Below are 57,671 nucleotides of genomic sequence, written 5' to 3' on the forward strand. Positions count from 1 at the left end.
TATTTCGGCGAACGCATTTGTTATTTCGGCGAACGCATTTGTTATTTCGGCGAACGCATTTGTTATTTCGGCGAACGCATTTGTTATTTCGGCGTGTCCATAACGCACCCTACAAAACTACTAAAAGAGTTGAAACCTATGCTAGTCATACTTGTGTATACACCCTAGCCCTTTGGGAGAAGGGGAGACGCCAAGGGCATAGCGAAGCGTAAAGCCTTCTCTTTCAGAGACGCTAACGCGAACGGCATGGCAACTCTTAGAGACGCACTCACGAACGCTTAGAGCGAGTCCGCGTTCGCGCAGCGTCTCGCAGAGAGCGTCACGAGCATCATTATGAATTACGAATTAGTTATGATATTCCAGTTGACTTTTAGATAGCCAGGTTCAATGTGGGTAAAGTGTTTGCTCAATTGCTGATGTGCTTTTGGTAGCGCGTGGAACGGAATTGATGCGTATAAATGATGCTCTGCATGAAATGGCATATTCCACATGAAAAATCGTACACACCAGAGTGTGAGGGTTGTGCGGGTATTGGTGAGCAGATTTGCATCAAGAGTGCAACCTGTATGTTCTGCCCACACCAGCGCGAAAAATTTGTTCTGCGGTTAAATTCAACTCTGGCAAAGTTGGCGATTGGATACGGTCATTACCTCGAAATTTATTAATTACAGCAGTTTTCATGTATTTGAACCACACCTGTTGTAGGGGCACAAGGACTTGCGCCCCTACTGCGTGGTCTATTTACCTGAAAATAGCTGTAAATACTCACCTTCTTCTAAACAGCAAACCAAGATAGTAGATTGTTTTGGCTTGCCAATGAATTCCCTACCGCCCAATGCGGCATAATCAACAATCCAGTATTCAGAAATTCCCATTTGTTCATAGTCAGCATATTTTTTGTGGTAATCATCACGCCAATTACTACTCACTATTTCCACTACTAAAGGAATAGATGCAGCAAGGCATACAGTAGATGCTTTTTTCCACAGAGGTTCACTACTGAACGATAGAAAAATTCTGCTTCGTTAGACATAATATTGATAGCGGAATAATTTAAATTTTTTTTTCACAAAGTTTATTGGTAAATTTATACATTTTATACAAATTATACACTATTCAAACATTTATTCAAACATGGATTTAACAATAGAATGTTATCGTAAAAATTGTTAGTAAATTTTTTAGCCGATCAAAGAAATACTTGATATTGACGATGCTGCCATGAAAGCTAGTGCTTTTAATATACTAGTACAGCACAGCGTAAATAAACCACACATTCCAAATCAACGAAACGCTTATGCTATATACCTGTTTGAATTTTGAATTGTGAATTCCGCCTTGCGGTACTAGTTACTGCAATCAAAGCTGTTAAGGGAGTAGATACTTTCAAAGGGAATAGCACGTTACCCGTTTTTGTGCCTACTGATCAGACGTTTACTGAACTTTAAGCAAACACATATAAATGCACTGTTTAAGGTTTTCCAAAGTTCAAGAAAATCTCCAATTTGGAACTGTGATGCATATAAATAATAGATTTTCTACTAATCATTCCTTTCTTCAAGGGCTACGAGTACTCCTTGTAGATAATGATGTCAATTTCTGCAATTCGTTGACACCAATGTTGCAATCCTATGGTATGAACGTGCAAGCGGCATTTTTAGGAGAGCAAGCTTTGGAAATATTTGTGCAATGGCAACCTGATGTCCTCTTGAGTGATATTTCCTCGCCAAATGAGGATAGCTATGCTCTGATTCATCAGGTGAGAACACTTACGGGAGAACGAGGCAAAGTAGTACCAGCGATCGCTCTCACAGCCACTGTAACTGAAGACATGTATCAACATGCTCTTTTAGCTGGGTTTAGTCTATGCTTTGCTAAACCCTTAGTTGTTGACGATTTTGTTGCTGTGCTTGGCATTTTAGCAATTGCTAATAATTCTTATTCACCCTCATGCTAACTAGCTCTAATTAATGTCTTAGATATAGTAGTCTAAGTTTGAAAAAGTAATGAAATAGGTCATTTATTGGTGAGGATGATTATTTTTGAAATGTTACTAACGAACTTGAAAAATGATAGAATTAATCTCAGTAGTTATAAAATGTGTGTTTTAAATCAATTAGTTTTGCTTTTGAGTAGCGGAATTATTGGTATTGGATTTATCCTAGCTTCTTACTTCTTGGCACTGACTTGGATTTAGGAAACTTAAATTGTTCATAGTTTCTAGTTTGGGAATATTAAGATAAAAATATAAACTTGCTAAGTTCCTTTTCCTGAGCAAGCGAAAATCGAGAAAATGAGAGCTAGGCGTGATTTGAGAACTTAATTCATCGAATCAGCCTTAATTTATTTAATTTAGACTCAAACTATTATTAAAGACAGGGCAAGTAAGTAAACTGACTTAAAATATAAACCTGATCTGCCAAACCATTGCAGTGCTAAACTTCATTCTATGACATCATCTGATCAACCCTCTGAGCTACCTGTATCTGAATCTACCGCTAATGAAGCGTTTGACATAGAGCAGCAAGACAATATAGATGCTTTATTTCCCATCGTTGGCATTGCTGCCTCTGCGGGTGGATTAGAGGCATTTACGCAGTTGCTCAAATATTTGCTTACCGATACAGGGATGGCATTTGTGCTGATTCAACACTTAGACCCTAACCATAAGAGTCTGTTGAGCGAGATTCTGGGAAGAACAACTCAAATGCCTGTCAGCGAAGTGCAAGATGGCGTGACTGTAGAACCTAACAAGATCTACATTATTCCGCCTAACACTAAGATGATGTTGTCTGGTGGGGTGTTGCAACTCACGCCGCGAGAGAAAATTCATGGGAAATATATGCCTGGTGATGCCTTCTTTACTTCGTTGGCAGCGGATCGAGGGCACAAAGCGATCGCAGTGGTTTTATCTGGGGCGGATGGAGACGGTTCACTGGGGCTGAAGGCAATCAAGGCAGCTGGAGGCGTGACTTTTGCTCAGTGTGAAGACACAGCAAAATTCGATAGTATGCCCAATACTGCTGTTGCCACAGGCAATGTCGATTTTATTCTACCACCTCAAAAAATTGCCCAGGAACTGGCAAACCTCAGTCGCAATCCTTTTATTTCTGACTCACAGCCGTTGATCCCGGTTGAGAAATTACCCGAACAGGGTGATGCCCTGGCGACTATATTTGTGTTATTGCGATCGCAAACTGGCGTTGATTTCAGCCACTACAAGCCCAACACCCTCGATCGCCGAATCCAGCGGCGAATGCTGTTGTATAAACTAGAGCGGTTGGAGGGTTATGCCCAGTATCTCCAAGACAATCCGGCTGAAGTCAAGGCTCTCTATGAAGAAATTCTGATCCACGTCACCTATTTTTTCCGCGACCCCGAAGTATTTCAACTGTTGAAAGAGCAAGTCTTTCCCAGTTTTATGCAAAACAAGTCGGTATTGCCGATTCGGATTTGGGTGGCGGGGTGTTCAACGGGCGAGGAGGTCTATTCGATCGCCATCTTGTTGCTGGAGTTTTTGTCGGATAAAGTAATCGCGCCGCCGATCCAGATTTTTGCCACAGACATCAGCGAGATGGCGATTGAAAAAGCCAGATCCGGCATTTATGCAGAGAATCAAATGATGGAGGTCTTACCAGAGCGCCGTCGCCGATTCTTTAATGCCCTTGAGGGCGATAGATATCAAATTAGCAAAGCTGTCCGCGACCTGTGTGTGTTTGCTCGACAAGACTTGGGCAGTGACCCCCCTTTTTCTAACTTAGATTTAGTTAGCTGTCGGAATGTACTGATTTACTTAGACGAAACGTTGCAAAAACGGATACTGCCCATCTTTCATTACAGTCTCAATCCGACTGGCTTTCTGCTGCTAGGGACTTCAGAAAGCATAGGTAAATATTCAGACTTGTTTACTCCCATTGACAAAAAGTATAAAATCTATACCAAGAAGCTAACCACAAATCTTCCAATTATTTCGTTCGTTACCAGCAACTATCCGATGGCAAAACTGGACGAACCGAAGCCGATGAATTCAAATCTATCGGATGAGTTTGACTTAGAGAAAAAAACTGACCAACTGATCTTAAATCGCTATGCCCCAGTGGGTGTGGTGATCAACGATAAGATGGACGTGCTGCAATTTCGGGGAGAAATCGATCTCTACCTCAAACTTGCACCGGGGAAACCGAGTCTCAACTTATTCAAAATGGTACGCGAGGGCTTGCTTGTGGAGCTACGCTCTACAATTTATCAGGCACAACGGCAAAAAATTCTAGTTAGAAAGGAAGGGTTACGGATTGAAGAGGGCGAGCTTTCAAGAATTGTCAATCTTGAGGTGATTCCATTCAATCCTGCGACTGGCGAAGAACTCTACTTTCTGGTTTTATTTGAAGAAGCTCCACCCACGGTTAGCAACCTTAGCTCTTTTAATCCTGAGAGCCAAGAGCAAGAAGACCTAGAGCGTGAGATTGTTCGGCTAAAGCTTGAACTTGCAACCGCCAAGCAAGAGCAGGCTATGACTCAAGAGTATCTGCAAGCGGTGATTCAACAGCAGGAGGACGTCAATCAAGACCTGAAAGTTGCCAATGAAGAAATCCTCTCCAGTAATGAAGAGTTGCAAAGCACCAATGAGGAACTAGAAACTGCCAAAGAAGAGATTCAGGCAACCAACGAAGAACTCAACACAACCAATGAAGAACTTCGCTCTCGAAATCTGGAATTACACCAAGTTAACAACGATCTGACGAATTTGTTGGCCAGTATCAATATCCCAATTTTGATATTGACTTTGGACTTACGCATTCGACGTTTTACGCCAATGGCGCAGCGGCTTTTCAATTTAATTTCCACCGATGCTGGACGACCCCTTAGCGACATCAGAGCGAATCTGAATATTCCTGACTTAGAACTTCTAATTTTGGAGGTACTTGACACACTCAGCGTCAAAGAATTAGAAGTCCAAACTCTGGGGGGACATTGGTACAACCTCCGCATCCGTCCTTATCGCACCATAGAAAACAAGATTGACGGTGTAGTGTTGGTGTTAATAGATATTGATGTTCTTAAACGCAGTGCAGCAACCTTAGAACAAGCCCGGAATTACGCTGAAGCAATTGTGGAGACGGTACAAGTGCCATTAATTGTGCTTGATTCTGATTTGCGGGTGAACAAAGCCAATAGCTCGTTTTATGAAACATTTCAGGTTTCACCATCACAGACAGCGCAATCTCTGGTTTTTGAACTAGGGAACGGTCAGTGGAATCTACCCGAACTGCGATCGCTCCTAGAAGACATTCTCGCCAACGATACCAGCATTCAAAAGTTAGAGATAGAGCATTGTTTTGAGCAGATTGGGCAGAAAATCATGCTGCTTAATGGTTGGAAAATTATTCAACAGGAAGATGCTCAAATGATTTTGCTGGCGATTGAAGATATCACGGAGCGCAAGCAGTTTGAGTTAGAGCGATCCGAGCTATTAGTACAGGAGCAGTCAGCCCGTCAACAGGCCCAAATCGCCAACCGAGCTAAAGATGAATTCCTGTCAAACCTCTCCCATGAACTTCGTAACCCGCTCAATACTATACTGGGCTGGGCGCAACTTTTCCGCACCCGCGATTTAGATTCTTCAGCAGTCACTCGTGCCTGGGAAGTGGTGGAGCGGAGTGCTATGATACAAGCTCAGTTAATTGATGATATGCTGGATGTCGCACGGATTACGAGTGGAAAGCTTCATTTAAACACTCGTCTAATTGATCTAGTTTCAGTAGTGGATGCCGCAATTGAGTCTATCCAATTTTCCGCAGAGGCGAAAACCATTCAAATTGTTTCAGACTTGAACTCAGCAACAGTTGTCGGAGATTTTGAGCGCTTACAGCAAGTTCTGTGGAATTTACTTTCTAACGCGATTAAGTTCACTCCAGACGGTGGGCGAGTGGAAATCACGCTCCAAGCTCTATATACTCACGCCCAGATTCGAGTCAGTGACACAGGAATTGGCATCTCGGCAGACTTGCTGCCGTATGTGTTTGAGCGCTTCCGCCAAGGAAATTCCAGCAGCAGCAAAACGACTCAGGGACTTGGATTGGGCTTGTCAATTGTCCGTCATCTTGTCGAACTTCACGGTGGAACAGTTCAAGCGCAAAGTCCAGGCGAGGGACAAGGAACCACGATCGCCGTCAGGCTGCCTCTGCGCTCAATACCGCTGGAGATTACACCGCCAACTTATTTAGAGCCGAGCGTTTTGTCAGAGACTCTGGATACATCAGATGGTAGGATTCCATCCCTTACCCTTGAAGGGTTATGCATCTTGGCTGTAGATGATCAAGCCGATAGCCGCGACTTAATCAAGTGGATGTTAGAAGACTTCGGGGCTGAAGTAGTGGTTGTGACATCGGCAAGGGAAGCGATCGCATCTCTAACTGAATCTCCTGGCAAATATGATGTACTCATAGCAGATATTGGAATGCCAGATGAAGATGGTTTCTCCCTGATTCATCAGGTGAGAGAGCTTGAGGCTGAAGCTGGGGGACAAATTCCAGCAGCCGCAATTACTGCCTATGTCAGCCAACAAGAGCGACAAATGGCAATTGATGCTGGTTTCCAAATGCATATAGCTAAACCGATTGATCTTACTCAATTGGTATTGATGATTGCAAATTTGAGTGGACGAGTCACAGATAATTCGTAATTCGTAATTCGTAATTGAAGGTACTGTCAATACGGTTCAGTTAAGGTTTTTTGATGAAAATTTTAGATCGCTAAAGATGCGATAAATCGCCGTCAAGACGAAAGACTGATTATTGTAGAGACGGCGATTCATCGCCTCTCTTGCTTTAACCGAACAGTATTGAGGGTACTGTTGTCAGATGATGTCCGGGTAATTAACCATAATAACCGGAACCCCACCCCGCAAAAGCTGCGCTTTAGCTCCCCTCCCCGCTTGCGGGGAGGGGTTGGGGGTGGGGTTCTTTTATTATTATTATGGGTGATTTGGCAGACATGATATCAAATATAGCAATACAACATTTTATTTTTGAAAATACGCGGTGTCTAAATCCCCGACTTATCTAAGAAATCGGGGATCTAATTTTTCACAAATTATTTAGAACTGCTATATATCATGTTTGAATAAACGTTTTAATTACGTATAAATTGTAGAATTTGCACCTAAAACATTCCAAAGTTATAGATGATATTTGACATTTTTACTTAAAAAGATACAACATATATTTAATTTATTTTATTAAAACATAAAGTATCAACTATGAATTGAGAAATCAAAAGCATGACTCCAACCTTCATGAAACTGCCTAAGTTTCGCAATACTCAATGGGTGAGGTTTGTTGGCGGAGAAGGGATTGTACGCAGCTACACACCTGAATCTGGCACATGGACGTATCTCATTGAGATGGCATTAGGGCTAGAACCTGACTTTGGTAGAATGGGTGCAGAAACGATGATACTCCTCAGCGAGGAAGATTTGCGTACCACATAAGCAGGTCTTTGACAGGGAGGGCTACAGCCTAGTATTCCTCTCATCAGGTAGCTGACTTAATACAGGGTTGATGTAAATACAAACACTCAAGAATTTTTATGGAAGATTTGTAGACAGTTCAATCATTTAGCTCTACCTCAATAGATAGAAAAACACTCGTATTGAGTAGGGCAGTAGTGGCAGCTAGATATAACGTGGTGGGCAATTCAAACACTGAAGACACTGGGGTTAGCAAAAAAAGTGGTAATGCCTCCTGCAAATTTCAACTGAGGCTCGATTGCATTCAGTCAAAGATTCTCAAACTGATACCAATTTGAAAAAAGAATGCAACACATAGGCAAAACCCCTCCCCTTAGCAGGGGGGGGGTGCGCGTTAGCGCAGGTGGGGTTATCTGTCGCAAACATCTTTTAAATTGGTATGACAGCTAAATTTATAAAAGTCCGAACAAATAAGGGTTTTAGATTTTTATCTAGCGATCGTGATTAAAGAAGGTTAAGCCTAACAGCTACTCCGGGTGATCTTCCTCTATTGCGGCAATAGATCGTTTGGTGGCAAAGCCGTTGAGAATGATATCTCGAATTAAAGACACCTCTTTATCCAAATTCATTGCATGATCTTCATATTTTGTCGCAGTACTAGTTAAATTGTAGTTTCTCATCTGTTCTGCCATTTGACGGGAGAATGTAACCTTTTCCTCCATTACTCGCACAGCCGACCACAGCGCATTTTCGAGATTCTGAGTTTGCTCTGCCAGGAACACACTAGCTGTAAAGGAATGCCCCGTGTGACAGCGAAACCGTAGCGGCTGTTCTTTGCCAATTTGCCAGATGCTGCCGTTGCATTCAGGGCAGGTGTAAGTCGTTCGAGTCCCGATCGCTTCTACATTCTTTAAAAACTCCTGGGTATTCATCTGCTGTTCAGCAATCTTGGATTCAATTTCGATCTCTTCGGTCACGGGATATGCCTCCTCCTCGGCGGCGGGTTCCTTTGATAACTGCACTAGTAAGTCTGGGATTTCTGCAAGCGGCAGGCAGTAATCGACGTTCACATATCGCAAGGCGCTCTTGGCCATGCTGGGGTATTCTGCTTCGTTCGGGTCTTGAACGATCGCTACTCCGCCCCGTTTCTTGATTGCCTGCAACCCCACCGTGCCATCATCGAGATAGCCAGTGAGTACCACACCTACCACCCTTGTACCATAAGCGCGGGCGGCTGAACGAAATAACGCATCAATCGCAGGTCGAAAGCGGTTTTCTTGAGGGCCGCGCACGACACGCATTGAGCCTTGATTGACCAACAGGTGATAATCGGGCGGTGCGACATAGATTCGCCCGGTTTGAATTGGCTCTCCATCTGCCGGGTGAGATGCTGGGAGAGAGCCTACATCTGTAAGAATTTGGGGGAGAATGCTGGGCTTATCTGCTGCGAGGTGCTGAACAATGAAAAGGACAGCATCAATGTCAGCAGGCAAAGTGCCCAAGATTGCGCCCAGTGCTTTGAGTCCACCTGCCGAAGTGCCAATAACAATAATGTCGTGTTCAAGCATAGATACCTTTTCTTAGTATGGTATAATATCATGTCCGCATAATTAGTTATGATTCCCCTAGTCATTACACCCCACACGCCAGGTGCTTCAAGTCGGCAGAGCCGCCCAACGCACTGGCTCCCCTTAATCCCCTCCCCGCTCTTCGGGAGGGGAGACGAAGCGTAGCTTTGGCGGGGTGGGGTGATTCGGGTTTAATAAGTAATGAAGCGGACATGATATAAGTCTCATTAATGAATATCAAAGCCTCATTAATGGAGTTCCGAGCCTCATTAATGAATATCAAAGCCTTATTAATGGAGTTCCGAGCCTCATTAATGAATATCAAAGCCTCATTAATGAATATCAAAGCCTCATTAATGGAGTTTCGAGCCTCATTAATGAATATCAAAGCCTCATTGTTGCATTCTAAAATATATCTCCTCTTCCCCCCTGCTCCCCCTGCCCCCTGCCTCTTCACAATCCCTGCCATTCTCGCTTGGAGAGTTCTTTTATCGGCAATAACAAACTGGCTTCAATCTCCTGCCGCACAACGTCTGTTAGCTCACAGTTGCTATTGAGGCAATCGATAAGCAACTGATTGGCATCGTAATATTGTTGCAATACTTGTAGTTGCTCAGGGCTGAAGTGCCACTGATGCTGAATGTTTCGATGCTTGGCGAGCATGGTCTTTAACTGTTCCATCCAGGCGGGGTAACTTTTTTGCCACCAGGTCTGAAACCTTTCTCTAGTTTGTTTTGGATCAGGCAGTAGGTCTTTAAGTTGTTGTAAAGCTTGATGTAAGCCAGCATCTCGAACAATCGCTAAAGCATTACTCAGAGCATCGTCGCAGGCATGAACATCGGCAAAATTAGATTTGCAGTCAATAGTGCATTCCATTACTAGGTTATCTAATGCGACATCCAAAAAAATACTTTGATCAAGGATGCAGGCAAGAGCAAAGTGCGGGGTAAGGTGAGGAGTCCTAGCTAGGGCAAGGTAAAATGCGCGAATTGCAGCAGGCTGAGGGGGAGCAGCAAGGGACTTTTGATTTGCCCAAGTTAAAAATTTTTGCAAATATGGATCTTGAGCCACTAGCGCATCAACTTGTTGCTTCATCAACTGCACCAGAAAATCTGCACTCCGCAGCATGGCAACCGTTAACAAAAAGATTTCACGCCACCGAGGTTCAGTAATATGACTCACCAGACGTTCTAACGGTTGTTCTAATGCTTGTAAATTATGATTGGCGACGATTTGTCGAGCAGTCAGGTATTCTTGAAACGTTAAAGAAGAGAAGGAGAAAATCCCCCGCACTCGTTCTGCCAGTAATCCATGTTGCAACTCTATTGCCTGAAGTACGCCTTCACTATCTAATTGCAATTCCTCTGGCTCCGTCGAAGCATTCGGCAAATCACTGATATAGTCGCTAATGTATTGCTCAACAATGTGTTGTTCAAAAAAGTAATTACCCTGCTCAAATGTCGCGCTAGCAACCTGACTCAGCAACTTCAGCTTTTGTGGTAATAAAAAACCTTCGTATACTTCATCCCGCTCAATTCCTTTAGTTTCATCCCATTTGCTAAGTAGCAGGTCTAAACATTGCTTATAAAACGCAGCTTTTTGGGTTGGGAATTTGTTCTGGTGATGAAAAACCCAGCAGGCGAGATGCAAAAACAAGGGGGTGATAGCAAGTCTACGAAATTGGAAGTTTTCGGGTAAATCTAGTTTCTCGATAAACTCAACTGCCTGTTCCTGTTTATCCTGGATGTTCGTTTTCGTAAGTGCTGTAAACCACTTCTGAGCAAAAGCAACAATTTGCTCAGAGGTAAATGGGGCAATTTCAACATCTGTAAAGCGTCTAAGGTTGAAAGCTTTAGCCGCCGTGCGGCAGGTGACGACAAACATATTCTTTTGATACTTTTCAGATAATTTGCGAATCTCATTGACGACACCTTTGCTCTCTTGATGTAGCACTTCATCTAATCCATCCAGCAACAGCAACACTCTGCCCTCCAACAACAAAGTTTCCAGCACAGATGGATCTGAAATTCCACAGATCAGGAATTCTTTGCAAATATAGTTGAGTAAATTGAACTCTCCCGCTTCTCTAGATTCGTCGGCAAAATCTCTTAAGGTGACAAAAATGGGAACCCGATTTCCTGCAAATCTACCTCGGTTGCATTGAATCGCCAGATGTTGTAAAAAGGTGGTTTTACCTGCTCCCGGTTTCCCCAACACCCGCAGCTTTGAGTAAGTTTCAACTGCCGTGTTCCCCGCAATTTGTGTCTGGGATACTTCACCTAAACCAAAGCGATCAAATTCTTTTGATGTAAAGTTTTGCAAGTCAGCAAACTCTAACCACTGAAAGCTGGTAATCTCCTCCAAAATGTTGACATCGATGTAAATGTCGTCGATTCTAACGGGGTGACTAACATCTAATAACTGCAAAGTGCCGCACTGGTCTTGAATTTTGTCAAAGCGTTGCGATCGCACTTGTTGGACTAGAGCATCAATATCTAAAAATTCAGCACCAGGTTCTTTTGATTCAGGGAATTCTTCTGGAGGATTAGCCGCAATCTCCCGCCAATTCAAGGACAACACAGAACAAATTTCTATAAAGATATGACGCTCAACCGGACGCCCACTAAAAAACCGCCAAATTGGTTGGCGAGTCTTTAAATTGACTTCAAAAGCCAAATTGTCTTGTGTCCACCCCTTATGAGCGAACGCTTTTTTGGCTTCTTGAATCCCAGTGAGTGATCCTTGGAGCGATCGCTTGACCATAGGAGCTTACACACATCAAATAATAATTCTTAAATTTGACACTATTGCTACATCCAATTTCTGAACTACTTAGAAAGTCAATTAACTGTTTTTAAATGCTAATGCCTTATTTAAAGTATCTTCAGCTAATATCCTATAATTGCATCTCAGTTAAACCTGTTTGTATTAAATATTATTTTTAACTACTATTCCTGTGTAGTAGCGAATTTTTGTATATGTATACTTAGAAATTCTAGTCTTGTGGCAAGTATAAAGTTTATATCCGATTGCGTACTCACAGTTATTGTAGCACTTCTGTACGCTTGTTTATAAAGTTAGCCTAATCTTGCTAGAAACTAGCAAGAGAAATGAAACCAAACTTGAGCAGCTAATTATTTATCTTTAAAATTTATAACTATTGAGATAAAATGGTTATTAATTATTAGTTCACCGCTGGCAACTGAGATAAATGTAATTCTATTAACAAAGCTTGTTAAAGCCGTATTGCTATTAAAAAATCTCTGGAAATAAATCTTTCAATTGCCGATTATTTAGCAGATATTTTAGTGATAACTGTTATACAGAAAACGATTCCGTCCTGCTGCCTTTGCTTGATATAACGACCGATCTGCCGCAAGAATTATTTGTTCAAAATCAGAACCAGGTATAGGAATCGCTGTAGCAAGCCCAGCACTCAAGGTGACATGATTGCTTACTAATGAATTCCTATGTGGAATTGCCAGTGTTTGAACAGCAGAGCAAATTGTTTGGGCTACTAATGTTGCTCCCTCCACATCTGTGTTAGGCAATATCGCAGCAAACTCTTCTCCACCATAACGGGCAACTAGGTCTGTGGAACGCTTCAGAGAATTTTTGATAGTTTTTGCAATTTTTTTCAAGCAGCGATCGCCTGAAAGATGACCATAAGTATCATTGTAATATTTGAAAAAATCAACATCCCAGATAATTAAAGAAAAAGGCTGTTGCTCTCTTGCCATGCGCTGCCACTCTTGAGCTAAATACTCTTCAAATCGTCTTCGGTTAGCTACTTGCGTTAATTCATCAATAGCAACTAATCGTTGCAATTCTAAATTATTAGCAATGAGTTTTTCCTGTAACTTATATTGCTCAATTATCCGTTTTATTCGTTGTCGCAAGATTGGCAAGTGAATCGGTTTGGTAAGATAGTCTATTACACCCATTTCAAATGCACGGTCAACTGATTGTTCATCTTCTATCTCTGCAAGCATTAAAATAGGGGTGCATTTACCAGAATCTAAAGATTGCAACTGAAGGCAACACTCAAACCCATCCATATCTGGCATAATCATGTCGAGTATTACTATATCTGGTCGCTGTTTTTCAAAAATACTTAATGCTTCTGCACCACTTTTAGCTTCTACTATTTGATACCCCTTTTGTTCTAGAAAAAATCGCAATCTTTTGCGGTTAAAGGCTTCATAGTCAATAATTAAAATTAAAATTTCATTTGCTTGAATAACAGGTTTTATTATTTCTGTTTTTTTACTGTTTTCACAACAAGCTCTGTAAATAGTCATATTTTCTACATATTTATAAAAAAGTTTTCCCACCTATTTTTCAGTTGCCATTTTGCTTATTATTTAGGATAAAAGATTCTTTATTCTAAACAATATCTCTTGTAGACAACCAAACTTTTTGAGTTAGCAATATATATGCTTTTTTTTACTGTAGTTTTTAACTTATGACAGATGCCTGTTTGAAATAATGTATTGGTATAAGTTTTATTTGTTTTAGATAAGTTAATTAAGTTTGTTTTTGTTACAAAACTTATGAATAATTTCGTCAAAAGGTTATCCAAGCCATCGAACTCGATGGCTTAAAGCAGTTTTCATGTATTTGAACCACACCTGTCGTAGGGGCGCAAGGCCTTGCACCCCTACCGCGTGGTCTATTTACCTGAAAATAGCTAGCTGTAAAGAAAAGCGAAGCACAAGGCTACTATTCAATAGACCTCTTGCATAAATCAAAAAGAAAGAACCCCACCCCGCATTTGAGTAAAGCAAACGCTCCCCTCACCTTGGTATCGGGGAGGGGTTGGGGTGTTAGGGACTTTTGCAAGAGGTCTAATATCAGTCGCAACACCATAGACTTAGAGACTTCCAAATAAAAAATAATCAATCGCAAAGTAAGCAGGGGAAGAGATATCTGATAGTCGTCTTGGATGGAAGAATTGAGTAATTTAATTTTTGGAGTTCCCTTATGGCTGAAGCGACAAGCTGAAACTGGGGACTTCCAAGGCTTGGCCAATCACCCTTCCGGTAATAGTCATAAAATCACCCACTGGGAAAAATTTCCTGAATTCGCCTTATCTCATGGGGATAAAACCCAAGTCGATCCGACTACTTATGCTGACTGTTTGCGCCAGTTGCGTTTTTTGAGCTTTGTTTGCCAAGACTCCATGTAGGTGTAGAAAACGGGCGTTAAATAAAGTGTGAGAAACTGCGAGAATACTAACCCCCCAACTACTGCTAAACCAAGGGGACGCCGTGTATCTGCTCCGGCTCCGAAACCGAGGGCGATGGGCAGCGTACCCATAAGTGCTGCCATTGTCGTCATCATAATTGGACGGAACCTCACCAAGCAGGCTTCATAGATAGCATCATAGGGCGTTTTACCGTTTTGACGGGCAATAATCGCAAAGTCAACCATCATGATCCCGTTTTTCTTTACAATACCAACTAGCAGGATAATGCCCACAAAGGCGTAAATATTCAAGTCAACTTGAAACAGCAACAGGGTTAGTATTGCCCCAAAACCAGCCGAGGGTAAGCTAGAAAGGATTGTTAGCGGGTGAATGAAGTTCTCGTAGAGAATCCCCAGCACGATATAAATCACCAAGATGGCAACTAGCAGTAGCAATCCTAAACCCTGAATTGAAGATTGAAATGCCTGCGCCGAACCTTGGAAAGCTGTACTAATAGTAGGTGGCAGGGTTTGACGGGCGAGTTCCTCAATTTTGCCAGTGACGTTACCAAGTGATACTCCTGGCTTGAGGTTAAAGGAGAAGGTGACAGATGCCAGTTGCCCTTTGTGGTTAATAGTCAACGGCCCTACATCTTTGCTCAAGGTTGCTACAGCGTTAAGAGGTACAAGTTGTCCACTAGGGGCACGAACTGAGAGTAAATCTAGAGCATTGGCATTTTGCTGATATTTTGGTTCCACGCCCATAATTACTTGATACTGGCTATCGGGGGCGTAGATGGTGGAAACTTGGCGAGTACCATAAGCATTACTCAGAGCAGTTTCGATTTGATTTGCGGTCAAACCTAGAGCCGAAGCGTGGTCGCGGTTGATATCTACTTTTACTTGCGGATTTTTGATTTGCAAATCGCTGTTGACATCTTGTAAATCTGAGAGCGATCGCAATTTCTCTTCTAAAGCTGGAGCGTACTGGTAAAGTTCCTGAATATTGGGAGTTTGCAGAGTAAATTGATACTGCGCTTTTGTCTGTTGTCCACCAACATTAATAGCTGGGGGATTTTGCAAGAATACCTTAATTCCAGGCACAACTGACAACTTTGGTCGGAGTTCCTGCACAACTTCATCAGCACTGAGATGGCGGTCATGGCGGGGCTTGAGTTCGATTAAAATTCGTCCAGCGTTGGCGGAAGCATTTGGCCCGCCAGCCCCGACACTGGAGTTGATAGAATCGACATTCGGATCGCGGTAAGCGATCGCAGCTACAGCCTGTTGATGTTTTACCATCTCATCAAAGGATATATCTTCTGATGCCTGAGTAGTTGCCGTAATTTGTCCAACATCTGCATTGGGAACAAACCCTTTAGGCACAATGATAAATAGATATACTGTCGCGACAAGAATCGCTCCCGAAATCACCATCGTTGTGCGGTGATACTTGAGTGATTTCTTCAAACTCCAATCGTATCCGCCCAATATCACATTAAAAATGTTTTCTGAAAAGTTGTAGAGACGACGGTTGAAATTTTTGATTCGGGACTGGAGACTAGGGGCTGGGGAAGGTGGCGCACCCTCTAGGGATAAGGGATTGGGAACTGGAGACTGAGAATTAAGAATTTCTTCCATGCTCATCTGCTCCCATACTCCCCTGCTCCCCTGCCCCTCATCCCCTTCACTCTCTTGCTCATGATGAGGGGGACTCAAGAATCTGGAACACAGCATGGGCGTTAAGCTCAGAGAAATTACGCCAGATACCAAGATTGCAACACTGATAGTAACGGCAAATTCGCGGAACAGTCGCCCCAGAATGCCTTCCATGAACAGTATCGGGATAAATACTGCTACTAAAGAAATGGTCATAGATAAAATTGTGAAACCAATTTCTTTAGAACCATTTAAGGCTGCTTCCATGCGGCTTTCACCCATTTCCATGTGGCGGACAATGTTCTCCAGCATGACTACAGCATCATCAACCACGAAACCTACTGAAAGGGTTAACGCCATCAGTGACAGGTTATCCAGAGAGAAGCCCAGTAGCACCATGACCCCAAAAGTCGCTACTATCGAAAGCGGTACTGCCAAACTAGGAATGACTGTTGCAGAGATATTGCGGAGAAACAGAAAGATTACCAGCACCACCAGAGCGATGGTGAGCAACAGCGTGAATTGTACATCATCCACCGACTCGCGAATTGATTGGGAGCGATCGTAGAGAATATCCATGTTCACAGCCGCCGGAATCTGTGTCCGAAAGGTGGGTAACAGTTTCTTGATTGCATCCACTACTTGAACAGTATTAGTTCCCGGTTGGCGTTGAATTGCCAAAACGATCGCCCGCACGCCAGAATTTTGGACTTTAGATGTAGATGGGGACTTCTCCCCTGCTCCTCTGCTCCCCTGCTCCTCTGCTCCCCTGCTCCTCTGCTCCCCTGCTCCCCGACTTTCCTTCTTGACAGGAAAATACCAACTCGCAATCTTATCATTTTCCACGCTGTCCAGGACTTGACCTAGTTCAGCTAACTGCACTGGTGCGCCGTTTTGATAAGCCACATTTAGGGAGCGATAGCTGGCGGCATCGTTGAGTTGACCGTTTGCTTGGATGGTAGAATTCTGCTGCTTACCGTAAAGTGTCCCAGTAGGTAGATTGACATTTCCGTTAGCGATCGCATCAGCTACTTCATCAATTCCTATTCCTTTAGCACTAAGCGATTCGGGATCAAGCTGAATTCGTACCGCATACTTTTGAGAACCAAAAACCTGCACTTGCGCCACCCCATCTACCATTGATAGACGTTGTGCCAGCAATGTCTCAGCATACTTGTCTACAGTTGACAGGGGCAGAATAGACGAATTCAGGGAGATATAAAGAACTGGCTGATCCGCCGGATTTACCTTTCGGTAAGACGGGGGATTAGGCATATTCGTGGGCAACTGCCTCGCTGCCTTAGAAATGGCAGACTGCACATCCTGGGCTGCGCCGTCGATATCCCGATTTAGGTCAAATTGCAGCGTAATCTGTGCACTACCCAAAGAACTGGTAGAGTTCATCGAACTCACTCCCGCGATGCTAGAAAACTGCTGCTCTAAGGGGGTTGCAACTGAGGCAGCCATCGTTTCAGGACTAGCTCCGGGCAGATTAGCTGTTACCTGGAGTGTTGGATAATCCACATTGGGTAAGTCGCTAACGGGTAGCTGTTGGTAAGCGAGCAGCCCAAATATGAAAATGCCAACCATAACTAGAGTCGTCATGATTGGACGCCGGATAAATAGCTCGGAAATGTTCATCGCGTTTCCTTGAATTAGTGCTGAGTGCTGTTAGCGGATAGCTAAGGTTGAGCCAGTGCTGAGTTTTGAGTGCTGAGTTAGGAGTTATTATTTCCCCTCTGCTCCCCTGCCCCTCTACTTCCTACTTCCGGTTTCACTTGGACTGTGGCACCAGGCACGAGGTTGAATTGTCCATCAGTAACTACTTGCTCACCTGGTTTCAAGCCTTGCTTAATTACCGTTTCATTCCCAACGGTGTCGCCGACGGTAATTAAACGCATTTCTGCTGTTTTGTCAGGTTTGACTACATACACAAACTGTCCCTGTTGTCCACTCTGTACCGCCTGAGAAGGCACAGTAATAGCATTTGGTTCTTCGCTTAGTTTGAGTACTACATTGACAAACTGCCCCGGAAACAGGCGCTCATCAGCATTGGCAAAAGTACCCTTAAGTTGAATTGTGCCTGTTTGGGTATTAACTCCACTATCAACAAAGGTGAGTTCGCCTCGTACTGGATGCCCTGCATCTTTAGGAGGTAAAGCATCGACTTTTAACTTGCCGTTATTTGCACTGTATTTTTTGATATCTGGCAGCAGTCGCTGGGGAATAGAAAAGTTGACGTAAATCGGGCGAATTTGGCTGATTGTAATTAGCGAATCCTCGGCATTTGCGGCATTTGCCTTGACTAAGTTGCCTTGAGTTAGCTTCAAGCTACCCGTGTGTCCAGCAATTGGTGCGTAGATGGAACTATAAGAAAGCTGAACTTTGGCATTGTCGATCGCAGCTTCATCTGATGCTACTCCTGCCTCAGCATTTTGGACATCTGCTTGGGCTGCCGCCACTGCTGCTTGAGCATTTGCCACACCACCTCGATCTGCGTTCACTGTCGCCTGTTGAGCATCAGCACTGGTTTGATACTGTTCGGCCTGTTCTTTACTAATTGCCCCTTGCTTGAGCAAACTACTATAACGTTGCGCTTGTGCATCTGCATTTGTTGCCTGGGCTTTATCCTTAACTACATTAGCTTTTGCCTGGTTCACTTGAGCGATCGCTTTGAGGACATTTGCCTGTGCCTGTTTCACCTGGGCTAAATCTTTAGCTTTGGCAGCATTAGCTTGCATCAGCGCAGCTTGTAAAGGACGAGAATCAATTTTAAATAACAAGTCTCCTTTTTTAACGTTCTGTCCTTGCTGAAAATAGACACCCGTAAGTTGACCGCCTATTTGAGACTTGACAGATACTGTAGAATATGCTTCCACCGTTCCCGTTGCCGATAGCTGTATTGGAATCGTTTTTTGAGTCGCAGTAGCAACCACCACTGGCACAGATCGTTTTTTTCCTGCTTCTTTGCCATTTGATTGGGCTTCGGAAGCATTACAGGCACTACACAAGTAGGCTAGACTTAATATAAGTAGCGAGAACCGCCCTCTTTGAATAATGCTCTGAAAACGAGGAACAGTTTCAGCAGCCAAAGACGAAGGCTTTATCGTCTGAACAGGAGCTAAACAGCGCATATCAACAATCTGGGGGAAAGGGGAAGCACAGACACATACTAGCTTGTCTTTAGACATCGTATTCTCCGCAAAATGGTTGGTTGCGATTGATTCTAATTAGATAAGCACAATATTAGTTAAACTAAACATTAGTGTACTAATAATTTCTTTTTTAGCCTACCCCTTTTGGAAAGAAATTGTCTTTAAGCCATTGCGATCTGTGACTTTATTTATCTTTGATCTATGTGCCTCAGAGTGGAAGCCTACTGACGGCGAAGCAACTTAATATTGGCAAACTAATTCGTGCCCTGCGGCATTTTTTTGTTTTTCATAAATAAATTTAGTTTCTCTGGGACCCTTTTGGCTATGAGGAAAATGATTTTCTAAAACCTCCTGCTCCCCTGCTCCTTTAACTCCCCCTCTTCTCTTGCCGTTCTTTGAGTTTCAGCATAATTTCAGCGTGCATCTCGCGGGTAATTGGGTAAAAATACGTTAAAACTAAGCCAAAAATTAAACAAACTGTCGGTATGGGGCCAACGGCAATGCGAATAGCAAACAGTGCTGATTCCGGTTGGATGGGTAGTGGACTTCCGGCTACAGATTCTTTGAAACCAGATACTTGCAAAGCATTTCCCACCAAAAATAGTCCCAAAGCTAAACCAAATTTTTGCAGCAAAACCATGAAGCCATAAAAAATGCCTTCTCTGCGTTGTCCGGTTTGCAGTTCATCTAATTCAATCACATCTGGAATCATTGACCAGGGAATTAGATAAGCTGTGGATACACCAATACCTGCCATCACAGCCATCACATACATCAAAACTATTTGACCAGGCTGTAAGAAAAATAGTCCGGCTGCTGCTATAATCCACAAACTCATTCCCAGAAAATAAACAACTTTTTTGCCGATTTTTTTACTCAACGCTCCCCAGACAAATAGCATTAACAGAGCAGTTCCTTGGACTGCAATCATGACTGTGGGCACATCTGATTCTTTGAGTCCCATACAATCGACTACAAAATAAGGAATAATGCTGGCTGTTACTTGCACACCTAGCCAAGAACAAAGATATATACCAATAACAAATAAAAAAGGTCGGTTACTAAAGACAATTTTTAGCTGTTCAAAGAAGGGGAGAGATGCAGGTTCCTCGGTTTGGCTGCGTTTGGCCTCAAAAGCTAAGATGCGATCGCGGACTCCAAAAACGCACCAATATAATCCTAAAATCGAAATTACAGTAGAAACTGCTGCTAAAACAAGATATTGTTGTTCGCGATCGGCAATCAGTGAAAAAACAATTTGCGTTAAAATCAACGATAAAATGCTGCCACCAATAGAAAATGTAAAGCGATAGCTGTTAAGGCTGGTGCGTTCGTCGTAATCTTGAGTCAGTTCTGGAGTCATCGCCGTATAGGGCAAATTCACAACTGTGTAAAACGCCTGAGATATCACCCCAATGACTACGTAATACCAAAATAATGGCCAAATATTATCACTCTGATTTGCACTAAATTGCGGTACAATCCACTGCAAGAAAAAGAAAATTCCAAAGGGAATTGCTCCATAAAACATCCAAGGAAGACGACGCCCCCAACGACGAGATTTCGTTTTATCAGTCAGGAACCCGACAAACGGATCGTTTATGCCATCCCAGATTTTGCCAATCATCAAAATACTGCCAGCTAAACCTGCAGGGATACCAGCAACATTCGTGAAGAAAACCAGCAGAAAAAAGACGGAGATATTTGCGGTGATTGCTGGCCCTAAATCTCCTGCACCGTAAGCCAGCTTTGTTTTTAAGTCGAGTTTTTCACTGAGAATATCTCGTTTGGCACCGCCATCAGCGGCAGAATCTTTCATAATAACTTGCGCTCATACTAAAATAAAAAGTTTGCGATTGCCTTCAATACTAGCCATCTACCACTCCCGTTAGACTTATGCCAGACCTTTATGTTTCTTGGTCAGATTATCACCAAAAAATTGAACAACTGGCTATTCAGATTTATGAGTCCGGTTGGGAATTTAACCAGATTATCTGTCTTGCCAGAGGAGGACTACGAGTTGGAGATATTCTTTCCCGTATATACCAGCAACCACTGGCAATTTTAGCAACCTCATCTTACAGTGGCACTGCTAAGCAAGAAAGAAGTAATTTAATTTTCTCCCGCCACTTGACAATGACCGCCGAAAAGTTAGGTTCGCGCATTCTCCTAGTAGATGACTTAGTAGACTCTGGGGTAACACTGCAACAGACTATACCTTGGCTCAAGCAAAATATTGATTCCCCAATTGAAGAAATTCGCACCGCCGTACTTTGGTATAAAGCCTGTTCAGTTATAGCACCCGATTATTATGTCGATTACTTGGCTGACAACCCCTGGATTCACCAACCCTTTGAATACTACGAGCAAATGAACCCCGCAGAACTTGCGGGTAAAGTAAATAAAGTTAGGAGTTATTAATTCAAAACTCCTAACTTTTAACTCCTAACTCCCCAAACTTAGGACTCCACCACCCTTTTGGCGTACTAAAATAAGCCACATCTTTATGTTTGGTGTCCTTACAGGATTGTGAGTCAGAACATCGCAACATTTTCTTACTCTGCCCCTCTTTGATATAACTGTACTCCTCTAAAGGTTTCTTACATACTGGGCAAGGATACGCCGTCATCTTCACGGGAGGTTTTTGTTGATTCTCAGCCTGGACTGCTTTAGTTTGTGGTGGCTGCCAAGTTTTGTTAAACTCGCTCCAAAATAGCACGACATTTTCACAGCCTTTTGTGCATTTGAGGAAATATTTCTTTTTAACCTTAGTACTCGGAATTTTGGCGAGAAAATTTTTGCATTCAGGACATCGAGTCTTGGAAGTTTCATATTTGCGCTCGCTTATTACATCAGCTTTACCTGTTGAGGAACTCGCAACTACAGTTTTAGCTTTGGAGAGCGCTGGTAGAAAGTAATTCTGATTCCAACTAGTTAAATAATGCTGCCAAGAGTTTTTTCCTTCAGAAATGGCATCAAGAGCGTCCTCCATTTTCGCTGTGAATTCCGCCTCTAGTAAATCCGGCAGTGCTTTGAGCAAAAACGCATCAACTTCTAACCCTAACGCTGTCGGTTGCAGATGGTCTTTTTTCAACTCGACATAATTTCGTTTTTTTAAGGTAGCAACAGTAGGAGCATAGGTACTTGGGCGACCAATTCCTTTACGTTCCATCAGCTGCACCAATTTTGGTTCACTATAACGAGGTGGTGGCTGCGTCTGCTTCTGCTCATGTCCAGCATTCTCCAGTTTCAATGCTTGTCCCTGTTGTAATGAAGGTAAAACACTATCCTTGCTGAGATTGTTCCAGTAGCGGGCATAACCGTAAAATTCAATCATTTGCCCTCTGGCTGACCACAGTAGGGAACCAGACTGAGTAATCACCAAAGTTTTACGCAATTGGGCAGCACGACACTGAGAGGCAATTGACCGTTTCCAGATCGTTACATACAGATTAAACTCATCATCAGGAAGTTCTAAACGCAATTGAACTGAGGGACGGAAGACATCCGTTGGACGAATCGCTTCATGTGCTTCTTGAGCCGACTTGCTACTACGATGCTTGGCGACTTGCTGCGGTACATTCTGCGGATCGTTTTGCTCTAACCATTTACGGGCGCTGGCGCAAAATTCTGGACTCAGCATTACTGAGTCTGTTCGCATATACGTTATCAACCCTGCCTCATAGAGCTTTTGGGCAACAATCATGGTTTTATCGGGAGCAAACCTCAGCTTTGAACCGGCTGCTTGCTGAAGGCTGGAGGTTGTAAATGGTGGCGGTGGCTGGCGATTAACGATTTTTCCTTCAAAATGAATCACCTGATGAGGATGTCGCTGTGCTTCTTCAACTAAACGTGTTGCCTCTGCTTCCGAAAGAACACGCTTAGACTCTGGTGTTTCTGGACTATTACCCACCTTTGCGTCATCGTGAGTTTCAGTTTCTTGCTCTGCTGCATCTTTTGCAGAATCGACCGTCCCTTTGTAAAAAGCCCGGAATCCTTCAGCATAATCTACCCAGACACTCCAGTAATCTTGGGGGACAAACGCCAGAATTTCGTTTTCTCGCTGACAAATTAGGTGCAACGTCGCGCTTTGGACTCTGCCAACACTCTTAGCGCCGTTATTCAATGCCCAAACTAAAGGGCTACCCTTGTAACCTACCAACTTATCTAGGCAATCTCGGCACAACCCAGCACCGATTAAGTTTTGGTCTAGCTTTCTGGGATTAGCGATCGCACTCTGCACCGCCGATGCTGTAATCTCAGTATAAATTACTCGTTTCGGTTCCCTTAAACCCAGCGTTTCTTTCAGATGCCAAGCGATTGTCTCGCCTTCCCGGTCTGGGTCAGTTGCTAAAACAACTTCATCAACCTGCCTCACCGCAGACTTGAGCTTCTGGATTGTTTCTTTCGCTCGTTGGTCACGCGGGACGTAATTGCACCGAACATTACTACCATCCATGACGAAGCCCAAGGAATCGTCCCCTTCATTGCTGAGTTCTCGGATATGACCACAACTTGCGAGAACTTTCCAATCTGAACCCAGAATTTGACTGAGTTTTTTAACTTTTCCGGGAGACTCGACTACAAGCAGGCGTTTGATCATAGCAACTGCGTTCTAGATTTTGAGCAATAAACTGGCAATTGCAATCAGCGATGGCTGCGCCAACGCCAAAGGCGATCGCCTATTCTCGTGATATGGATTTTCTAAAATACTGTACCAAAAAGCTTTGGAAATTGCTCAACTCAGTTTAGAGGTATGTCTGACCTTGACTAACACAACCAGGAATACTGGGGCACTCGACAATCCAAACCCCATCTTCATCGTGATCAAGTGTTACATTGAACTTCATACACTGTAGTTGGCAAGAGAGTTGTAGTTATTTAGTTATTTATTATTGTAACCTGTGACCATTTAACCCAAAAAAACAGTCAAGCGATCGCACTTGCATACTCACCTTGCATCCTTCAGTTTTTCAGAAGGGAATAGACATTATCTGGTTAACCCACTCCTCAGCCGTAGAAGCTTCCCAAACGAGAATAAGTGCTTCAATTGCGTCACTGATTGACATATTTTGCGAAAGAATCAAAACTCCAGAACTAGTTTGTGACATTATGAATTCGCCAAACTCAGCAGGCATCGTTTTACGATCATGGGTCACAAGAACTCTGCCATTCTGTGCTGTTATTGCCAATACCTCTGGATCTTTTTTGCTTTCAAGCAATGCTGCATAAGCTGATTGAAAGTCAATATCGGGTTGTCTACGTATTGTACCAGTAACAATCGCTTACCTAAGATCGGCATCTGCCTGAAATCGCACTGCTGTCATACTTTGCTTTGCTTCTGTATTTGAGCAGTTTTTAACTTCTGATACAGAAGCGGATTCTTTTCTCTAAAAGACTGTTGCAGTTTCTCAAACTTTGTCTGACTTTCCTTTAAATACGCATCAACTAGCTCTCGGTTAGCAAGATAAAAGGCGATCGCACCATAAACTTGTTCCAGCGAGAGTAATGGAAAGTTTTGGGTAATGCTTTCAGGGGATTCTCCATTTAAGAAAGCGTATACAATTGAATCGAGAGAAATACGTGTCTCTACGAGCCAGTATCCTTCACCTCGTTGTTCGATATATTGCTTTGTTAAAGTCGGTGCTACTTTCATAAGACTGATTGATGCGTCTCCTCAGTGAGCGGTAAACTAAGTTCTGCACGGACTTGAAGGCAAGCTGCGATGTCTGGCGACAAGTGACTACGCGTCTACGCGTCCTTGATATTTTCGAGGGCTTCTTCTCTTGTCTGACCTTGACTAATACAACTAGGTATACTGGGGCACTCGACAATCCAAACCCCATCTTCATCGTGATCAAGTATTACATTGAACTTCATACACTATTGTCGGCATTGTAGTTATTTATTATTGTAACCTGTGACAATTTAATCCAAAAAAGTAGCCGAGCCGTCATACTTTGTTGGCAAGATAGAAGGCGATCTCATCATAAACTTGTTCCAGCGAGAGTAATGGAAAGTTTTGGGCAATCTTTATCGGGGGATTCTCGATTTAAGAAAGCTTAAGCTTTTCTCGCAGCATAATCAATACTTGTGCGAAAGCATTTATCTTTTGTCTTAAAAATACACTTTAAACTAAATTTTTCAGTACAGCCTGTCCACTCCCGCGTAGGATGCTTAGAACTTATAATTTACTATGTAGCAATACACTAATCAGTAATGAAAATGGAATAGTAATAATAGAAAATATTAGGTGCCATAAAGCTATTCTGAAAAATATGAACTTTATTGATGTAATTTCTGAATTAATAATTATTTGATTTGCTATATCTAAATCTTCTTTTCTATATGATATCTGTACTTGATTATCAAAATATAGTCTATTCATGGAGTATAACAAAGTATCAGGTTGATATTTTTTAAGAGCGTTGAAAAAATAGAAGTTATCCGTATCTTTCAGCAAAATTTTAGATTTTCTAGATGGTTTTGATCTTAACCAAATAAAATGCTCAAAGAGTCGCAATTGTCTGTCTCACAAGGTTGTCTACCTGTAAAATTTAAGTCAAAGTTATTTCTGTATAAATTAGCATTGCTATGGAAGATTTGCCTTGGTGTAATAATACATCTGTAGTGTGAATTACTGAACTTAAAGAGACAGTTACGCAAAATGTAGCGCTTGATTTGACTTTGCACTTCCTGTTTCTTTACCAGCTTGACTTACAGCAATAATTAGCGAAAATTGATACTGTCTACGCCAAGAGATTCTTATGGAGATCGTTTGCGATCGCACTTGTGACTTTTGTTCAAGAAAATTCCCGACTTTTTAAAAAAGTCGGGAATCTAAATCTTTGGATTTTCACTAGTACAGCACAGCGTAAATCCTCTTGTTAATGGTAGGCAAACTTCCAGCACAGTGTACTAGAGAGTGTCAACTATTCCCTAATGAGGTACAGCCACTTGTGCATCGGCTACCTGGGTATTGTCAGCAACAATTTTGCGGAATGCATCACCTTCAATTGTTTCCTGTTCTATTAACAAATCTACTAAACGCTCCAAAACTATGCGGTTTTCTTGCAACAGTTCTATTGCTCTAATGTAGGAATTGTTAACAATTTCGCGCACCTGTGAATCAATTTTGGCAGCAATTTCCTCAGAATAGTCTGATTTATTCATCCAGTCACGTCCCAAAAATACCTCTCCACTCTGATTTTCTAGTGACAATGGGCCTAATTCTGACATCCCGAAGCGTGTCACCATCTGCCGCGCCATTCCTGTAACTTGTTGCAGGTCATTACCTGCACCTGTGGTCACTTCTGGCTTACCAAAAACAATTTCCTCGGCGGCGCGACCACCCAAAGTAGCAGTAATCCTGGCTTTGAGTTGAGAACGGGAAATTAACCCCTGTTCTTCGTTGGGAGTAAACCAAGTTAATCCCAGTGCTTGTCCCCGTGGGATGAGTGTAACTTTTTGCACAGGGTCATGCCCTTTGTCTTCGAGGAATGTACCAACTAAAGCATGTCCAACTTCATGATAGGCAATCAAGCGCTTGCTCTTGCTGTCTACTAAAGCGGTACCTTCCATACCTGCAACGACTCTATCCACAGCAGCATCAATTTCTAAAAGGGTGACAGCTTCTTTGCGTCTCCTAGCCGTGAGAATGGCAGCTTCGTTGAGTAAATTAGCTAAGTCTGCACCGGTAAAACCAGGAGTGCGGCGAGCGATCGCTTCTAATGATACGCTAGGATCAATTTTTTTATTCCGCGCGTGGACTTTCAAAATTTCCAGTCGCCCTTTAAGATCGGGGGGATCGACCATCACTTGTCTGTCAAAGCGTCCCGGTCTGAGCAACGCTGTATCTAAAACATCTGGGCGGTTAGTGGCAGCAATAATAATGATGCCTGTGTTACCTTCAAAACCATCCATTTCGGTGAGCAGTTGGTTGAGGGTTTGTTCGCGCTCGTCGTTACCGCCACCGATACCAGCGCCCCGTTGTCTACCTACTGCGTCAATTTCATCGATAAATATTAGACAAGGGGCATTATCTTTGGCTTTCTTGAAAAGGTCGCGCACGCGAGATGCACCCACGCCAACGAACATTTCCACAAATTCTGAACCGGAAATACTGAAGAATGGTACACCCGCTTCACCTGCGATCGCTTTTGCTAGTAAAGTTTTACCAGTACCAGGGGGGCCAATTAACAGCACTCCTTTGGGAATCCGTGCGCCTACAGCGGTAAATCTTTCTGGCTGTTTCAGGAAAGTCACAACTTCTTCGAGTTCTTCTTTAGCTTCTTCAACCCCAGCGACATCTTCAAATTTCACTCCAGTTTTTGCCTCCATTTGGAAGCGAGCTTTGGATTTGCCGAAATTCATCGCTTGGCTAGAAGCATTAGTAGAGCGCCGGAGGAACAATAGCATTAAAGCCACCAGTGGCAAAATCCACATCAAATTAATCAACAGTCCAACAGCCACTCGACTGTTCGCAGAGGAAACTTCGCCAAAATCAACATTCTTGTCTTTGAGAATGTTGACTAACTCTGTGTTTTGCGCCAAAAGTCTCACCTGTTGCGGTGGTGTATTATCTTTTTGCCCCTTGAGATAAACCTTTGCTAGCTGTTCGGTTTCGTCAAGCTCTACTTTCTCGACTTCTCCCGCCTTCACTTTCTTGATCAAATCACCATAATTTAGCGAGGTGGTTTCTGCTTTTTGTGCCATGACAGGAGTACTTCCGAAAATTCCTGGCAACATAATCAGACTAGCAGCGATTCCACCAAACCAAGCAACGCGCTTTGAGGACTGCCTTTTTATCAATGCTTTTTTTCCCAAATTTGTCATAATAATTACCCTTTGTCTGCTGGCACAAGTTAAGCGCTGGTTTTATGCCTATTCTTCTATCAAAAATTGTAATAACTGGAAATTACACTTTTCTTATCTAGTCTAACTTCCACACAAAAGCATTCCCAAGTTTCTTCAGGCTATTACATAAAGTTGAGCGAGGGTTATCTAGATTGATGCAGCTGTTAAGACTGGGCATTGGGCATAAGAGACAGAGGCGCAGAGGGGCACAGGGAAAAACTTACTGCAACTTCTCCCCTGCTCCCCAGTAGATATTAATTTGACACATTCTGGCACAAATCGCTAAGATAAGCATAGTCATAACGATTCCGCTTTTTAAGAAATCTGATAATAGTAGCTAGTTAGTAGTTTGTGGGTTAATTATGGTGAAAATTATTGGCATTGGTGGTAGTTTAAGGCCCAATTCTTATACCCAGGTTGCTTTAGAAGTCGCAGCGCAAAGGGTTGAAGCTGTAGGTGCAGAGGTAGAAATTCTCGATTTACGGCAGTTACAGCTACCATTTTGCACTGGCGCAAAGGAGTATCCAGAGTATCCAGATGTTCAGCGGTTGCAAGATACAGTTAGTCAGGCTGATGGGTTAATTTTAGCGACACCTGAGTATCATGGTGGCGTTAGTGGTGTCCTAAAAAATGCCCTGGATTTAATGAGTTTTGATCAACTATCTGATAAAGTAGCAGGATTTATTAGTGTTTTGGGTGGTCAGTCTAATAGCAACGCTCTAAACGAACTACGGTTAATTACCAGATGGGTTCATTGTTGGTCTATCCCTGAACAAATTGCGATCGGACAAGCTTGGGGTGCTTTCAGTCCTGAAGGCAAGCTAGTAGATGAGAAACTCTCTCAAAGATTCGATGAATTTGCTCAGAGTTTAGTTGAGAATACTCGCAAGCTGCGGGGCGTAAATTAGTTAGTATGGTGGTCAAAGCTTTGCCCACCCTACTAAACTCAATTGTGGTGATTCCCAGCTAGTTGGGGATTAATAGTTTAATAGTAATGCTTTAAATGACCTACGGGTAATTCGTTGGGTACACGGTTAGGTAATTCCAGAACAAATTGCGATCGCACAAGCTTGGGGTGCTTTCAGTCCTAAAGGCAAGCTATGCTATATAAAGGGCAAACCTTTAATATAGCTCTCTAAGAAGGTGTAAGGGGATCTACAGTGAATGGCTGTGTCTCAGGTAGTGCTAACTGGTAAATTTGACGCAACTGATCTAAATTACTCACATTGGTAGATTTGAAACAAAGATAAACCCAGAGCAAGTATATTAGTTTGTGAACGGTGGCGGGATTACCCTTGCGGAGGTTTAGATGAATGTAGTAAAGCGTCGTATCGGTCTTGAGCAAGAATTTTTTCTAGTAGATGAGGCTGGTAACTTAAGCGATCGCGCCGATGAGTTTTTGAAAGATTGTCACTTAATGGCGCAAACACAAGGTTTAGACCCAAAGTACTTTGTGCCAGAGTTCGTCAAAAGCATGGTAGAAATTAACACACCTCCTGCTGACACTGGTACAGAACTAGCAAAAGTTTATCTCAAAAATCTCAAATTGGCGCTTTGTGTGGCGCAACAGATGGGTTTACGCCTTTACCCTCTGTCTAGCTACCCTTTGCATATTACACCAGTTATGCGCGATCACCCTAATTACCATATCCAAGCGCGGACTGTCGGCTATGAGAAATTCTTGCACGCCGCCAAATGTACAGGTACACACCTGCATTTGGAAGTCCCGCCTGGGGTAATTGACCCTAGTGTTGCAGTCTCCTACAACTCGACATCAGCAGAGCGAGAAGAACTACTAAATATCTATAATTTAGCTACAGCTTGCGACTCAGCACTCATTTCCCTGACGCGGGCGTGTCCCTATTATGAAGGACAGGCGATCGGGCTAGCCGCGCACACAATTCGTTATCGAGGTAGTGAAACCTTTGGCTGGGAAGGAGTTTACACTCATTTACAGTCTGTCGGCGGACTCATGCCTTATGCATTAAGTGTAGAGGGTTTAGTTGAAGAGCACTTTGCTCGTTACTATGCTTGGTTGCAAGCGATGGAAAAAGCCGGAATTGAACCAAACCTGATATTAGAAGCAGAAGTCAGCTTACTCAAGTCAGCTTGGAATCCAATTAGACTCAACAAACTCGGCACTGTTGAAATTAGATGTATAGATAGTAACTATCCATCGGTAACTTTAGCTGTAATTACATTGCTTGAGAAGGCCGCTAATCGAGTCAGGCGGGAGAAGTTAACGGTTAGACCAGCTAAAGAAACGCAGATATTTGAACTAGTTGGCTCTAGTCTGTATGTACCAGATTTTGAATATCTAAATGGTGAACTGCTCTATACCTCAGCTACAGAGGGAGTTAAGAATCCCAAAGTTAAGGCTTACGTCGATTCAATTTTGCAGTTTGCCAGCGCAGAGGGTGGCGAAGGAGCAAATTTTCTAACAAAATTGAGCAAACACCTCGATCGCTATCAGACGGTAGAAGCTGGGATATTGCAAGAGTTTACACAGACAACTGCTCAACTTCCATTAGATGCTGGTTTGCATTTAGTGCGCTCTTGTTGTGACAAGCTAGAAGCACAGGTTTCATGGATAGACACAGAAAATCCCCTAGCAGCGTTGGATACTGATGAACGATTGTTACTACAGCAGTATTAAAAAAAATAATTATATGTTACTAGCGTGGGGCAGATGGAAATTTAAGCTTGAGGAGGCGTCTGCAACGGTGCGATATGAAGATATAAGACCTAAGTAAGGCAAAGAGAAAGCGCAGTTTTAGAGCAAAAATCCCACGCCTTGAAGCGTGGGAGTGTCAACTGAATACACCATAAATGTAAGGTGGGCAAAGCTTTGCCTACTCTACAAAACTTAATGATGGTGGTGGTGATGATGCCCAGCTAATTGGGGATTAACTGCCAAAGTTTGGTCTGACAACAGCTGGGCAATATGACCATCAGCCCATTGGGCTGCCATAGCCAAGAATTCTGGATGGTCGTTGACACAAGCCATTTGTACGTAGTTCGTACCAGGATTGTGTTTTTCCAAAGCATGGATGATATGGTGTACATCCAATAAAGTTTCGTGGTTTTCTGTGGCAAAGCCAATTGGCATAAAAATTACCACTTTTGCACCTAATTGAATCAGGTTATTTGCAGCTTGCTCGGCGTTTGGCTGTGTCCAATCAATTAAGGGTGTGTCATGATTGAGCCAACCCACCGAGATTAAAGGATAGCGATTAATCAACTTATCCCGAACTAAATCGTACATTGCTTCACTTTCGGCAATCCCAGAAGTAAAGCCTTTAGCTTTATGGGGACAGCCGTGGTTCATGAGCACAATACCGATTTGAGAAGGGAGATAAGCTGTTGCTAACTCAGCAATTTTCTCCTCAACCAGATGAGCCATCAAATCGATGTAAGCTGGTTCGTTGAAGAAAGAAGGAATGTAGCGCTGTGCTTTAACCCAGTGTTCTTCACCATCACTTAACTCAACCAGAGCATTGTTAACTTGCTCGATCGCAATACCACTAGTAAAGATCGAATCAACAACCAGCAGTGGGTAAATTAGTAGCTTCTCAAAGCCTTGGTTTTTGATTTCTGCCAAGACTTGATTGGGTAGAAAAGGAGCGCAGAAGTTGAAAGCCTTGAAAACTTGGACATTATCGCCCCATTTTTCTTGTAATTGCTTCTCAATTCCAGCCCGCTGCTGCTCAAAGATGGCGTTGTGTGGGGAGATAAAATCGTGGTGTGTGTGTCCCCACTCATGGCGGTCAAATAGCGCCAAAAGTTTCGCTAGGGGGGGATAAATCCAAGTTGGCACTGGTGCGAACTTTGCTGTCAGGAGATTTAAAGCTTGTTCGTTATAGTTGGCGAAATCTTCGTAGCTTTCGACTTCGCCGTAGCCCATAAGCAGTACGGCTACACGGTCTTTACCTGATAGATGCTCGTGGGTGTGTTGTACTTTTTCCGGCGTGGCAACCACAATTAGTTCCTCAATATAACCAGAGTGCAGAGAGATATAAAGTTAGGGAATAGCTTACCCATTGTCCCTTATAGTAACTTATTATCCCATCCGGGGGGATAGGATAGGTGCAAAAATGAAAATAATAAGTCAAAAGACGTATAAAATTTACGTGGCTTAATACACTTCTTGCATAAATACCCAACAGGGGATGGAAATTTTGAAGCGGTTTAAAAACTTGACATTAGACTTATTAGACCTGCCTTGAAAATAGAGGCTGAAACAACGCAAAATCATTCTCAGATTATTTTCATTGTTCCTTGTGAGCGCAGCTGATGGAGTCTCTTGCACAAATACAAAATTCGCCCTCTCCTAAGGGAGAGGCAATTTAAAAGTCCCTCTCCCTTGAAAGAGGGATTTAGGGTGAAAGCTCATTGATTCATGCAAGAAGTCTACTGCCCAATACCCAATTTTTGGAATAGACAGATGAATATAATTATTTGCCCTGGAATTCATGAGCCAGACTTAACTGAAAGCTTCAGAGTAGGATTGTTAGATTTAGTTTCTAATAGCGCGATCGCTCCTAGTACCGCAAATATACTGGTTTATCCAGGTAAAGATGTTTTGGTTTTATCAGCATTGCACATTTTGCAGTTTTTGCGCGTTAGCGTAGCTCACCGCAGGTATCGCTTGACCAACTCTCTAGAATCACCAATTATATTCATTAGCTTTAGTGCTGGCGTAGTTGGGGCAATAGGAGCAGCACATTTGTGGCAACTCTTGGGTGGTCGTGTCAAAGCGTTTATTGCTATAGATGGATGGGGAGTACTACTACAAGGGAATTTTCCTATTCATCGGATGAGTCATGATTATTTTACCCATTGGAGTTCTAGTTTGCTTGGTAATGGGCAAAATAACTTTTATGCAGAACCAGCAGTCGATCATTTGTCCATTTGGAAATCTCCCCAAACTGTACAAGGCTGTTGGGTAGATTCGTCCATTGAGATTATTCCACCCAAAGGTCGTCTGACAGCAACTGAGTTTTTGCTTATGCTGTTAAAGCACTATGAAGCAAATTAATCCGGACAATGGAGTAAGTAAACAGGAGTTAGGAGTGAGGAGTGATCAAGGGAAAAGGTTACAGGTGAGAGTCAAGAAAAACTATACCCCATGCCCCATGCCCCATGCCCTATGTCCCATCTACCCAAAAAAAGTATCTAATGTTTCCAACTGAACCGGCTGCTGTTAATAACGGCTTTGGCGCACTGCTAAAAAACCGTGGTTTTATGCTCCTGTGGATTGGGCAACTGCTATCCCAGTTAGCAGATAAGGTCTTCTTCGTTTTGCTGATTTCTCTGCTGGAGAACTACCCACCGCTTCCAGGGTTGGCACAAAACTCGATGTACTCAACCTTAATGCTGTCGTTTACAATACCAGCAATTTTGTTCGGATCTGCCGGGGGTATCTTTGTTGACCGCTTGCCAAAAAAGCTGATTATGGTCGGATCAGATATTGTACGGGGAATATTGACGCTGTGTCTTCCCTTATTGCCACGACAGTTCCTGATTCTGTTAATCCTGACTTTTGCCATTTCCACAGTGACGCAGTTTTTTGCACCAGCCGAGCAAGCAGCGATTCCCTTGTTGGTGAAGCGAGAAAATTTGTTGGCAGCCAATGCGCTGTTTAGCAGCACGATGATGGGAGCTTTAATTGTTGGCTTTGCAATAGGAGAGCCGATTTTGAGTTTGGCGAAAAGTTGGATGGGAGAAGAATACGGTCAAGAGTTTGTGGTTGGTGGACTATACATATTATCAGCTGCGATTATGCAGCCAATAAAGTTTAAAGAACCCAAACGACCAAAGGAACATCGGGTATCAAATCACCCTTGGGCTGAATTCACCGAGAGCCTGCGCTATCTCAAGAAAAACCCTTTGATCTTGAACGCCATGCTGCAACTGACAACTTTATATTGTGTGTTTGCAGCCTTAACGGTGCTGACGATTCGATTAGCTGAGGAGTTTGGTCTAAAAGAAAAACAGTTTGGCTTTTTCTTGGCAGCAGCAGGGGTGGGTATGGTATTTGGTGCAGCAATTTTAGGTAACTGGGGTCAGAAATTGCATCGCAAGCCCCTACCTTTAATTGGATTTTTGATGATGGCACTAGTTTTAGGGGTGTTCACTTTTACGCACAACTTATTGCTGGCGCTAGGACTTTGTGCATTTTTGGGTGTAGGTGCTGCCTTAATTGGTGTACCCATGCAAACTTTAATTCAACAGCAAACACCACCTACCATGCACGGTAAAGTATTTGGCTTTCAAAATCATGCCGTCAACATCGCTCTAGCATTACCTCTGGCGATTACTGGGCCATTAACTGATGCTCTGGGCTTGCGATTTGTACTGGTAGCAATGAGTATTGTTGTTGTGGTTGTTGGTATTTGGGCTTGGAAAAATACCCGCAATGTCTTGCAAGACGTAATTTAACTAATGTAAGCTAATAATCTAGCTTTATATCTAATATAAAAATTAATAAGATTTTGATTGAAGTTTTCAATTAAAATGAAATCTTAACTACAGAATTCAGCATTAATGTTAGCTATAGTCTGAGGTTTGGCCGTGCGTTCACTAAGTGTCTCCGTAGGAGAATCGCTTTCCCCAATTAGTCTCCCACAAACCGAGAATCACAAACAGTCTCGTGTCTCTAGTCCGCCAGTCGTGCCCAAACGATCATCTGGCGGTTTTGCTCTGCTTGACAGCCTTCATCGCCACGGGGTTGATTATATTTTTGGTTATCCTGGTGGGGCAATTCTACCAATTTACGATGACCTATATAAGGTGGAAGCAACTGGTGCTATGAAGCACATTCTCGTGAGACACGAGCAAGGCGCAGCCCACGCCGCTGATGGTTATGCCCGTGCTACAGGCAAAGTAGGAGTATGCTTTGGTACTTCTGGGCCAGGAGCAACTAACTTGGTGACAGGCATCGCCACCGCCTACATGGATTCAATCCCGATGATTGTGGTTACAGGACAGGTAGCACGTCCGTCGATTGGTACAGATGCGTTTCAGGAAACTGATATTTACGGGATTACCCTACCAATCGTGAAGCACTCTTATGTGGTGCGCGATCCTAAAGATATGGCGCGAATTGTCGCCGAAGCATTCCACATCGCTAGCACTGGGCGTCCGGGGCCAGTTTTGATTGATGTCCCCAAGGATGTAGCTTTAGAAGAATTTGACTATGTACCTGTAAAACCAGGTTCAGTAAAGCTACGCGGTTATCGTCCCACTGTAAAGGGAAATCCCCGGCAAATTCATGCCGCGATCCAGTTGATTACTGAAAGTCGCCGTCCGCTATTGTATGTGGGTGGTGGTGCGATCGCCGCTGGTGCCCATGAAGAAATCAAACAACTAGCTGAATTATTCGATATCCCCGTCACCACAACCTTAATGGGGATCGGTGCCTTTGATGAACATCATCCCCTAGCTTTGGGAATGTTGGGGATGCACGGCACTGCTTACGCTAACTTCGCCGTTAGTGATTGTGACTTGCTGATTTGCGTCGGAGCTAGATTTGATGATCGCGTTACAGGTAAGTTAGACGAATTCGCCTCCCGCGCCAAAGTAATTCACATCGACATCGACCCAGCAGAAGTCGGCAAAAACCGCATTCCCGAAGTGCCCATCGTCGGCGATGTGCGGAATGTGTTAGTAGACTTGTTGCGTCGCTGTCAAGAAACAGGGATTAAGGCTACCCCTAATCAAAACCAAGAGTGGCTGAATCTAGTTAACCGTTGGCGCGAAGAGTATCCTCTAATAGTGCCGCAGCATCCCGACAGCATTTCACCCCAAGAAGTAATTGTAGAAGTCAATAGCCAAGCACCCCACGCTTTCTACACCACAGATGTCGGACAACATCAAATGTGGGCAGCACAATTCCTGAAGAATGGCCCAAGGCGCTGGATTTCTAGCGCTGGTTTAGGAACGATGGGTTTTGGCTTACCTGCGGCAATGGGCGCGAAAGTGGCGTTTCCTGATGAAGAAGTCATCTGTATTAGCGGTGATGCTAGTTTCCAAATGTGTTTACAGGAACTAGGAACAATTTCACAGTATGGAATAAATGTCAAGACAATAATTATCAACAACGGCTGGCAAGGGATGGTGCGCCAGTGGCAGCAAGCCTTCTATGGTGAACGTTACTCATGCTCCGATATGGAAGTAGGAATGCCAGACGTAGAGTTATTGGCAAAAGCTTATGGCATTAAGGGCATGGTAATCAGCGATCGCAGTCAATTAAAAGATGCGATCGCCGAAATGCTGGCACACAAAGGGCCAGTAATCTTAAATGTCCACGTCACCAGAGACGAAAACTGCTATCCAATGGTAGCCCCTGGTAAGAGCAACGCTCAAATGGTCGGCTTACAGAAGCAAGCACCGAAAGCGGCAGCTGAGCCAGTGTATTGTAGCCATTGCAATGCTAAAAATGCTCCTACCCACAATTTTTGCGCTGAGTGTGGGACAAAGCTGTAACGCTTTTTGATAATTCAGACTAGAGAGGTAGGGGAGCAAGGAGAAGGGGAGAAAGATACAGGAATTCCCCCTAATTCCTGCCCCCTTTCTTCTTGCGTAGGCATCGCTTAATCTTCCTGATTAGGTTGAGGTAAAAAGATATTTCCTAAGTAATTCACTAAATCGCTTTGACTGTTGGAATCTAACAGCGCCTCAGCTAATTCTTCTAATTGAGTAATCGATAATGTGCGAATCTGCTGTTATACAGCGTATTTCAGGTAGATAAAGTACACGGGTAGGGGCACAACATGTTGTGCCCCTACGATTATCTGTACCTCACCTTGGCGTAGCCTCTCGTAGAGAAGTTGCAATCTGCTGTATCTCTGTTTCATATCATGTCCGCTTGATTACTTATCAAACCCGAAGAACCCCACCCCGCCAAAGCTACGCTTTGTCTCCCCTCCCCGCTTGCGGGGAGGGGATTAAGGGGTGGGGTGCAATGACTGTGGGAATCATAACTAATTATGCGGACATGATATCAATTGCAGCAAAGCGTAGTATTAACTGACGCAAAATCAGTTGTAGCGCCTCCTCTTTCTTTCCTCGTTCTTCTCCCTTTTGCAGAATCCGAATGTCTTGGTAAATCATAGATTATTGCATAATTTCCTCTCTGAAAAGGTGTGTAATCAAATTTTTGTCAAACCGTAAACCAGCTAAAACGTTTACACAAGCTGATATATTCTGAAAACTACTTCATCAAACTTAGGTTTTATTAAAAGTTCATATACTTTTTGCTTTAGTTAGTTAAATATGCGAGTTATAGTTAATTTTATATAAATCAGTTTTTTTAAAAATTTCAGTAACATTCCTCTTTTATTAACAAGTTAAATATAACTAGAATATTAATAGTTGTGCTGGCTTAGTTGATTAAAAAACGTCAATTATTCCAGGTGTATCTATTTGCTTCTCTTTCAGGCAGATTCAGTAGTCTTAAAATAACCGCTCTCTTTCTTTTTACAAAAGAGAGTTTAGCTTCCCCTTGATTGAGGGAAGTTAGATTGTTGTTAGCGAATTAATGTACTAAGCATTAATAGTCTGTTCATTTGGAAATCACTGTGTTCAAGTTTTCTTGGACAACAGCGTCATGATTTCTATTGGAAAATTGCAGTTTTATTTCTAACTGAGAACAAACACAACTTCTTTAAGCTTTGAATATTTATCAACCCATTTTACCAATCCCTATGCAACAATATATTTCTCATTTACTCGTACTGGTATTAGGAACAAGTTCAACTTTCCTCGTTACACCATCTCAAGCTCAAACTCCGGTAAAAACCAACAGTCAAAATCCTGAGAATGTTACTTCCATATCTTCAAGTTCACCTTTGGCTACCCAATTGAGTGATTTTGCCAATTCTACTAATACTAATAGCAAACCACCTCTCCTTTCTGAGGCAATTAATAACTCTTCTGCTACTAATGCCAATATAACAGCAAATAAGCCTCGTCCACGGGTTCCTATATTCAGCAGAATTTTTCCCACACCTTCGATGCAGCAATAATTAGCGGTTCGGCTAAACATTTAGTTTACTTGCTTGGGTTGATCGAAATTTGCATTCATACGTTACATATAACATTACCTAGTGAAAATACTACCCCAGCAAGAGGGATTCTAATTGTTCTCTCTTGTTGGGGTGGGACGAATATCATCTATAGCTGTTCTCGTTTGTATGCAATAGAGATTTGGTGAAATTAAATATGCGTTATCCAGAAACCTTTTAGAGACGTAGCATTGCTACGTCTCTAGATTCTTTTTCACTCATATCTATATACTTCTTGCATGAATTAAAAGCCCTCAGCTATATATGTGAGTCATACTCTGATTTGCTTTATGCTTGCAGCTGACAGAGCATTAAGCCAAACCATTGATTTGGATCTCTCCACACATGAAGAGGTAATAAACCTTGTGCAGTTAGTTGCTGTTTGATAGTATTAAGGTCAAATTTGCGGGAAATTTCCGTGAGGATAGTCTCACCTAGTGCAAAATTAACCTTAAGATTAAGAGCGCGTAATTCTACAATTTGCGATCGCAGGCTGCATAAATGCATTTCTATTTGATGCTCGCTTTCATTGTAAAATGCTCGGTGTTCAAACTGGGTGGTGTCAAAGTTACCCTCAAACCGCTGATTTAAATGTTCCAGCATATTGAGGTTAAATGCTGCTGTCACTCCCTGGCTGTCATTATAAGCTGGTTCCAAAATCTGTTTTGGCTTTCGTAAATCTATCCCCAATAAAAAATACTCACCTACTTGTAGAGCATTGGTAATTTGAGAGAAGAACAGATCACACTGATCAGGGGTAAGATTACCTAAACTGCTACCAATAAAACAAATCATCCGACTAGGTAATTGCGTCGGTAGGAGTTTTGCAAGGGCTAATTCATAGGTTCCCGCTAGTGCATAAACTTGGAGTAAGGGATAATCTTCTAATAACTGCTTGGCACTACTTTCCAACATACCTGCACATACATCAATTGGTAGGTAATGCAGAGGATAGCCTAGTTGCTGGTAGGCATCTAGTAAAATGCGGGTTTTACTAGAACTGCCACTGCCAAGTTCTACCAATTCACAAACGCCAGTTATCTTGGCAATTTCACCAGCATACTGCTGTAAAATCGTTGTTTCTGTGCGTGTAAGATAATATTCTGGTAAATCACAGATTTGCTCAAACAGATCGGAACCACGGTCATCATAAAAGTAACAAGGGGGTAGAGATTTAGGTGTTTGAGTTAATCCCTTCACTACATCACTCCCAGTACTAGGTGCAACTATTTGAGTTGCTCCTACCAAACGCTCTATCTGCAAGCGTTTTTCAACGCTATTTTGAGAAGTAACCTTGCTGTTAACAGCTTTAGATATCGACATGAAACCTCCGTTTGCTTGGCGTAATAGGTTACTTTGATAGCAGACCTTTACCCCAATCAGTGAAACACATAGCCATAGCTAATAAAATCATGCCTAAGCAATATAGCTCAAGCTTTCAAGCTATTTTTCCGCATTTTCCTATTAGAATAGTAGCCAGTAAGTGCCTAAGTGCTATGTTCTAGCGGCGATAAAGACTCGATACAGGCAATATGCCCCAAGTACCAGCAAATAGCAGATCGAGTCAGAATAAGGTTGACTAGAGAATGTGGCTTCGTCCATATCCTGGAATAGCGCAAAAGTTTTCGAGCGATATTTATCAAAGGCTTGAGAAATAGCCTCTTTTACACTAAATTTGCTCAATTTGGATCTCACAGTCTGCTCCCACACTAATGATGCTATTTTCTGGGCAAGCAATCCAATTACCTAGAAATAGAGGTTCAGACACAATAATTACGGATTGTGGGAAAGTCGGATCGTCTCGTATCCAGTAAAGAGATGGAGGCGGTGAAGTGGTAGCAAAACGAGAAGCTATTAAACGATGCCCGTCACTAAAAATTACATTGAGTGAGGCTTCTACTTGATAGCGTTTTGCCATCTCTAAAAGCGTTAATAATGTGGTGCGTAAAGCATATTCTGGAGGTCGATGTTTGTTAATTTGACTTTGTGAAAGTAACAATGCAAAAATGTGTTCGGAGTCAGTACTGCCATTAATTTTTTCGTAAAATTCTTGGGTTAAAGTGCTGCGAATTTTTCTGTGTAATGTTTTGCGGAAATTTTCGATTCGTCCATTGTGAATAAATAGCTGTTGTTGATGGTTAAAAGGCTGACAGTTAGCAAAATCTACGGCTTGTCCTGGTGTAGCACTGCGGACATAAGCAAGAACGCACTTTGATTCAACGTAACGGCTGAGACTGGGTAAGTTTATATCATTCCAAATAGGTAGGGTATTTTTGTAGATAAAAGGATCGGTATTTTTTTGACTATGATACCAACCCACACCAAAACCATCTGCATTTACCACCTCAGAGATCATTTCGCGGGGTTGAGAACTCTGGACGATGAGTGAGTGTTCTGGTTTATATAGAATATGTTCTAAAGAAATAGGCGAAGCGAGGTAAGCAAGTAAACGGCACATTATGAATATTCCAACTACTATTAACACAATTATTGGGCAACAGCCTTACCCGTTTTTATTCAGCGTCATCAGTGGTTCCCACTTATATGGCTTTCCCTCAGCCGATTCTGATTATGACTTGCGTGGTGTGCATATTTTACCAGTTCAAGAAGTAGTGGGATTACAGACTAGAAATGAAACTATTGAAGTTTCAGAAGTTCGCGAATCTTTAGAAATTGATTTAGTAACTCATGATGTCAAAAAATTCTTTTTGATGCTACTTAAAAAGAATGGTTATGTGTTAGAACAATTGTATTCTCCTTTAATATTAATAACCTCACCCGAACATGAGGAATTAAAAATTATTGCTAAAAATTGTATTACCCGTCATCATAGTTACCATTATATTGGTTTTGCCGCAACAGAATGGAAACTTTTTGAGAAAGAACATACGCATCGACTTAAGCCATTACTTTATGTTTACCGAGTTCTATTAACTGGGATTTATCTGATGCAAACAGGAGTAGTTGAGTCTAATTTAATTAAGCTAAATGAGGTTTTTAATTTACCATATATTTCTGATTTGATCGCCCAAAAATTGGCAGGTACAGAAAAGTCTATTTTGTCAGATATTAATGTAGCTTTTCATCAAAGAGAATATGAACGTCTGCGTAATAAATTACAGGAGGCATATCAATATAGCTCATTACCTGAAACACCTTCAGCTAATGCAGCTTTGGATAATTTGTTAATCCGCCTGAGAGCAAGGAGCTATAATTTATAAGCTTTTAACTCCTCAGTACTAGCTTTTTTAAAAAAATAAAATTAGGAATTTTAAATTCTGTGTTACCTCTAAATAACGGTACTAGTTTATTTGTATTTTAATAGGTAAAATGATTGCAAACTCTGCCCATTGTTCAAATTATGATTGATGAATTGGTCAATTTTATTTGTTAGAAAATATTTTTGTTGATTTATTAGTTTTTGTACATACAGAAGAGTCACTTTCCCCACTTAGAAAGAAAGGAATTGAGTTCATCCTTTGCAGCTTGTGGGAATTAAAATGCTCAATCAAGTATGGCATATTTGTATAAAATATGCTGTAACAATGAGGTAAATGAGCTTCTAAAAAATGGAGTTAGGAGTTAAAAACTCTTAACTCCTAACTTTTTTACAACTTCAAATTCCAAGCAGCAAAAGCTAAAGCACCCCAACCAGCAATCAAGGCTGTGCCGCCTAGTGGTGCAATCGCTCCGAAGGATTTAATACTGGTTAAGCTAAGGGCGTACAAGCTACCTGAGAAAATAGCAATGCCAATGATAAACAGCCATCCACTGGTGACAAGAGTAGGTTGAGGGGACTCGGTACGACTAATTAGTATTGCTACTAAGAAAAGTGCTAGAGCATGATACATTTGGTAACGAGCGCCAGTTTCAAAAATTTCTAGCGATCGCTCACTAATCTTTTCTCGCAAGGCATGGGAAGCAAAAGCACCAGCAGCAACTGACAAACCGCCTAAAATGGCAGCTACGCTCAAAAAAATCTGCGTCATTAGACCTAGCCGTAAGTTGAAGATCGTCATTGGTCATTGGTCATTAGTAAATAACAAATGACAAAGGACAAATGATAATTAGACATCAAAATGATATGATACAGCCCCTTCTTCGTTCACCTTAAAGTTTGCATTGAATTCTTTAGCTTTTTCATCTAAATATTGTCTGGCGTGGGCTGCGGGTAGTTGTGACTGCATGGCAAAGCCTAAAACAGTTACGCGCCCGTGATTTTCTTGTAGCATCTCATAAAAAATCGATTGCAGGCGATCGCTAACTTGTTGATTAATCGCCTTTTTCTCCTGCCGACTTTGACGGTACAATCCCAATGCTAACCACGTGCCCAGTGTTAGGGTAGGGACGCCAAAAATTAGACCACCAACACCAGCATTATTATCTTCATAAGTAGCATTCGGTGCGTTAAACTCATACTCACCCGTGGGTATTATGATGGCTTTACGTGTAGCAAATTTTTCTAATGCCGCTGTTGCTGATAGAGTTACAAACATGAATCCGAGTGTAAGTAGCCAACCAGCAGCTAATTTTTCAGCAGTTTTCATAGTTTCACTTCAGATTTACACATTGCTTGTGATTTTAACCTGACTTTCATAAAGGTTCCAATATATCAATCTACTCCCGGCGACAGTTTTTTAGCTTATACACTAATTAGTGCAGCGTTGGTTAATACAATGTCACCCGTTGTGGTATGAAATTAGGGAATTAGAGAAACTAAATAAACAAGAAATTAAATACACCTATAAAACCCTTTGAGTCAGCATCCCCAAAAGTCTGATATCTTCTGTTGAAGCTTCAAAGAAGAAATTTTATCTGAATAAAACGTAAATGTGGTTATTTGCTTTCACTATTCTCTTGGGAACAGCTGCGATCGCTTACTTTGTAAGAATGTATGATTATGCAGAGCGGAACAACGGTTATTTAGAGAAAAAATAAAGCTTGATGCCAACGGCAATATCTACCATATCTCAGCTTTGAGATTGTCAAATCGCAGCAAGATGTTTATTATACCTTTGCTGCGATTTTAACCTTAATTGCGTGTAGCTTCCAGTAGCCGAGAAAAATAGAAGCGAGTCTTCGTCATTGCCCGTCGTTGCAATGAAAAGCCATTACTTTCCAAGATTTTTACCACATCAGCCTCACGATGCAAATATGCACGAGTGGCTTTACTTGGCCCAGGAAAGAAACTGCCAATTTTCTTGAGTATAGTCAGGGCGCAGGTCTTCGGCGCAAAACTGAGAATTATCCGCGACTGTGCCAAAGAACAGAGGTGAGATATCATCTCATCGGCTTTTTCTTGAGGGTAATGGATGAGAACATCTAGGCAAATAACGGTATGGTAGCTACCACTCAATGATTCCAAATCCTGCACAGCAAAAGTGGGATTTTCGGCATTTCCCAAAGTTTGCTTTGCTCTATCCCTGCCTTCTTCTACCATTTTTTCTGAAATATCGGTGGCATAGACTTTGGCACCATCTACCGCCAGGGGAATGCTGAGACTACCGACACCACACCCAGCATCACAGATTGATAGCTCTGATAAATTGTTATCAGCCTTCAGCCAACCGAGAACTGTATCCACAGTTTGCTGGTGTCCATTGCGGATGTCTAATTGGACTTTGTTGACTTCGCCATCCCCGTAGATTCGCTTCCAACGGTCAAACCCTGTGGAATTGAAATACTCGCGAACAATCGTTTTGTCGTCGGCTGCGTTCATAAACTTCGATTTTTAGGGGTTCCCAATGCTTAAAATTATCATTGATAGGAACCCATAAGAGCGGTCTTCCAGATTTTTCCAGATGATAGTTCGCCGAAAAGCAAGGATACTTACGTACATAGAGTAACTCAGGCTGTTGAATTCCAGTCCAGACCTGCAAAATTGAAGCTGTACTGGCTTAACAAGCAAAATTCTGACATCGCTTCTAAAACCCAGTTACAGGTGAATACAAATATCCAAACAATCAGAGGTGATGATGTCGCTAGAGTCGTAATTCGGGAAGCTCAGGCGTTTGATTTAGCAGTATTACGTTCCGTCCGTTATCCCACAGGCGGGGGATTAGCTGTCAGCGAAGTGACACGCAGATGATTCAAGAATTGAAGTGTTCAATTGTGTTGTTGGGAGAGTTTCATTCGTGATGTGCGAGTCAAAGTCAGTCAAAAGGGAAAAGCAAAAATACTTGCGGCAAAAAAATTACAAAGTTTCAATATTTAACATTAGTTATAATGCTGGCAATACTCTTTAGAGAGCAAGTAGAGCCTGCAATTTGTAAAAGTAGGGACAAAAAGATGAAAAACTTAAAATATATTTTGATGGTGGTTGTATTACTCGCAAGTTTAGTATTTGCTCAACCTTCGCTAGCCGATCGCCCGGAATATAGCAAAAATCCTGATTATATAACACTGACTCAACAAGTGAATATTTTGAAAATGGCAGAAAAAACACAAACTCAATTAGAGGGCTATACACCGGAGCAAATCGACCAGAAAATCAATGAGTTAGAGTTGCAAAAATATGCCTTTGAGTCAGGAATTGATTGGGGTCAGTGTACTAATCAAACAGGTAAGACTCTAGCTATCTACGGGCCAGAACCAGATATTGACGATGATGAATATTCTGAGGGGGCTGCACTGTATTTTCTGGGTAATGGCCAGACAACTAAAGATAGATGGAATTGTAAGGGAGTTTATCTAGCAAATGACTCTATAGCTCTTACTTCGGGAAGAGACAAACAAGGGCAAGAATTGGCGGGTGGCTTTGTGCTTAAGGTTCCAAATGGAACTAACTTAGTTTTGAAGACAAATCCAGATACTGGGGTAATTGAATTCAATCAAGCTGGTACTAAAATCTTGAAAAGCGGTGAAGTGAATTGGTTTATCCCGAACGTATCGCAAAACATTATAGATGCACGAGCGATCAATGCACCTACCAAAAAAGCATAGAAGAGATATAGCAGTTCCCAGGTGGATAAAGTGGGGTGTAGGGGCACGGCAGTGCCGTGCCCCTACGGATGTACCTCACGCCAACGAAAAGCGCTATATAATAGCTAACTAGCTATCTCCTTCCCTTTGCAAAAACTGCCGTAAAATCTCTCCTGGCTTTCTATCCCAGGTGTCGATATGCTCGTATATCAAATTATCTTGATTGAGTTTATACGTTGAATAGCCATTAAAAAGCAACCCTGCTTTCCAGGGAACGCGCAACACTCCCCGCACCGTCCACTTTGCTAAAATCGTGTCTTCGGCTGACTGATAAACTTCATGCACATCAAAGTAAATCTGAGTAAAAAATAGCCGAGCGTGAAATCGTAAAGTCCAAAATATAATGCGATAGTTAAATTTGTATTTGAATGTATTCACCGGGTCTTTAAAATAGATATTCTGTGTATAAATGTCATAAGAAATATCTTTTTCAAAAAGTGTCGGTAAATCTTCTTTTAAAGTATTAATTACCTTTTCCACTGGCAATTTATATTCCACGCGCCTTTTCCCTTAAAAAATCTTTTTTAACAAATTTTCCACTCCTGGCCAAATTGCAGATGTCCTCTTGTGACTCACGCCACTTGCACTCAAATCTAACAGAGTAGGAAATGATGCAGACTTAGCATAAGGCCCATTTCGCAAAACTTTAGCAAGGGTATTGTTATTCTCGCGCAAACCTTCGTAAAAAAAGAATACCTCTCCTTGAATGCCAAGTTGACGATTGTATTCAATTGCCTGCACCAGATATTCTGGACTAATACAGTAAGAGCCAAGCTTCATCAGTATTCCCGGTACTAACTTCGGCAGTGTCGCTTCTGCAAACTGCTGGTTTACCAGTTTATCAGCGATCGCCTGATAACTTTTAAAGTCACGGCGATAAATCTGCGGCTGAATCATATCAACTATTCCCCGCTTCAGCCATGCGGGTGAGTCTTGCAGATATTCCTGGAATGCCCAATCATAAATATTAGGTGCGATCGCTACTAATAAGTTAGGATTCACCGCTTTCACCTCCTGATAGAGACGCGCCAAAAACTCAGTGAGAATATCTGCACGCCACTGTAACCATTGCCTATCCTTATGGTTCTGTGGTGGATTGCGATCGAATTGCTGGCGATAGCGGCTGACAGTTCCCCGATCATAGCCACCTTCAGAGGGTAATGCTGGCAAGCGATCGTCTCCTTGAATACCATCCACATCGTAATTCTTTACAACTTCCAGCACTAAGTTTAAGAAGAATTCCTGCACCTGTGCATCGAGGGCATTTAACCACTCAAAGCCGTTTTTCTTCAGTAAGTTGCCGTTACAATCACGCGCAGCCCATTCCGGCTTTTTCTGTAAAAGTACACCACCATTCAAATTGTAGGAACTGGCAAAACCGTATTCAAACCAAGGAATAACTTTCAACCCAACTCGCCGCGCTTCAATCACTACTTCTTCTAAAGGGTCGCGACCTACAGACATCGGGTCAATTTCGACTCCAAAGGTCTGCTGCATTGTTTGACTGGGATATAAAGTTACTGCCTTGTTCCAAACAACGGGAAACACCACATTAAATCCCGTCTCGGCAAGCAAATCCATCGCCTCACCAATGCGTTCCTTCGATCTAAGAACTTTACTATCAGTAGTGGTCAGCCAGATACCACGGGTTTCTATTATTGCCATTTTTATAAATTGAAATTCTCAGCATTGCACCATCTAAACATTGACTACCCGACGATACCGCGCCTGTATTATTGTGTAAATCCCATAAGCAACTAAACCTAGTGCCACAATACCTAAAAGCCATGCTCCGTTAGGTTGTTGCGCTAGCGTCTGTAATACTTCATCTAAACCTTCTGCGGTAGCGGCGTTCGACTGTTTTGCTGCTTGAATTAAAAACCAGCCGATAATGCAAAATACTATACCTCGTGCCGCTAAACCAAATCGGCAAATCCTCATTACCCATTGAGCTTGTGTATTGTTTAACTCAGTTAAATTGAGTTCTTTACGAAATTTGCCACTAAAAGCTTGATAAAACTGATAGAAGCCTAGAGCAATTACAAACGCCCCCAAAGTTCCGACTAACCATTGACCAAAGGGTTGAGAAAGCAAACGTGCTGTCCAATCTTCAGTAGAATCACTACTATTTTTACCGCTGCCTATACCCATAACGATTTGCACAGCACTTAAGGCTAAACTTGCATAAATCAAGCCATTAACTGCATAACCAATTCGTACTGCTAAACCTTTGACATCATTACCTTTGTTTTCTGGGTCTTTAATTGCCTGTACAAAACGCCAGATTACGTATCCAATTAGGCCAATTGCAACTAAAGCCAGCAAAAATTCCCCAAATGGCTGATTGACAATTGTTTGGAGAGCGCCTTGGGTATCAGTTGTTCTACCGCCCCTGCCAAAAGCCGCCTGTGCTGCGAGTAGTCCAACTATACCGTAAACTACTCCCTTGGAAACATAGCCAAATCGCCCCAGTCGCTCAACCCACAATGAAGCATGGTTTGTCAACTGTTGTGTCATGGTAGTTGGAGAAAATTATATCTACCTTTTACCAAATTTTACCCACGATTCACATCTACCCCAAGGCAAATTATCTTTTTGCCAAAAATCTCTATCGTAATACTGTCTTTTAATAGATGTGAGGCTGCTCGAAATAACATTAAATTTATTAAGTACAGTATTATTATTTAGTATTTTTTAATGCTGAATTTAGATTAATTATGTCTTTAATAGAAAGTTCTTGGAAACACGAATATATAACAACTAACAATGGGGTAAAACTACACTATGTTACCCAAGGCGAAGGCCCTTTAATGTTAATGTTGCATGGGTTTCCTGAGTTTTGGTACTCTTGGCGGCATCAAATACCAGAATTTGCCCAAGATTTTAAAGTAGTTGCCATTGACTTACGTGGTTACAACGATAGTGATAAACCAAATGAGCAATTAGCTTATGTAATGAAGGAGTTTATCAAAGATGTTGAGGGAGTAATTAAAGGATTAGGATACCAAAAATGTGTATTAGTTGGACATGATTGGGGTGGTGCGATCGCTTGGGCTTTTGCATACACTTATCCCGAAATGGTAGAGCGATTAATTATTCTTAACATGCCTCATCCTGCCAAATTTGCCCAAGGCTTACGCACTCCCCAACAGTTGCAGCGAAGTTACTATATCTTCCTTTTTCAACTACCCTGGATGCCAGAATTATTATTACAATCTACAGACTACCAAGCAATTGAAACAATTTTTAAAGGTACAGCAGTTAACAAGAGTGCTTTCACTAAAGCGGATATTGACGCATATAAAAATGCTGCTGCAAAACGCGGTGCCCTCACAGCAATGTTGAACTACTACCGCAATGTTTTTCAGCAGAGAATGCTAAATCCAAATTGGGGCATTCTGGAAGTACCAACACTGATCATATGGGGAGAAAACGACACTGCACTTGGCAAGGAACTAACCTACGATACCGCAGCTTATGTCAGGGATTTTCAAATCAAGTACATTCCTAATTGTGGCCATTGGGTGCAGCAAGAACAGCCGGAATTGGTTAATCAATATATGCGAGAATTTCTGAGGACTTAATCTAAACCATCAATTGATAAGTATAAATACTTCTTTAACTAGCTATAGCAAGTAGCACCAGTTTTTACTTTTAAAAAGATTTAATAGTGATTTAATACTGGCATTTTTTAAGGAATTTTTGGTAAAAATCGCCAACAGATCGGAATTAATGGCATTTTTGGCATCACTTTTATCTGTGTTTCAGATCACAACTAACTTGTCAGGAGATAGATTGTCACAAGATAGATTGACCTCACGAAGTTTAGTGAGATAATAGAGTTGTGAGGGACAGAACGGACGCAACTTGATTATTAAGGGGGAAAATTATGAAACTCCAGCTATTAGCGGCCATTGCCTTAGCAACTCCCCTATTTTTTGCTAGCTCGGTTAGAGCTGAGAATCCACAGGATTTACAAAAGCTGCTTTCAACTGGGGAATGTGTTAAGTGCGATCTATCAGGAGCTAACCTCAGTGGCGCTCATTTAATTGGTGCTGACTTGAGAGGCTCGAAGCTGCAAGGAGCTAACCTTGTAGGAGCTAACCTCGAAGGTGCTGACTTAACTGGTGCAAACTTGGCAGGTGCTAACCTAACATCCGCTTATGTAAGTAATGTGAATTTGAAGCAAGTCAATCTCAACAGAGTAAATTTTACTCGTGCTACGATTCACGATTCTAATGTGTATCAAGCATCAATGAACGATCTAAATCTTACTGATGCGGAAATATTTAACACTGGAATCGGGATTGGTGGAGAAGACGCTGAAATTCCCGATTGGAAATAGCCCAACTGAGTACACAGCTTAAAATTAATACAACATAGGTTTTGGCGGGTTTTAAATCAAATAAACTAGTTTTTTGCCAGAATTATCCTTAAAACCTGCCTCTACAAAAATATTAAGAAAAATGAAACCCCTCTGCCTTGTAATCACTTTACTATGGCAAAAGCAGAGGGGGTTTCTTATGGCAATACCGTTCTGTAGAGACGTTGCAGTGCAACGTCTCTACATTAGTTGTGAAAATATAGCGGTTCTCAGTATCTTTGGCACGATTTTTGTATAAGAGTATTGTTACCTCTCCATAGCTCACAAAATATCATTAAAGACTTATGCAAAAACAGCGAAGACCGAGTGAGAAGGGTTTGCGATGGCTTGATTACTTGAATGTCTTTCTCGCGGATGTGCGCGATGGTGTTGGGCCATATTTGAGCATTTACCTGAAAGCTATCCTTATTTTCTCGTTTCTGTGCAAATTTTGGATGGTATTGGAGCCAGTATTTTTGGTGTTTCGGTGTTGATGGTAGCTGATTTGACTAAAGGCACCGAACGCTTTAATCTTACCCAAGGGATTCTCAACACTGCCATTGGCATTGGTGCAGGTTTGAGCAATGTGAAAGCTTGGGTTTGTGGTTACAATGTTGGTTTTTTGATTCTAGCAGCGATCGCAGTTGTGACTTTAGCAGTTTTTTGGTTCTGTGTACCTGAAACAAAAATAGGAGTTAATAGAAAGGCATCACGTCACAAGCATCTAGCAAAATCATGATTGTTTTCAGATACATCATCATTGGGCTGACTTATATAGGTTTGGGTTTAGGATATCTACCTGGTTTGCGGATGAACCGAGCCAGTATTGCTTTAGTTGGTGCATCTTTGCTGATGGCATTCGGGGTATTAGACCTCAAAGAAGCATGGCAAGCAATAGACTATAAAACGCTGATTTTGCTGTTTGGCATGATGATAATCAGTACAAACTTAGCTTACGCTGGTTTTTTCCAATTAACCCTTGATACAGTTACACACTTTACTCGCAGCCCTCTGGCTTTGCTAATTGTTTTAACTTTTGGCAGTGGGATTCTCTCGGCTTTTTTTCTGAACGATACCATCGCTCTAATTTTGACTCCTTTGGTTCTCGGTTTAACCCAAACTTTGAACCTCAATCCTATTCCTTACTTACTTGCTTTGGCAGGAGCAACTAATCTAGGTTCAGTAGCAACCTTAAGTGGTAATCCGCAAAATATTCTAATTGGTTCGGTCTCTGGTATCAGTTATCTCGATTTTGCGAAAGCATTGACTCCCATCGTATTAGTAAGTTTGTCGATCCAAATTGCTTTATTGTGGTGGCTTTATCCTGATGTCCGTTCTACTAAGTCTTATCCGAGTGTAACCTCCGTGCGTTACCGCATATTTCAACCGTTACTTACTAAAAGCCTATTAATAACAGGAGGACTATTAATTGCATTCTTAATTGGAATACCCCCAGCCCAAGCAACACTCGTAGCTGCCAGTTTACTGTTCATTACTAGGCGAATCAAACCGCAACGAATTTTAAATAAAGTAGATTGGGATTTACTGGTGATGTTTTCTGGACTATTTATTGTTACCGCTGGAGTAGAAAAATTAGGAATATTGAATTTATTTAGCGATTTAGTTTATAATCCCCTGAGCATATTAGGAATTACTGCTCTGCTTTCAAATTTAGTTTCTAATGTTCCAGCAGTATTGTTACTACAACATTTACTTCCCCATCCAGATACAAAAACCTGGTTACTATTAGCAGCAGGATCTACCTTAGCAGGTAATCTAACTTTGTTAGGTTCAGTTGCTAATTTAATTGTTGCTGAGGCTGTTGCAAAACTTGGTTATCAATTATCATTCTGGGAACACTTACGTTTTGGTCTACCACTAACTATCCTGACTCTCATGCTGACTTATTTTTGGATTTAGTCATTGGTAATTAGTCATTAGTCAACAAGTCTACGGTACACTGAACGAACATGGGTAGAGTATTCTGAATTCTGAATTCTGACTCCTGAATCCTGTTTTATTTTTCGATATTCAGGTGGTTACTAAAAAATAAGGGTATTGGTAATTTGTCAAGTTGCCAATCCCCTCACGTAGATAAACTAAGTTTTTACAGTAGCGTATAAGTCTAAGTCAGTGCCTGAGCAACTACTGCCGAAAGTGACTCATTCGCTGCTTGCTTCAACAATTCGGCTTTATCGGTCTGTTCCCAAGGCAAGTCTAAATCAGCACGCCCAAAATGACCGTAAGCCGCGACGTCCTGATAAAAACGTCCGCCTCGTTCACTTGGTAAGTTGCGTAAGTTGAAGGTATGGATAATCCCTGCTGGACGGAGTTCAAAGTGCTTGTTGATTAATTCCAGTAAGTTTTCTTCATCCACTTTGCCAGTGCCAAAGGTATCCACTAAGATACTTGTTGGTCGTGCTACACCAATAGCATAAGATAGCTGGATTTCAACTTTTTCTGCCAACCCAGCGGCGACAATATTTTTCGCTACATAGCGAGCCGCATAAGCCGCAGAACGGTCTACCTTTGTGGGGTCTTTGCCAGAAAAAGCGCCGCCACCATGCCGTGAATAACCACCGTAGGTATCAACGATTATTTTCCGTCCTGTCAGACCAGAGTCTCCTTGAGGACCACCAACGACAAATTTGCCAGTGGGATTGACTAAAAAACGTGTTTCCTGATTAGGCTTAACGTCAATGTCACCAAAAACAGGTTCGACCACTGCTGACCAGAGGTCTTGTTTAATTTTGGCTTGTACCGCCGCCTCATCCGTAATTTCCCCAATACTAGCTGTATGCTGGGTGGAAATTAGAATCGTATCAATACCTACTGGGCGTCCATCTTCGTAGACCACGGTTACTTGGGTTTTACCGTCAGGACGCAGATATGACAATTCACCTGTTTTGCGGACTGCTGCCAATCGGCGAGCAATACGGTGGGCAAGACTGATGGGTAAGGGCATCAGTTCTGGTGTTTCGTTGCTGGCAAAGCCGAACATTATACCTTGATCGCCCGCGCCAATTTTGTCAAATTGTTCATCACTATCTTGTTCGCGGGTTTCTTGGGCGGTATTAACGCCTTGGGCGATATCGGGTGATTGTTCGTCTAAAGCTAGCAGAACACTGGTGCTGTTAGCGGAAAAGCCATTGTCAGCATTGGTATAACCAATTTCGGCAATTTTTTTCCGGGCGAGATTGACGAAATTTACATTAGCTTTGGTAGTTATTTCACCAGTGATTAGCACCAAACCAGTATTAACTACGACTTCAGCGGCGACACGACTGCTAGGATCTTGTGTCAGTAGGGCATCTAGAATGGTATCAGAAATCTGATCGCAGATTTTATCTGGATGACCTTCGGTAACTGACTCAGAGGTAAATAGATATCGACGAGACAAAGGAAATTCCTCCATCGAGAGTTTTTTCGTTGACTAAATGTGAGTATTTAGTTCAACTCCTAATTTCTGAAATCATAACAATATTTATACTTCAGTCGTTAGTATCTTCTTGATATTGATAAAAACCAGTAACTATAAAGTAAATATCCGTAAGTAAGATAATGTATGCTAATTATTTTTTATTTTAAATGTATTTAATAACACAAAAAAAGGAGCACCCGAAAGCGCCCCTTAAGCTTTGACACAAACACTGCTGCTTTAAACCTGAACCGCTAACTTTGCTTCCGTAGCTGTCAACCGCTCATAAGCAGCACGCATCTTCAAACCTGTAAGCACTTGGAAGAAACCAGTTCCATTATTGGAACCTGGATACTCGCGGTGCTGGAGTAACAAGTGAGTCAATTCACCCTGATATTTTGTGGATGTATTGCTGAGATGAGTTTCGATATAAATGACTTCTTCCAAATTGTCAAATTGACCATCCACCTCTAGTACTGAGACATAGCGGCCGTAGTAAACATCTGAACCGTAGTATAGTTGCATACCAGGATAAGAACAGGTCAGCTTGCGTCCACAGGGAGTCCAATTGATTGTTGACCCTTCATCAAATAGGTAGGTTGGATCAAAGCCTTCCTTACCTTCCCGCTGGAGCATACGTACCCGTAAGACTCTACGTTCGGTGTCGTTTTTGATCAAGTTTGTGGGCAATACCTGGAGAACCACATCAGCAAATTCTCTTTGCGGTTCGATAAATTTATCAAAGTCAGGTTTGCGGGAATTGATTTGCGCTAACACATCTTCATAGCGATGACCGCGTTCAGCCATATCTCGCTGGATTTTCCAGGCAATTTTGACCTCATCGCTAATGTCAAAATAAACACTGAAGTCGATTAGCGATCGCACCCGCTCATCATATAAAGGATGCAGCCCCTCAATAACTATAATGTGATTCGACTCGATCCGCTCTGGTGGATCGAGCAAGCCGGTTTCGTGGTTGTAAATCGGCTTATCAATCGCTTCACCACTTTTGAGCGCTTTAATTTGCTCATACATCAGATCAAAATTGTTTGCCCTGGGGTCTAGTGCCGTTATCCCCGTTTCTTTGCGCTGTTTGCGATCCAGGGAATGATAGTCATCCAAGCAGATAACTGTCATTAAATCTTCACCAAACAAATCTATCAAACGACGCAAAAATGTAGATTTACCACACCCAGAGTCTCCGGCTACTCCAATCAGTACTACGCGTTCTGGCTTTCTTGTCATAAATCTCCTCTAAAATACTAAAGTTGTGTCAATAATTTTTCACACAGCAGATTCTGAAGCCAGGAGTTTACCCCTTTGGTTTGTCCTGCGTTCTTGCTACCTAGCACATCTATAAGACACCAAGCGGGTAGGCAACAAAGTAATCAGGAGGCAGGAGGCAGGAGGCAGGAGGTAGGAAACAGGAGTAACCCACGTTTAAAAGCGTGGGATTTAAGCTGTAGATGCCTCGAATCTCGCGGCACTTTTCGCTCAATACAATTCTTATTTTTAAACTGGGCTTTTGACCCAGAAATAAAAAAAATCATTCATAATTCTTTCCTCCTGCCTTGTCTACGACACGCTGCGCGATCTGCCCTTTGCCTCCTGCCTTCTCTTTTAAGTTGCTACTCGTCGGACTAGCCTGAATGTTGGTGCCGGTAAGTATTTAATCCTAGTGATATATTTGATTTTAACAGAAGGGGGTATCCCATACAAGATTGCTGTCAAGAAGAATTAACATGGTTCATCAATCATTTTTTTGTTAATTTAGTTGTTAATTTAAAAATGGGGATCAGCACCGCCCATCAGCGTTGCACCTTTATCACTCTGCTACTTGTGACTCTATAGAATCAAGACTATAAGGTATAATTTATTATTGCCGCAAATTTTTTAATGTTCCTAAATTGTAATTCCTGCTCGACAATACTTAATATATTCAAAGCAAAAATCTATCCAACGAATGAGGAAACAACTTGCATTACTCAAATTATTGGCTGTAAATTTATGGATATGCTCATATAGAAGCGTTGACGTTATGGCAAAGTACTGATACAAGGTTGACAGATTTTTCGCATCAAGTGAAACTAATTACAGTTGCTTGAATTACGATTCTCTATCTTGTTATGTTTGTAGCTGGAGTTGTCCTAGTTATGTAATTATCTATCGACAGGTAATGAAGATAGCTAACAACATTCCAGAAGAGTAGTAGATTTGGAGAAGTAAAACCGATCGTGAAGAAAACCTTCCTCTCTTGGCATTCTCCGATTTAAACCCCTAGAGTAAGCAAGCACAAGGACAGATTTTGGAGGTAAACTGAGCGGTAGCTTCCACCGATCAAAGCAGCCCTCTGAGAATATCTGCTATTGTGAGTTGCTCCTTGGGTACTAAGGTAAAAAGCTATCTCCCTGATGGGGGTGGTAGTTAACGAAAAAAAGATTAAATTGATTCATTATTAACATTCTCCACAAGACTTATCCTTTACCTTAGAAGGTGAACAGGTGTGTTTTTTGCTATGCCTCCATGTCTTTGGTGAGTGTACTTAGCAAGGCATTAATTTAATGATGCCGTTTTTCCTTCTTTCTCCAGTTTTGTGAAACGAAAATCCGGTAAACTAAAGCTGGCATGGGATGGGAATAGTTTTTTTTTGAAAAACGGTTAAGTAAATTATCGGAGTGGTAGAACGAATGTACAATCAAGGTGCTGTTGAGGGTGCTGCCAACACAGAATTAGGTAGCCGCATCTTCCTTTATGAAGTAGTGGGTTTGCGTCAGAGTGAAGAAACCGATCAAACTAACTACCCAATTCGGAAAAGTGGCAGTGTGTTCATCAGAGTGCCTTACAACCGGATGAATCAAGAAATGCGACGTATCACTCGTCTAGGCGGCACAATTGTTAGCATCCAGCCTGTAACGGCGCTACAGCCAGTTAATGGTAAAGCCTCATTTGGGAGTGCTACAAGCGTTGTCAGCGAGTTAGCTACATCTGGGGAAACTGCTAACAGTGAAGGGAATGGTAAAGCCACACCTGTAAATGCTGATAGTGAAGCTAAAGACTTAGCTAAACCACCAGCTGAAGAACAGCTCAAGAACAAGGACAAGAAAGGCAACACCATGACTCAAGCGAAAGCCAAAAAAGACCACGGTGACATTCCTGTTAACACTTACCGTCCCAATGCTCCGTTTATTGGCAAGGTAGTATCTAATGAACCGCTAGTCAAAGAAGGTGGTATTGGTATTGTTCAACACCTTAAATTTGACATTTCCGCCGGGGATTTGAAGTATATAGAAGGTCAAAGTATTGGGATTATTCCACCAGGATTAGACAAAAACGGCAAGCCGGAAAAACTCAGACTATATTCCATCGCCTCAACTCGTCATGGTGATGATGTAGATGATAAGACAGTATCACTGTGCGTCCGCCAGTTGGAATACAAGCACCCGGAAACTAGCGAAACAGTGTACGGTGTTTGCTCCACACATCTGTGTTTCCTAGAACCAGGGGCAGATGTAAAAATTACAGGGCCTGTGGGTAAGGAAATGTTGTTACCCGATGACCCTGATGCTAATGTGATCATGATGGCAACCGGAACAGGTATTGCCCCGATGCGAGCTTATCTGTGGCGTCAGTTTAAAGATGCGGAAAAAGCAGCTAACCCAGAATACGAATTTAAAGGATTCTCTTGGCTAATATTTGGCGTACCGACAACTCCAAACCTCATATATAAGGAAGAACTGGAAGAAATTCAACAAAAATATCCTGATAACTTCCGCCTCACTCCTGCCATCAGCCGGGAACAAAAAAATCCTCAAGGCGGTAGAATGTACATCCAAGACCGCGTAGCAGAACATGCTGATGAATTGTGGCAGTTAATTAAAAATGAAAAAACCCACACATACATTTGCGGTTTGCGAGGTATGGAAGAAGGTATTGATGCAGCCTTAACTACTGCTGCTGCTAAGGAAGGTGTAACCTGGAGTGATTACCAGAAGCAACTTAAGAAAGCTCATCGCTGGCACGTAGAAACTTACTAATTTAGTCATTAGTCATTGGTCATTAGTCATTAGTTTTAGACAAAGGACGAAGGACAAATGACAAAGGAAGCAGGATAATCAGTAGGTAGGGCAAACGCTCTACCTACAATTGTTATTGGTGAAATTGGGTGCAAAATGGGTGTGAAACTAGGAATACTGGGATTAGGCACTGTGGGAACGGGAACAGTGCAGTTGTTGCAAGATAGCGCTGGGCGTCACCCATTGTTGCAAGAGATAGAAATTTATCGGGTGGGAGTCCGATCGCTAGATAAACTCCGTGCAGTAGAATTGTCTACGGAAGTGTTAACTACAGATTTAGAATCTATTGTCAACGATCCGGCAGTAGATATTGTGGTTGAGGTGATGGGTGGACTGGAGCCGGCGCGATCGCTCATTCTCAAAGCTTTAAGTAATGGTAAGCATGTTGTCACAGCCAATAAAGCAGCGATCGCTCGCTTCGGAGCGGAAATTTTCACCACTGCCAATCAAGCTGGCGTATACGTGATGTTAGAAGCTGCTGTGGGTGGTGGTATTCCAGTGATTCAACCTTTAAAGCAATCTTTAAGTGTTAACCGAATTCACACTGTAACAGGCATCATTAACGGTACAACAAACTACATCCTGACACGGATGCAAACAGAAGGCAGCAACTTCAATGATGTTTTAGCTGATGCTCAACGTTTGGGTTATGCTGAGGCTGACCCCACAGCTGATGTAGATGGCTTAGACGCAGCTGATAAAATTGCCATCCTCGCATCATTAGGTTTCGGGGGACGCATCAACCTCCAAGATGTTTATACTGAGGGGATTCGGCAAGTGAGCAAAACAGATATTGCCTACGCCGAAAAATTGGGATTTGTGATTAAATTGTTAGCGATCGCTAAACGTGATACTTCCTCATCCCCCCTTTCCGTC

44 protein-coding genes and 3 pseudogenes (1 of these 47 running past the window's edge) are annotated in these 57,671 nt (G+C 42.2%); 20 read left to right on the top strand and 27 right to left on the bottom strand.

Going from position 1 to position 57,671, the window contains the following annotated elements; translation table 11 throughout:
• Positions 1–212 (top strand): hypothetical protein (locus V7L12_RS03000; RefSeq protein ID WP_335082027.1); only part of this gene is annotated, 212 nt, incomplete at its 5' end.
• 126 nt (positions 213–338) lie between these two features.
• Here the strand turns inward: V7L12_RS03000 and V7L12_RS03005 are convergent.
• Together V7L12_RS03005 and V7L12_RS03010 are read right to left on the bottom strand one after the other, a co-directional pair.
• The gene (locus V7L12_RS03005; RefSeq protein WP_334823506.1) at positions 339–581 is read right to left on the bottom strand and encodes a fatty acid desaturase; all 243 of its coding nucleotides are present in this window, start codon (positions 579–581) and stop codon (positions 339–341) included.
• A pseudogene (locus tag V7L12_RS03010) lies at positions 550–998 on the bottom strand (Uma2 family endonuclease); the annotation flags it as partial. The pseudogene V7L12_RS03010 and the gene V7L12_RS03005, both read right to left, overlap by 32 nt.
• 518 nt (positions 999–1,516) lie before the next feature.
• On the opposite strand from V7L12_RS03010, the gene V7L12_RS03015 reads away from it, so the two are divergent.
• The 3 genes from V7L12_RS03015 (at position 1,517) to V7L12_RS03025 (ending at position 7,489) form a co-directional block, all read left to right on the top strand.
• Entirely contained in the window at positions 1,517–1,957 is a 441-nt protein-coding gene (locus tag V7L12_RS03015) for a response regulator (RefSeq protein ID WP_335082029.1), read from the top strand.
• Between the two features lie 492 nt (positions 1,958–2,449).
• Positions 2,450–6,682 carry a chemotaxis protein CheB gene (locus V7L12_RS03020; RefSeq protein WP_335082031.1) on the top strand — a complete coding sequence of 1,411 codons (4,233 nt, stop codon included), beginning with the start codon at positions 2,450–2,452 and terminating at the stop codon, positions 6,680–6,682.
• 597 nt (positions 6,683–7,279) lie between these two features.
• Positions 7,280–7,489, top strand: coding sequence for a hypothetical protein (locus V7L12_RS03025; RefSeq protein ID WP_335082033.1), 210 nt, complete (start codon positions 7,280–7,282; stop codon positions 7,487–7,489).
• Positions 7,490–7,995: 506 nt separating this feature from the next.
• On the opposite strand, the gene V7L12_RS03030 is transcribed toward V7L12_RS03025, so the two are convergent.
• The 7 genes from V7L12_RS03030 to V7L12_RS03060 form a co-directional block, all read right to left on the bottom strand.
• A complete protein-coding gene (locus V7L12_RS03030; RefSeq protein WP_335082035.1) occupies positions 7,996–9,036 on the bottom strand; it encodes a chemotaxis protein CheB in 1,041 nt (346 codons plus the stop codon).
• Between the two features lie 64 nt (positions 9,037–9,100).
• Positions 9,101–9,505: a hypothetical protein gene (locus V7L12_RS03035; protein WP_335082037.1), complete on the bottom strand. Its 405-nt coding sequence runs from the start codon at positions 9,503–9,505 to the stop codon at positions 9,101–9,103.
• Positions 9,490–11,799, bottom strand: a complete 2,310-nt coding sequence (locus tag V7L12_RS03040; protein ID WP_335082039.1) for an NACHT domain-containing protein — start codon at positions 11,797–11,799, stop codon at positions 9,490–9,492. Before V7L12_RS03040 ends, V7L12_RS03035 begins: the two co-directional genes overlap by 16 nt.
• 542 nt (positions 11,800–12,341) lie before the next feature.
• Positions 12,342–13,337 carry a PleD family two-component system response regulator gene (locus V7L12_RS03045; RefSeq protein ID WP_335082041.1) on the bottom strand — a complete coding sequence of 332 codons (996 nt, stop codon included), beginning with the start codon at positions 13,335–13,337 and terminating at the stop codon, positions 12,342–12,344.
• An 826-nt stretch (positions 13,338–14,163) separates the two neighbouring features.
• Positions 14,164–17,523 carry an efflux RND transporter permease subunit gene (locus V7L12_RS03050; RefSeq protein ID WP_335082043.1) on the bottom strand — a complete coding sequence of 1,120 codons (3,360 nt, stop codon included), beginning with the start codon at positions 17,521–17,523 and terminating at the stop codon, positions 14,164–14,166.
• A gap of 77 nt (positions 17,524–17,600) precedes the next feature.
• Complete coding sequence (locus V7L12_RS03055; RefSeq protein ID WP_335082045.1) at positions 17,601–19,073, bottom strand: efflux RND transporter periplasmic adaptor subunit; 1,473 nt, start codon at positions 19,071–19,073, stop codon at positions 17,601–17,603.
• 331 nt (positions 19,074–19,404) lie between these two features.
• Positions 19,405–20,856 (bottom strand): MFS transporter, encoded by a 1,452-nt coding sequence (locus V7L12_RS03060; protein WP_335082047.1) that lies wholly within the window; start codon positions 20,854–20,856, stop codon positions 19,405–19,407.
• 77 nt (positions 20,857–20,933) lie between these two features.
• Between V7L12_RS03060 and V7L12_RS03065 the strand changes: the two genes are divergently transcribed.
• Positions 20,934–21,458 (top strand): phosphoribosyltransferase, encoded by a 525-nt coding sequence (locus V7L12_RS03065; RefSeq protein ID WP_335082048.1) that lies wholly within the window; start codon positions 20,934–20,936, stop codon positions 21,456–21,458.
• 10 nt (positions 21,459–21,468) lie between these two features.
• Here the strand turns inward: V7L12_RS03065 and topA are convergent, their stop codons facing one another.
• The 4 genes from topA to ftsH all read right to left on the bottom strand — a co-directional run bounded on the left by topA (position 21,469) and on the right by ftsH (position 27,872).
• On the bottom strand, positions 21,469–23,640 hold the full coding sequence (gene topA / locus V7L12_RS03070) for a type I DNA topoisomerase (protein ID WP_335082050.1): 2,172 nt from the start codon (positions 23,638–23,640) through the stop codon (positions 21,469–21,471).
• 370 nt (positions 23,641–24,010) lie between these two features.
• Positions 24,011–24,319: a DUF5615 family PIN-like protein gene (locus tag V7L12_RS03075; protein WP_335082292.1), complete on the bottom strand. Its 309-nt coding sequence runs from the start codon at positions 24,317–24,319 to the stop codon at positions 24,011–24,013.
• Between the two features lie 41 nt (positions 24,320–24,360).
• On the bottom strand, positions 24,361–24,693 hold the full coding sequence (locus tag V7L12_RS03080; protein WP_335082052.1) for a DUF433 domain-containing protein: 333 nt from the start codon (positions 24,691–24,693) through the stop codon (positions 24,361–24,363).
• A 1,283-nt stretch (positions 24,694–25,976) separates the two neighbouring features.
• On the bottom strand, positions 25,977–27,872 hold the full coding sequence (gene ftsH / locus V7L12_RS03085) for an ATP-dependent zinc metalloprotease FtsH (protein ID WP_335082054.1): 1,896 nt from the start codon (positions 27,870–27,872) through the stop codon (positions 25,977–25,979).
• Positions 27,873–28,255: 383 nt separating this feature from the next.
• On the opposite strand from ftsH, the gene V7L12_RS03090 reads away from it, so the two are divergent.
• The 3 genes and pseudogenes from V7L12_RS03090 (at position 28,256) to V7L12_RS03095 (ending at position 30,549) form a co-directional block, all read left to right on the top strand.
• On the top strand, positions 28,256–28,801 hold the full coding sequence (locus tag V7L12_RS03090) for an NADPH-dependent FMN reductase (protein ID WP_335082056.1): 546 nt from the start codon (positions 28,256–28,258) through the stop codon (positions 28,799–28,801).
• Between the two features lie 79 nt (positions 28,802–28,880).
• Positions 28,881–28,994 (top strand): annotated as a pseudogene (locus V7L12_RS33085) (NADPH-dependent FMN reductase); the annotation flags it as partial.
• 208 nt (positions 28,995–29,202) lie between these two features.
• Positions 29,203–30,549, top strand: a complete 1,347-nt coding sequence (locus V7L12_RS03095; RefSeq protein WP_335082058.1) for a glutamate-cysteine ligase family protein — start codon at positions 29,203–29,205, stop codon at positions 30,547–30,549.
• Positions 30,550–30,759: 210 nt separating this feature from the next.
• On the opposite strand, the gene V7L12_RS03100 is transcribed toward V7L12_RS03095, so the two are convergent.
• Complete coding sequence (locus V7L12_RS03100) at positions 30,760–31,872, bottom strand: ferrochelatase (protein ID WP_335082060.1); 1,113 nt, start codon at positions 31,870–31,872, stop codon at positions 30,760–30,762.
• A gap of 465 nt (positions 31,873–32,337) precedes the next feature.
• Between V7L12_RS03100 and V7L12_RS03105 the strand changes: the two genes are divergently transcribed.
• The 3 genes from V7L12_RS03105 (at position 32,338) to ilvB (ending at position 36,380) form a co-directional block, all read left to right on the top strand.
• Positions 32,338–32,931 (top strand): hypothetical protein, encoded by a 594-nt coding sequence (locus tag V7L12_RS03105; protein WP_335082062.1) that lies wholly within the window; start codon positions 32,338–32,340, stop codon positions 32,929–32,931.
• A 140-nt stretch (positions 32,932–33,071) separates the two neighbouring features.
• A complete protein-coding gene (locus V7L12_RS03110) occupies positions 33,072–34,334 on the top strand; it encodes an MFS transporter (protein WP_335082064.1) in 1,263 nt (420 codons plus the stop codon).
• 132 nt (positions 34,335–34,466) lie between these two features.
• Positions 34,467–36,380, top strand: a complete 1,914-nt coding sequence (ilvB, locus tag V7L12_RS03115; protein ID WP_335082066.1) for a biosynthetic-type acetolactate synthase large subunit — start codon at positions 34,467–34,469, stop codon at positions 36,378–36,380.
• A 107-nt stretch (positions 36,381–36,487) separates the two neighbouring features.
• On the opposite strand, the gene V7L12_RS03120 is transcribed toward ilvB, so the two are convergent.
• From V7L12_RS03120 to egtC, 5 genes are all read right to left on the bottom strand, one after another.
• Entirely contained in the window at positions 36,488–36,613 is a 126-nt protein-coding gene (locus V7L12_RS03120) for a DUF4351 domain-containing protein (RefSeq protein ID WP_334823971.1), read from the bottom strand.
• Positions 36,614–36,881: 268 nt separating this feature from the next.
• Positions 36,882–37,007, bottom strand: a complete 126-nt coding sequence (locus V7L12_RS33090) for a hypothetical protein (protein WP_334823932.1) — start codon at positions 37,005–37,007, stop codon at positions 36,882–36,884.
• Positions 37,008–37,701: 694 nt separating this feature from the next.
• A complete protein-coding gene (locus V7L12_RS03130) occupies positions 37,702–37,941 on the bottom strand; it encodes a hypothetical protein (RefSeq protein ID WP_335082068.1) in 240 nt (79 codons plus the stop codon).
• 307 nt (positions 37,942–38,248) lie between these two features.
• Entirely contained in the window at positions 38,249–39,283 is a 1,035-nt protein-coding gene (gene egtD, locus V7L12_RS03135) for an L-histidine N(alpha)-methyltransferase (protein ID WP_335082070.1), read from the bottom strand.
• A gap of 346 nt (positions 39,284–39,629) precedes the next feature.
• Entirely contained in the window at positions 39,630–40,418 is a 789-nt protein-coding gene (gene egtC / locus V7L12_RS03140; RefSeq protein ID WP_335082072.1) for an ergothioneine biosynthesis protein EgtC, read from the bottom strand.
• Position 40,419: 1 nt separating this feature from the next.
• On the opposite strand from egtC, the gene V7L12_RS03145 reads away from it, so the two are divergent.
• Entirely contained in the window at positions 40,420–41,181 is a 762-nt protein-coding gene (locus tag V7L12_RS03145; RefSeq protein WP_335082074.1) for a nucleotidyltransferase domain-containing protein, read from the top strand.
• A gap of 387 nt (positions 41,182–41,568) precedes the next feature.
• Here V7L12_RS03145 and V7L12_RS03150 read toward each other — a convergent pair whose 3' ends face one another.
• The 3 genes from V7L12_RS03150 to bchM form a co-directional block, all read right to left on the bottom strand.
• The gene (locus tag V7L12_RS03150; RefSeq protein WP_335082293.1) at positions 41,569–41,949 is read right to left on the bottom strand and encodes a DUF423 domain-containing protein; all 381 of its coding nucleotides are present in this window, start codon (positions 41,947–41,949) and stop codon (positions 41,569–41,571) included.
• Positions 41,950–42,027: 78 nt separating this feature from the next.
• Positions 42,028–42,507, bottom strand: a complete 480-nt coding sequence (locus tag V7L12_RS03155) for a hypothetical protein (RefSeq protein WP_334927539.1) — start codon at positions 42,505–42,507, stop codon at positions 42,028–42,030.
• Between the two features lie 485 nt (positions 42,508–42,992).
• On the bottom strand, positions 42,993–43,679 hold the full coding sequence (gene bchM, locus V7L12_RS03160) for a magnesium protoporphyrin IX methyltransferase (RefSeq protein ID WP_335082076.1): 687 nt from the start codon (positions 43,677–43,679) through the stop codon (positions 42,993–42,995).
• A gap of 186 nt (positions 43,680–43,865) precedes the next feature.
• On the opposite strand from bchM, the pseudogene V7L12_RS03165 reads away from it, so the two are divergent.
• Both V7L12_RS03165 and V7L12_RS03170 read left to right on the top strand, forming a co-directional pair.
• A pseudogene (locus V7L12_RS03165) lies at positions 43,866–44,098 on the top strand (cation:proton antiporter); the annotation flags it as partial.
• Between the two features lie 150 nt (positions 44,099–44,248).
• Positions 44,249–44,902, top strand: a complete 654-nt coding sequence (locus tag V7L12_RS03170; RefSeq protein WP_335082078.1) for a hypothetical protein — start codon at positions 44,249–44,251, stop codon at positions 44,900–44,902.
• A 108-nt stretch (positions 44,903–45,010) separates the two neighbouring features.
• Here V7L12_RS03170 and V7L12_RS03175 read toward each other — a convergent pair whose 3' ends face one another.
• The 3 genes from V7L12_RS03175 to V7L12_RS03185 are packed head-to-tail and all read right to left on the bottom strand — an operon-like array spanning position 45,011 to position 47,458.
• Complete coding sequence (locus tag V7L12_RS03175; RefSeq protein WP_335082080.1) at positions 45,011–45,439, bottom strand: DUF2358 domain-containing protein; 429 nt, start codon at positions 45,437–45,439, stop codon at positions 45,011–45,013.
• 12 nt (positions 45,440–45,451) lie between these two features.
• Positions 45,452–46,606: a glycoside hydrolase family 10 protein gene (locus V7L12_RS03180; RefSeq protein WP_335082082.1), complete on the bottom strand. Its 1,155-nt coding sequence runs from the start codon at positions 46,604–46,606 to the stop codon at positions 45,452–45,454.
• 33 nt (positions 46,607–46,639) lie between these two features.
• A complete protein-coding gene (locus V7L12_RS03185; RefSeq protein WP_335082084.1) occupies positions 46,640–47,458 on the bottom strand; it encodes a DUF1206 domain-containing protein in 819 nt (272 codons plus the stop codon).
• Positions 47,459–47,658: 200 nt separating this feature from the next.
• Between V7L12_RS03185 and V7L12_RS03190 the strand changes: the two genes are divergently transcribed.
• From V7L12_RS03190 to V7L12_RS03205, 4 genes are all read left to right on the top strand, one after another.
• Positions 47,659–48,525, top strand: a complete 867-nt coding sequence (locus V7L12_RS03190; protein WP_335082086.1) for an alpha/beta fold hydrolase — start codon at positions 47,659–47,661, stop codon at positions 48,523–48,525.
• A gap of 305 nt (positions 48,526–48,830) precedes the next feature.
• Positions 48,831–49,286: a pentapeptide repeat-containing protein gene (locus V7L12_RS03195; protein WP_334823956.1), complete on the top strand. Its 456-nt coding sequence runs from the start codon at positions 48,831–48,833 to the stop codon at positions 49,284–49,286.
• A gap of 415 nt (positions 49,287–49,701) precedes the next feature.
• The gene (locus V7L12_RS03200) at positions 49,702–50,043 is read left to right on the top strand and encodes an MFS transporter (RefSeq protein WP_335082295.1); all 342 of its coding nucleotides are present in this window, start codon (positions 49,702–49,704) and stop codon (positions 50,041–50,043) included.
• Positions 50,040–51,224, top strand: a complete 1,185-nt coding sequence (locus V7L12_RS03205; protein ID WP_335082088.1) for an anion transporter — start codon at positions 50,040–50,042, stop codon at positions 51,222–51,224. Before V7L12_RS03200 ends, V7L12_RS03205 begins: the two co-directional genes overlap by 4 nt.
• A gap of 205 nt (positions 51,225–51,429) precedes the next feature.
• Here V7L12_RS03205 and metK read toward each other — a convergent pair whose 3' ends face one another.
• A complete protein-coding gene (metK, locus tag V7L12_RS03210; protein ID WP_334823962.1) occupies positions 51,430–52,704 on the bottom strand; it encodes a methionine adenosyltransferase in 1,275 nt (424 codons plus the stop codon).
• A 258-nt stretch (positions 52,705–52,962) separates the two neighbouring features.
• The gene (locus tag V7L12_RS03215) at positions 52,963–53,967 is read right to left on the bottom strand and encodes a phosphoribulokinase (RefSeq protein WP_292862757.1); all 1,005 of its coding nucleotides are present in this window, start codon (positions 53,965–53,967) and stop codon (positions 52,963–52,965) included.
• A 1,442-nt stretch (positions 53,968–55,409) separates the two neighbouring features.
• Between V7L12_RS03215 and petH the strand changes: the two genes are divergently transcribed.
• On the top strand, positions 55,410–56,756 hold the full coding sequence (gene petH, locus V7L12_RS03220; protein ID WP_335082297.1) for a ferredoxin--NADP reductase: 1,347 nt from the start codon (positions 55,410–55,412) through the stop codon (positions 56,754–56,756).
• 135 nt (positions 56,757–56,891) lie between these two features.
• Positions 56,892–57,671, top strand: the 5' portion of a protein-coding gene (locus V7L12_RS03225; RefSeq protein WP_335082090.1) for a homoserine dehydrogenase. It continues 507 nt past the right edge of the window; the window shows 780 of its 1,287 coding nt (coding positions 1–780); its start codon is at positions 56,892–56,894; its stop codon lies beyond the right edge, outside the window.

It is taken from the genome of Nostoc sp., assembly GCF_036918245.1.
Taxonomy (GTDB): Bacteria; Cyanobacteriota; Cyanobacteriia; order Cyanobacteriales; family Nostocaceae; genus Nostoc.

Bases quoted from the DNA above. Each gene is read 5' to 3' on its own strand.
- V7L12_RS03015 (WP_335082029.1), top strand. From the start codon at position 1,517: ATGCATATAAATAATAGATTTTCTACTAATCATTCCTTTCTTCAAGGG.
- V7L12_RS03020 (WP_335082031.1), top strand. From the start codon at position 2,450: ATGACATCATCTGATCAACCCTCTGAGCTACCTGTATCTGAATCTACC.
- V7L12_RS03025 (WP_335082033.1), top strand. From the start codon at position 7,280: ATGACTCCAACCTTCATGAAACTGCCTAAGTTTCGCAATACTCAATGG.
- V7L12_RS03030 (WP_335082035.1), bottom strand. From the start codon at position 9,036: ATGCTTGAACACGACATTATTGTTATTGGCACTTCGGCAGGTGGACTC.
- V7L12_RS03035 (WP_335082037.1), bottom strand. From the start codon at position 9,505: ATGGCAGGGATTGTGAAGAGGCAGGGGGCAGGGGGAGCAGGGGGGAAG.
- V7L12_RS03040 (WP_335082039.1), bottom strand. From the start codon at position 11,799: ATGGTCAAGCGATCGCTCCAAGGATCACTCACTGGGATTCAAGAAGCC.
- V7L12_RS03045 (WP_335082041.1), bottom strand. From the start codon at position 13,337: ATGACTATTTACAGAGCTTGTTGTGAAAACAGTAAAAAAACAGAAATA.
- V7L12_RS03050 (WP_335082043.1), bottom strand. From the start codon at position 17,523: ATGAACATTTCCGAGCTATTTATCCGGCGTCCAATCATGACGACTCTA.
- V7L12_RS03055 (WP_335082045.1), bottom strand. From the start codon at position 19,073: ATGTCTAAAGACAAGCTAGTATGTGTCTGTGCTTCCCCTTTCCCCCAG.
- V7L12_RS03060 (WP_335082047.1), bottom strand. From the start codon at position 20,856: ATGAAAGATTCTGCCGCTGATGGCGGTGCCAAACGAGATATTCTCAGT.
- V7L12_RS03065 (WP_335082048.1), top strand. From the start codon at position 20,934: ATGCCAGACCTTTATGTTTCTTGGTCAGATTATCACCAAAAAATTGAA.
- topA (WP_335082050.1), bottom strand. From the start codon at position 23,640: ATGATCAAACGCCTGCTTGTAGTCGAGTCTCCCGGAAAAGTTAAAAAA.
- V7L12_RS03080 (WP_335082052.1), bottom strand. From the start codon at position 24,693: ATGAAAGTAGCACCGACTTTAACAAAGCAATATATCGAACAACGAGGT.
- ftsH (WP_335082054.1), bottom strand. From the start codon at position 27,872: ATGACAAATTTGGGAAAAAAAGCATTGATAAAAAGGCAGTCCTCAAAG.
- V7L12_RS03090 (WP_335082056.1), top strand. From the start codon at position 28,256: ATGGTGAAAATTATTGGCATTGGTGGTAGTTTAAGGCCCAATTCTTAT.
- V7L12_RS03095 (WP_335082058.1), top strand. From the start codon at position 29,203: ATGAATGTAGTAAAGCGTCGTATCGGTCTTGAGCAAGAATTTTTTCTA.
- V7L12_RS03105 (WP_335082062.1), top strand. From the start codon at position 32,338: ATGAATATAATTATTTGCCCTGGAATTCATGAGCCAGACTTAACTGAA.
- V7L12_RS03110 (WP_335082064.1), top strand. From the start codon at position 33,072: ATGTTTCCAACTGAACCGGCTGCTGTTAATAACGGCTTTGGCGCACTG.
- V7L12_RS33090 (WP_334823932.1), bottom strand. From the start codon at position 37,007: ATGATTTACCAAGACATTCGGATTCTGCAAAAGGGAGAAGAACGAGGA.
- V7L12_RS03130 (WP_335082068.1), bottom strand. From the start codon at position 37,941: ATGTTTAGCCGAACCGCTAATTATTGCTGCATCGAAGGTGTGGGAAAA.
- egtD (WP_335082070.1), bottom strand. From the start codon at position 39,283: ATGTCGATATCTAAAGCTGTTAACAGCAAGGTTACTTCTCAAAATAGC.
- egtC (WP_335082072.1), bottom strand. From the start codon at position 40,418: ATGTGCCGTTTACTTGCTTACCTCGCTTCGCCTATTTCTTTAGAACAT.
- V7L12_RS03145 (WP_335082074.1), top strand. From the start codon at position 40,420: ATGAATATTCCAACTACTATTAACACAATTATTGGGCAACAGCCTTAC.
- V7L12_RS03150 (WP_335082293.1), bottom strand. From the start codon at position 41,949: ATGACGCAGATTTTTTTGAGCGTAGCTGCCATTTTAGGCGGTTTGTCA.
- V7L12_RS03155 (WP_334927539.1), bottom strand. From the start codon at position 42,507: ATGAAAACTGCTGAAAAATTAGCTGCTGGTTGGCTACTTACACTCGGA.
- bchM (WP_335082076.1), bottom strand. From the start codon at position 43,679: ATGAACGCAGCCGACGACAAAACGATTGTTCGCGAGTATTTCAATTCC.
- V7L12_RS03170 (WP_335082078.1), top strand. From the start codon at position 44,249: ATGAAAAACTTAAAATATATTTTGATGGTGGTTGTATTACTCGCAAGT.
- V7L12_RS03180 (WP_335082082.1), bottom strand. From the start codon at position 46,606: ATGGCAATAATAGAAACCCGTGGTATCTGGCTGACCACTACTGATAGT.
- V7L12_RS03185 (WP_335082084.1), bottom strand. From the start codon at position 47,458: ATGACACAACAGTTGACAAACCATGCTTCATTGTGGGTTGAGCGACTG.
- V7L12_RS03190 (WP_335082086.1), top strand. From the start codon at position 47,659: ATGTCTTTAATAGAAAGTTCTTGGAAACACGAATATATAACAACTAAC.
- V7L12_RS03195 (WP_334823956.1), top strand. From the start codon at position 48,831: ATGAAACTCCAGCTATTAGCGGCCATTGCCTTAGCAACTCCCCTATTT.
- V7L12_RS03205 (WP_335082088.1), top strand. From the start codon at position 50,040: ATGATTGTTTTCAGATACATCATCATTGGGCTGACTTATATAGGTTTG.
- V7L12_RS03215 (WP_292862757.1), bottom strand. From the start codon at position 53,967: ATGACAAGAAAGCCAGAACGCGTAGTACTGATTGGAGTAGCCGGAGAC.
- petH (WP_335082297.1), top strand. From the start codon at position 55,410: ATGTACAATCAAGGTGCTGTTGAGGGTGCTGCCAACACAGAATTAGGT.